Here is a 42,080-nt window from a genome sequence, read left to right as displayed (position 1 = left end):
GGCGCACGAATTCCGGTGCGTTCGGATCTTGCGGGGCGAGGGCCATGCCAACTCCTTGGTACTTGAATGACGAAAACCGCTGATGCAAAAAGAGGATGGCTGCCGCGGCAAGCATGTGCTCGCCACCCGGCAACCGTCGTGTCAGTCGCGCACGAGGTCCTGCAACCGGAACCCCGCGATTCGGAAGATCTGACGCAGGCACTCTTCGATTTCGTCGGCGCGACTGTTCTCGAGCCGGTTAGAGAAATTCTCGATGATGCTGGCTCGCGTATGACCGCGCACTGCCAGAATGTATGGGAAACCGAACTTGGCCTTGTACGCGTCGTTGAGCTGGGTCAGACGTGCAAACTCTTGCGCGCTGCATTGGTCCAGACCGGCACCGGCCTGCTCGCGCGTGGACTCGGCCGTGAGCTCGCCGCGCACCGCCGCCTTGCCTGCCAGTTCCGGGTGCGCGCGAATGAGGTCGAGTTGCGGGCCTTCGCCCGCGTCGACGACCGCCTGACAAAGGGCGTCGTGCAGCGCGTTGACGGTCGCGAACGGACGATCTTCCCAGGCGGACTCGGCCACCCAGGGGGAATGCTCGAAGATGCCGTCGAGCGCGGCAACGAACTCGACACGCGGCAACGCCGAGAGCTCGGCAACGGTACGCTGGGTCATGGGCAACGGGGCATTCATTAACTGCTCTCCTGGAGAACAACGGTGGCGCCCCGCCGCACGCTTGGCACGGCCCGATGACGCCTGTCGGATTCGATTTCGATGTTGGCGACCGCATCGCTTGCCGATGCGCCCGCCGATTCATGGAGTCACGCCATCACGGATTCACGGATTCAGGCCGCCACGAACGGATGACGCGCCTGCCAGTGGCGCGCCACGTCGATTCGCCGGCACACCCATACGCGGTCGTGCTTTTCAATGTGATCGAGGAATCGTCGCAACGCGGCAAAACGGCCCGGACGCCCCAGCAAGCGGCAGTGCATGCCGATCGACAGCATCTTCGGCGCCTCGTCGCCCTCGGCGTAGAGCACGTCGAACGCGTCGCGCAGGTAATGGAAGAAATGATCCGCCGTGTTGAAGCCTTGCGGCGCCGCGAAACGCATGTCGTTGGAGTCGAGGGTGTACGGCACGACCAGATGCGGCTTGACGTCGCCGTTGGCGGTTTGCACCTGCGTCCAGAATGGCAAATCGTCGCCGTAGTTGTCCGAGTCGTAGACGAACCCGCCCTGTTCGACCACCAGGCGACGCGTATTGGGGCTGTCGCGACCCGTGTACCAGCCCAGCGGCGCGCTGCCGGTCAATTCCTTGAAGATGTCGATGGCAATGCGCATGTGCTCGCGCTCGGTCGCCTCGTCCATGTTCTGATAGTGAATCCAGCGCCAGCCGTGGCATGCAATCTCGTGACCCAGCTCCTGGAACGCCGCCGTCACCTCGGGGTGACGCTGCATGGCCATCGCAACGCCGAAAACGGTCAGCGGCAAGCCACGGCGTTCGAATTCGCGCAGAATGCGCCATACCCCTGCACGCGAACCATATTCGTAGATCGACTCCATGCTCATGTGGCGCGCTTCATAAGCGGCCGCACCGATGATCTCGGAGAGGAATTGCTCGGAGGCGCGATCGCCGTGCAACACGCAGTTCTCGCCGCCCTCTTCGTAGTTGAGCACGAACTGCACGGCGATACGCGCGCGCCCCGGCCAATCGGCAAACGGCACATGGCGGCCATAACCGATCAGATCGCGCGGGTAATCCTTGGCATTTGCGGGGTTGCTGGCCATGATGTCTTGGCATCCTTCTGATGGCGAAACGATCGAAGAAGTGTAGCCAAATCCACCTGCCCGAAACATAGCGATATTCAGATATTCAGGCTCCGCTTACACGTATAGTCACCCCGCCGGCGCGACACTGTGGCGCCGGCCAGCGTCTCGGAATCGTCGTCTTGCGTGAGACGCCCCCTCCCGTACCGAATCGCCGAATTCCGGCGAAACCGCCGCCAACCACCCTCGAAATCGCGCCAATCCCCGGGCAACAGACGATTGAACAAAAAACGCGCCGGGCCGCGTTATCGACCCGGCGCGCTTTCGCTCGCCTGTCCGGCCATTTTCGGCCGGCTCACCGTCGGGGATCAGGCGATATAGGGATATCCCGTAAGCGTGAGCCGAACCTGAGCGCCCGCCGTCTGCAATCGGCCCTGCCCACCCACCGGGAGGGTGAGCTTGTCGGGGCAGTGTCCGAACGGCAGGTCGGTGACCACGGGAATACCGATCACTTTGCGCACGCTCTCGATCATGGCCACCATGTCGTAACCGTTGTCGTAGTCGCTCAACCGGTATTGCGAGAAGTCGCCAAGGACCAACGCACGCTGGCGCGCGAGAATGCCGCTCTGATGCAACTGGTACAGCATGCGCTCCACACGATACGGCGGCTCGTTGACATCTTCGACGAACAGCACCCCGCCCTCGATCTGTGGCAGATATCGCGTGCCGATCAGGCTGCACACCATTGCCAGATTGCCGCCCCACAACGTGCCGGACACGTCGATGTCGCCGCTCGCGCCATCGCCCTGCCACTCGACCACGTGGCTCGGCGAGCGCAGAACCGTCTGGAACTGGTTCAGCGTGAAGTCGCTCAGCGCTTCCGCCCCAAAGTCCGCCAGCAGCATGGGCCCGGCAAACGTCGTCAGGCGGGACTGCGCGAGCAGCGCCAACTGGATGGCCGTGAAGTCGCTGTGGCCGATGATCGCCACCGGCGCGCCCGCCAGCCGACGATGCAGGCCTTCATAGTCGAGTTGTTCCAGCAGATGCACCGCCCCGTATCCGCCGCGTACCGCCAGCACGACGTCCGGTACCGGATGGTCGCGCCCGGCCAGTTGGTTGATCTCCGCAACGCGCTGCGCGTCGGTGCCCGCGAAGCGCAGGTAGCGGCGATCGAGCGCCTCACGATTGCTCACCGTGTAGCCGAGCCGCTCCAGCACCTCGACGCCGCGTGCCGCCACGTCGACATCCGGCGCGTAGCCGGACGGCGCAATGAGTTCAAGAAGCCTGGTCTGCATCAATGGGGGGATCCGGATGAGGAAGTTGGAGGAGTGTTGCCGACGATCTCGGTGCCCGCCGACAGCCGCCGTGCCTTCGCCGCCGCGCGCCGTTCGCTGAAGAATGCCTGGAGAACGCCGACGCAGTCGTCGTGCATGACGCCGCCGAGCACTTCGGCATGATGATTCAGACGCGGCTCGGCGAACAGGTCGACGACACTGCCGCAAGCGCCCGTCTTGGGGTCGGCCGCGCCGTAGACGACGCGCTTGATGCGCGCATGCATGATGGCGCCTGCGCACATGACACACGGCTCGAGTGTGACGTACAGCTCGCAATCGGGCAGCCGGTAATTGCCCAACGCCTTCGCAGCGGCACGCAAGGCCTGCATCTCGGCGTGGGCCGACGGATCGTGGCCGCCAACCGGACAGTTGTGGCCGACCGCCACGACCTGACCGTCGCAAACGACGACGGCCCCCACGGGCACTTCACCCTGCGCCATCGCGGCGCGCGCCTGCTCGAGCGCCAGGCCCATGTAGGTCTCGTCGGTCGCGGGTAAATCTCGATTCATGAAACGTTGACGAAAAGCCGCGGTGCATCGCCCGCCCCGGGGAACGGCGCGCCATACCGCGCAATTGGCCGCTATCGGCAATACGCTATTCTCGCACGCCCCGATCATGTCAGTGCGCCGCTCGCACGTCCCGGCACGCCCGCTTCGAGCGAAGCGGGCTTCCGATTGACGTAAGCGTGGATCGGCCCCACACCTGCGGGCCAGCTCACGACGACGAGCAACAGCGACGCGAATGATCAGAGCGATGCGCGCGACAGGAAGCCCACGTCTTCGCGTGCCAGGGCCTTGATCTCGTTGCGCGTGGCGACGATGTGGGACTCGAGCATCGACACGACGGCCGCCACGTCGCGTCGGCGGCAGGCCGCCAGAATCTCGTAGTGGTCGTGCTGCGGCTTTTCCTTGCCCGTGGCCTGCGACATCGCAAGATGCGAATAACGGTCGGTATTGAGGCAGTACGCTTCGATCAGCATGCGCAGGCGCCGGTTGTTGGCGGGCGCGCACAGCGCCAGATGAAAGCGCCGGTTGTATTCGGCCCATTCCGAGACGACTTCCGAGGCCGAATAGTCGGCCAGGATCTGCTCCATGACCTGAAAGTCGCGCCCGGCCATGTTGGGCACGGCCAGCTTGGCCGCATGACATTCGAGCGCCACGCGAATGTCGAGCAGCTCGCACAACTGCTCGATGTCCATGCTCGCCACGGTGGCACCGCGGTTGAGATGGTGCACGACCAGCCCCTCCGCTTCCAACTGCCGCAACGCTTCGCGTACCGGCACGCGGCTCGAATGAAAACGCTCGGCTAGCGCTTCCTGACGTAGTTGATACCCACCCGGCAGCACGCCACTCAAGATCTCGTCTCGAAGCGTGTCGCGGATGGACTGGTGAAGGGCTTGGGGTCCGGAGGTTCGCATGGCGCGATTAAAACACATAACATGACGTCGATGCGATTCTGGATCCAATCAAAGCGCAATTGGATCCAGAGCGGGATTGCGTCTCGGCGACCGGCATTGGGCGGTTACTTGCCGGCACGCGCCTCGGCCAATGCGATGGTCAGGTGAGCCACCTTCTTCTTGAGCGCGTCGCGCTCGGCCGTGATCGCCTTGAGCTCCTTCGACAGGCGCGCGAGTTCGTCGGACGGGTCGGCGGTCGTATCCCACGGCGGCGTGCCGTCGTCGTCTTCGATCACCTCGTCGTCTTTCTTCTTGCGCGGCTTGACGGGACGCGCCTCGCGCACCTGGCGTGCCAACTCGCGCAACTCCTGCTTGCCGGCGACCACGGCCGCGACCTGCGCCGCCTGCGGCAGCGTCGAGACGGCTGCCGCCGCGTTGATCGAGACTTCGCCTCGCTTGACGGCATCGACCAGCTCGGGTGCCGCGGCATTGTGGATCTGCTCGATCTGCCCAAGCGTATTGCTCGACAGACGGGCCGCGCGCGCGAGCGCTGCGCGGGTGAGCGCCATCGTGTGCGCATGCCCGGGGACCGGCGTGTTGCCGCTGTCCGAACCGCCGCCGTCTCCCTGCGGGCCTGGCGCGGCCGCCTGCGGCGTGTCCGGGTCGGCCGGCGCCCCGGCGGTGGCGCCCGCACGCGCCTCGAGAATCGTCTTCTTGCGCAATGCCAGAACGCCGCGCTGGTAATCGGACACGCTGCGGCGTCCGAGATGGTTGTCGATCATCCACAGACGGACATCGTCCATCGACTTGAACGACCGATTCTGAACCGTGCGGAATTCGATGTTGTGCTTGCGGCAGATTTCGTAGCGGTTGTGGCCGTCGACGAGGACATCGCCCCAGAGGACCAGGGCGTCACGGCACCCTTCGGCAAGCAGACTCTGTTCGAGCGACGCGTATTCGTCAGGCGTGAGCGGATCGATGTACGCCTTGAGTTCTTGGTTGATCTGGACTGTCATGGATGTGGAATAACGTTGCAGCGCGCATTATCGCCTGTTCCGTGCGATGCCATAAGACCGGGCGTCAGGATCACGCGGCATCCGGAGCGCCGCCACGGCTCAGGACAGCACGCCGTGATCGGTCAGAAATGCCTGAATACGCGCCAGACGCGCCACCGGATCCGCCATGCCCAGCAGCGTCTCCTTCTCGTGTGGCGGCAGCGGCAGCAGCTCGGCCCAGCGATCGGCTACCCAACCGCATTCGTCGAGCCGGTAAGGCGGCGCCAGCGGCAATTTTGCCGCCCGCGCGGGGTCGCGCTGCAGGCCGGCGATCAGTTTGCCCAAAGTGTCGGCGCTGACCTGAAGCGTGTCGGGAATCGCGACGCCCGGATCGTCGGGCAACATTTGCGCCTCACCCATCCACAAACCGTATTTCCCCAGTTCGACGTGAGAGAGCGAGAACTTTGTCGTGCCGCGGCACACCAGTTCGAGCAGTGCCGGCATAGGTGCACGCCAGTCCTCGATGCGCGCCATCGTGCCGATCATCGCAGGCTCCTCGACGGCGTCCGGCAGGCGTACCTCACTGCCCTGTCGCAGGATGACGACGCCGAACTCGGTGCCGTCAGCCAGACATCGCTTGATCATGTCGAGATAGCGCACTTCGAAGATGCGCAGATGCAACACCCCGGCGGGAAACAGGGCGTTACCGAGCGGAAAGAGTGGGATCTGGGCCATGCCATATGATGACACGAAGTCCGGGAATCACACGCGTCGGTCAGGCGATCGGGCGCCGGGAGGCTTGCAACAGCCACACCTGCACGTCGGCGATCTGTGCGGCGTGCCGGGTGCGTCGTGGATACACGATGTAGAAGCCCGCGCCGGTACGCAGCACCGTATCGAACAGGCGGACCAGTCGACCGGCTGCGACATCGGCCGCCACGAAGTCGACATGCGCCAGCGCAAGGCCCTGCCCCGCAACGGCGGCGTCGATGGCGAGCGCGGTCTGATTGAAGCGCACGTTCTTGGCGACTGACAGTGACACGCCGGGCAGCGCTTGTTCGAGGTATTGCGGCCAGGCGTTGTGTGCGTCGTGCAGCAAGGCGTGCCCACGCAGGCTTGCATGCTCCGCGGGGTGTCCGAGTGCGGTGATCACTTGCGGTGAGGCCACGGCCACCTGTGCTTCGTCGAACAACGGCTCGACGGTCAGCCCCGCGCCGAACGGCGGCCGGCCGTAGCGAACGGCGAGATCGACGGCATCCGCCTGAAAGTGCGACAGCCGGTCAGTCGCAAGAATGCGCAGATCGATGTCCGGATGCGCCTCGAGAAATGCCGGCAGACGCGGAATCAGCCACTTCGACGCGAACGTCGGTGTCACGCTGATCGTCAGGCGCAGCGGTTCCGGTCGCAGCGCCTGCGTAGCATCCGCCAATATTTCGAACGCACGGCGTACGCCGCCCGCATAGCGGCGCCCGTTCTCCGTAAGCGTCAATGCGCGCGCGTGCCGCTCGAAGAGCTTCATGCCCAGCTCGGCTTCGAGCCCGCGAATCTGCTGGGCGACGGCCCCCTGGGTCACGCCGAGTTCTTCGGCGGCGATCCGAAAATTGAGATGCCGGCTCGCCGTCTCGAAGGCGCGTAGCGCGTTAAGCGACGGCAGACGTCCGATGGCTTCGGTCATGATGTAATTTTTCTACTGGATAAAGCACCAAAATCTGATGCATCCGTCTGGCATGAGGATGTTACGCTGTCAGGCATGAATCGCACGATCTGGCAGCCATTGGGGCTTGTGCCAACGTCTTCGGAGGATAGCAGCATGACAGTAGAAAAAGTGGCGTTGATTACTGCGGGTGGCAGTGGCATGGGCGCGGCGGCGGCGCGGCGTCTGGCGGCGGAGGGGTTCCGGGTCGGCATTCTGTCGTCGTCCGGCAAGGGCGAGGCATTGGCCGCGGAACTGGGTGGCGTGGGGGTGACCGGCTCGAACCAGTCGAACGAGGCGTTGGCCCGGCTCGTCGAGCAATCGCTCGAGCGCTGGGGACGTATCGACGTGCTGGTCAACAGCGCCGGTCATGGTCCGCGCGCGCCGATTCTCGAGATCACCGACGAGGACTGGCATCGCGGTATGGACACCTATCTGATGAACGTGATCCGGCCGACGCGCCTTGTCACGCCGATCATGCAGAAACAACGCTCGGGCGTGATCGTCAACATCTCAACGGCATGGGCGTTCGAGCCGAGCGAGATGTTTCCGACGTCGGCCGTTTTTCGCGCCGGCCTCGCGGCGTTTACGAAGCTTTTCGCCGACAAATACGCACAGGACAACGTGCGCATGAACAACATCCTGCCGGGATGGATCGACAGCCTGCCACAACAGGAGACTCGGCGCGAGACCGTGCCGATGCAACGCTATGGCAGGGCGGAGGAAATTGCCGCGACGGTGGCCTTCCTTGCGTCTGACGGCGCGGGCTACATCACCGGCCAGAACATTCGCGTGGACGGCGGGTTGACGCGCTCGGTGTGAGGTAAACGCTGCGCGCCGGGATCGCGTTTGCCCGGCAGTGGGGGTGCCATGCCGGCGAGGCGTCCTAGGCGGCGTCGACCTGGCCAACGCCCGGTCACGTTACGCAGGCACCCGCGCAAATACCGACACCAGGTGATCGACAAACATCCGCACCCGCGCCGGCAGGTGACGGCGCGAGGCGTACTGCACCGTTATCGGTGCGCGTGCTCCCGCCCATTGCGGCAGCACTTCCACCAGCTGGCCGCTGGCCAGTTCGTCCGCGACGTCGATGGACGATCTGCGCACCAGCCCGAAACCCGCCAGCGCCCAGTCGTGGGCAAGTTCGCCGTTATCCGTTGCGAATCGCCCCCTGACGCGCACGGTGGTGCGCGTGCCCGTATCGCGCTGCTCCAACCGCCAGTCCGCGTGAGCCGCGCCGCCGCGGCTCATCACAATGCAATCGTGCTCGGCCAGCGCCTCGGGCGTTTGCGGCATGCCGCGTTGGGCGAGGTATGACGGGGCTGCACAGATGATGCGTCGATTGTCGGCGAGATGCCGCGCAATGAGCCGCGAGTCAGGCGCTCCGCCGATACGGACCACACAATCGAGGCTGCCCTCGATCAAATCGACAATCTCGTCGGACAGCGTCAGATGTACGGTCAATCGCGGCGCCATCGCCGCTAGCTCGGCCAGCGCCGGTCCGATCCAGCGGCGCCCCAGCGCCACCGGCGAGGACACGCGCAACACGCCCTGCGCCTCGTGCCGGCCTCGACCCACCGCGGCTTCCGCGTCGGCCACCTCGGCCAGGATCGTCTGGCATCGCTCGAAGTAGATCGCCCCTTCTTCCGTGAGCGCGAGGCGACGCGAGCTGCGCTGTAACAAGCGTACGCCCAGATCGGCCTCCAGCCGCGACAGGCGTTTGCTGCCGACCGCCGGGGAAAAGCCCAGCTCACGTCCGGCCGCCGACAAGCTGCCTCGAGTCACCGCGCTCACGAAAAGGCGCATATCGGACAGTTCCACCATGATCTCGCTGCTCGCTATCGTTTCTGAAATGGAATAGATGGTGATGCAATTTTCGCTATTTTATTCCAATGTCGAAAAGACAAAAATGGCGGCACGTCAGCAAACCGCTGACGGCTCATCACGAAGGAACCACACCATGATCCCATCGAACATTCGGCATTTGGCCATCGCTCTCGCGTTGACACTCACGGGCACGGCCGCCTGGGCCGACGACGCCGCCGTGCTGCCCCGAGCGTCATCCGTCGTTGTCGATAGAAGCTTGGCGGCGCCGCAGCGCGAAGCCATGATGCTGGCGGCTCGCCGCTACTACGCGTTCTGGAACACAGGCGATGCAAGCTACGCCAAGGCGGCACTTGCCGGCGACTTCATCGACCGCACGTTGCCGCCGGGCCGCCCGCAAGGCGCGGAAGGTCCGGTGTTCGCGTCGCATCACTTTCGTGCCGCGGTGCCCGATCTGGCCATGTCGGTCGACGAAATGCTCCTCGTTGGCGACCGCGTCGTAGGCCGCCTGCATTTCACCGGGCATTTCACCGGAAGCTTCAATGGCATTCAAGGCAAGGGGCAGAAGGTGGACTTCATCGCGACCGATATCTACCGCATTGCCAATGGGCGCATCGCCGAGAACTGGCATCTGGAGGACAACCTGACGTTGTTGCAGCAATTGGGGGTGGTCAATCCGTAGTCCGAGACAGCATCAGGGAACCCATCAGACGCGCAACGGCTAGCCGATCCGTACCGCCGCTGAAATGTGACGCCGCGACCCGCTCGCCCCGCATCATGACGACTGGGTCGACGCCATGAAAAAATGCCATTGACGACGGCCTCGCATCATCAATGGCATCGAAACCATCAAGCCGGTCAATCACCGACAAAATGGCTTTATTCGTGAGGGGAGATTATTCCCACTCGATTGTCGCCGGCGGCTTGCCCGAAATGTCGTAAACAACTCGGTTCAAACCGCGCACTTCGTTGATGATGCGGTTCGAGACCTTGCCGAGCAGTTCGTGCGGCAGATGCGCCCAGTGTGCCGTCATGAAGTCCTGCGTCTGCACGGCGCGCAGCGCCACGACCCACTCGTACGTGCGGCCGTCGCCCATCACGCCCACGCTCTTGACCGGCAGGAACACCGCGAACGCCTGGCTCGTCAGCTCGTACCACGTCTTGCCGGTGTTCGGCTCGACCGTGTTGCGCAACTCCTCGATGAAGATCGCATCGGCACGACGCAGCAAATCGGCGTAATCGCGCTTCACTTCGCCGAGAATCCGCACCCCCAAGCCCGGCCCCGGGAACGGGTGACGATAGACCATGTCATGCGGCAGACCCAGCGCGACACCCAGCTCGCGCACCTCGTCCTTGAACAGGTCGCGCAGCGGCTCGAGCAGCTTCAGACCCAGTGTCTCCGGCAGACCGCCGACATTGTGGTGACTCTTGATCGTCGTCGCCTTCTTGGTCTTGGCACCGCCCGATTCGATCACGTCCGGGTAGATGGTGCCCTGCGCCAGCCACTTCGCATTCTTCAGCTTCTTCGCTTCCGCCTGGAACACTTCCACGAACTCGCGGCCGATGATCTTGCGCTTCTGCTCCGGATCGGTCACGCCCTTCAGATGTCCCATGAACTGCTCGGACGCATCGACGTGCACCACCTTCGCATGCAGACGGCCCTGGAACATCTCCATGACCATCTGACCCTCGTTCAGGCGCAACAGACCGTGATCGACGAATACGCAAGTCAGCTGATCGCCGATGGCCCGGTGAATCAGCGCCGCCGCCACGCTCGAATCGACCCCGCCAGACAGGCCGAGAATCACTTCCTCGTCGCCCACTTGTTCGCGAATCGCCTTCACGGCTTCCTCGATGTGGTCCCGCATGATCCAGTCCGGCTTGGCGCCGGCGATCTCCAGCACGAAACGCTCGAGCAGCTCGCGACCCTTCACCGTGTGCGTGACTTCCGGGTGGAATTGCACCGCATAGTAATGACGCTTCACGTCGGCCATGCCCGCAATCGGGCAGCTCGGCGTCGATGCCATCAACGCAAAGCCTTCCGGCAACCGCGTGACCTTGTCGCCATGGCTCATCCACACCTTGAGCATGCCGTGCCCTTCAGCCGTGCGGAAGTCCTCGATGCCGTCGAGCAGCGGCGTATGGCCATGGGCGCGCACTTCCGCATAACCGAACTCGCGGTGGTTGCTCGCCTCGACCTGACCGCCCAACTGCACCGTCATCGCAAACATGCCGTAGCAAATCCCCAGCACCGGCACACCCAGATCCCACACCGCCTGCGGCGCGCGAAGATCCTGATCCTCGTACGTGCTCGCATGGCTGCCCGACAGAATGATCGCCTTCGGATTGAACTCGCGAATGAATTCGTCGGAGACGTCGTTCGGGTGAATCTCGCAGTAGACGTGCGCTTCGCGAACGCGGCGTCCGATGAGCTGGGTGACTTGCGAGCCGAAGTCAAGAATGAGGATTTTGTCGTGCATCGTGAGGTACGGATGAAGTGGATTCGTTGGTCGTCGGCGCCGTGTCGGAAGGCACGGGCGTGACAATGCCGGTGGTGCCCGCAGGCGCGACCGGCGTGGGATTGACGGAAGCGGAGCCGCCACGAGGGGGCTGAGGCGTCTCCATGCGCGGCTCGGCGCGCGCGCCCCGGGGCGCGTCGACATCCCGAGGCTCGTAATAATCTCTCGGCGGATCGCGCCGCGTGTCGCTCACGACACCGCCTCGCACTCGCTCTCCCGACTGCTGGGCGGCCTGCACGCGCTCTTTCGTGCGCACGCTCGACGCCAGCTTCACGAGAATGCCGCCTACCACCAGCAGCACAGCCCCGAGCGCCGGCATCAGCAACTTGCCGCCGCCCGTCACCGAAAGTTGGCCGGAAATCAGCCAGCCCAGCACGAACGCACCGATCACCCAATTGATGTGCCCCGTCACTTTCGCGACGGTCGCCGTCAACTGGCCGTTCACGGTGGCGTGCCATTGCAGCCAGGCCACGCCGATGAAGGCCACGCCCAGCGCCTGCGCATAGAGCACGGGCGATGGCGCGGGCACTTCAATGGCCGCATACAGCGATGACCAGAACGACGCAATCAATAGCACGCCAAGTGCCAGATTCAACGCCGCATCGAGGAACAGTACCGTACGCAACATGGCCTTCATGGGCAATTACTCCACGTGGTAGTTGGGGGCTTCCTTCATGATCTGGACGTCGTGCACGTGCGATTCGCGCATGCCCGCTGCCGTGATTTGGACGAATTCCGCTTTCTCATGCAGGTCCTGGATCGTCGGGCAGCCCAGATATCCCATCGAGGAACGGATACCGCCGGTCAGTTGGTGAAGGATCGCGTTCACGCTACCCTTGTACGCCACCCGCCCCTCGATGCCTTCGGGCACGAGCTTGTCGGCGTTGTTGGCCGGGTCCTGGAAGTAACGGTCAGCCGCGCCATCCTTCATCGCGCCCACCGACCCCATGCCGCGGTAGCTCTTGTACGAACGCCCCTGATACAGGAACACTTCGCCCGGGGCTTCTTCCGTCCCCGAGAACATGCTGCCCATCATGACAGTGTGCGCACCCGCAGCCAGCGCCTTGGCGACGTCGCCCGAGTAGCGAATGCCGCCGTCGGCAATCAGCGGAACGCCCGTGTCCTTGAGCGCCTCGGCCACATTGGCGATCGCCGTGATCTGCGGCACGCCGACACCGGCGACGATACGCGTCGTGCAGATCGAGCCCGGACCGATACCGACCTTGACCGCATCCGCCCCATGCTCGACCAGCGCCACGGCAGCACTCGCCGTCGCGATGTTGCCGCCAACGACCTCGATCTGCGGGAAATGCTTCTTGACCCACTGCACGCGGTCGAGCACGCCCTGGCTATGGCCGTGCGCCGTGTCGACCACGATCACGTCGACACCGGCAGCAACCAGCAACTCGACGCGTTCTTCATTTTCCGGACCCACGCCGACGGCGGCGCCAACGCGCAGCTTGCCATGCTCGTCCTTGCTCGCGAGCGGATACTCGGTCGCCTTCGTGATGTCCTTGACCGTCATCAGGCCGCGCAGCTCGAATGCGTCGTTGACGACCAGCACGCGCTCGAGGCGGTGATCGTGCATCAGTCGCTCGGCATCGGCCGGCGAGGCGCCCTCACGCACCGTGATGAGCTTGTCCTTCGGCGTCATGATCACGCGCACCGGCTCGTCCAGGCGGCTCTCGAAACGCAGGTCGCGATTGGTGACGATACCGATGAGCTGTGCGCCCTCGACCACCGGGAAACCGGAAATGCCATGCTGGCGCGACAGCGCGATCACGTCGCGCACCTTCATGTGCGGCGGGATCGTGATCGGGTCGCGCAGAACGCCCGACTCGAAGCGCTTGACCTTCGAGACTTCCCGCGCCTGCTCGGCCGGCTTCAAATTCTTGTGAATGATGCCGATGCCACCCTGCTGCGCCATGGCAATGGCCAGACGCGCTTCGGTCACCGTATCCATGGCGGCCGACAGCAAAGGCATGTTCAGGGTGATGTTGCGCGTGAGCTTGGTTTTCAGGCTGGTGTCGCGCGGGAGAACGGCAGAGTAGGCCGGGACGAGGAGCACGTCATCGAATGTGAGTGCTTTTTGGATCAGACGCATGGCAAATCCTATAGGCGCAAAACCGAATTATACAGAAATCGCGAACCGCATGGCACGTCCGCCCCACATGTCAAGGGGCTTTTTCCCGAGCCGTCGCCCACCGATGCCAACGAACGCCAATCATTGCCATCGACGCCCCGCGCGGGTGGCGCCCTAGCCCCTAGCCCCTAGCCCCTAGCCCCTAGCCCCTAGCCCCTAGCTCCTAGCTCCTAGCTCCTAGCTCCTAGCTCCTAGCGCCATTGGGCCATTGGGCCGGCGCGCCTGCCAAATGCCGACATGGCGGCATTCCCGATAGCCCCGGGTGCCGGATTTCACAATAGCCGGACGCGAGGCGCGTGCTACGCTTGCGCCCGGCTCGTGCTGACTCGATGCAACGTCAATGATGGCGGGGACGGCACGAAACCCGGCATTTCGACATCACACCATTGGCAAGGCGCGCATGGGGCAAGGCATTTCATACGGATTGGCGGCAGGCGCCCTCTGGGGATTGGTCTTTCTGGCCCCGCGTCTGTTGCCCGGGTTTTCGCCGCTGGAGCTGTCCGCCGCACGATACGTCCTGTACGGGGTGGTGTCCGTAGTGTTGATCGCCCCGATCTGGGCGCGCCTGCGCCACAACATTACCCGCAGCGACTGGCGCGCGCTTTTCCAGCTGAGCCTGGTCGGCAACCTCATCTATTACCTGTTCGTCGCCGCTTCGGTACAGATGGCGGGCATCGCTCCGGCCTCGCTGATCGTCGGCGTGCTGCCGGTGACCGTCACGCTGGTTGGCAGTCGCGACCACGGCGCCCTGCCGCTGTCACGGCTTGCCGGACCGCTGGCGCTGGTCGCCGCCGGCATCGTCTGCATCAACGTGGACGTTTTCTCGCATGCCTCGACCCGTGGGGGCGACTGGCGTCTGACCCTCGCCGGGATTGTCTGCGCCATGGGCGCACTGGCCAGTTGGACCTGGTACGCGGTGGCCAACGCCCGGTATCTGGCGCGGTTCGGGCATTTCACCAGCCGGGAATGGTCGCTGCTCACCGGCGTGGCCACGGGTGCGCTGGCCCTCGTGCTGGCGATACCGGCCGCGCTGATGCCGCATCCGGTCGCGACGGATGCGCCACGGGACTGGCAGATGTTCCTGCTGGTGAATGCTGCCGTAGCAGTGGGGGCATCGACGATCGGCAACGCGTTCTGGAATGCGGCGAGCCGACGGCTGCCGCTCACCCTGTCGGGACAACTGATCGTGTTCGAGACGCTGTTCGCCCTGCTCTACGGCTTCATTTACGAACATCGCATGCCGCGATTGCTGGAACTCGCCGCCATTGTCCTGCTGCTGGTCGGCGTCAGCGCTTCGGTTCGGCTGCATGCGCGAGGGTCGACCCATTGACGTTGAGCGCCCCGGAAGACGACCGCACGGAACACTTGTCCAGCGTGCTCGCCCGGTTTCGGCCTGGCGCCGAATCGACCATGCGGCATCCCGGAGGGCTTAGCTGCCGCGGCGACTCCCGAGCCACTTCTGCCCTTCGCGGCTGCCTTCGTTGCGCACCTTTTCGACCCGCCGTTGACGGGCCACTTTCGGGTCGGCTCTGAGCGCCCGGTAGATCTCCACTCGATCACCCGACTCAACCGCCGCATCGAGCGCACGCACCTTGCCGAATACACCGACCTTCATGCGCGCGAGATCCAACTCGGGGAACCGCTGCAACAGGCCGCTGCGCTCGATCGCCTCGCGCATGGTGCCGCCCTGCGGCACCGCAACGGCGACGATCGTTTGCTGATCGGGCAGCGCATAGCAGACTTCGACGTGAAACTCACTTGGCATAGACCGTCTCCGCACGTTTGACGAAGGCGTCGACGAACGTGTTGGCGATGTGACTGAACACCGGACCGATCACCTTCTCGAGCAGGAAATTCGCGAATTCGTAGTGAAGGCCGAACTCGATCTTGCAGGCGTTTTCGCGCAGCGCCGTGAATTTCCACGTACCGTGAAAACGCTTGAACGGCCCTTCGACGAACGTCATCTGAATCGAATGCGGACGCTCCTGCAGATTGCGGGTCGCGAACGAATGCTTCAGCCCCTTGAAGTCAATGATCAGCGACGCCTCCATGCTGTGCTCGTCCTGATGTCGAATTTCGACACCACCGCACCAGGGCAGGAATTTGGGGTAATCGGCGACATTGGTCACCAGGTCGTACATTTGCTCATCGGAGAAATGCACGAGAACGGTTTTACTGACTTCGGCCATCGTCTGTCGGGCGAGGCGAACACATGGCGCGGGCACCGATACGGAATCGATCCGCACGCGTCGCAAGCCGCCTCTTGCCGAGACTCTTTGTTAAAATCGCTATTTTACCCGAGCCCGACTCACCGGGTCCGACCAAGTTACCCGCCAAGGATCCATGAGCATCATCGACAACAAGAAAGCCTTCTTCGACTACTTCATCGAGGAGCGATACGAAGCCGGGATCGCGCTCGAAGGGTGGGAAGTCAAGGCCATCCGCGCCGGGCGGGCGCAGATCAAGGAAGGTTACGTCGTCATCAAGAACGGCGAAATCTTTCTGATCGGCGCGCACATCAGCCCACTGACCTCGACGTCGACGCACGTCAAGGCAGACCCGGTGCGCACGCGCAAGCTCCTGCTCAAGGCCGACGAGATCAAGAAGCTCATCGGCAAGGTGGAGCAACGCGGCTACACGCTCGTCCCGATCAACCTGCACTACAGCAAAGGGCTCGTGAAGTGCGAGATCGGGCTGGCCAAGGGCAAGAAGCTGCACGACAAGCGCGAGACGGAGAAGCAGCGCGACTGGGAGCGCGAAAAGGCGCGCCTGATGCGCACCCCGACCTGACGCGTCACCGGCGCCCGCCTGTCAGCGAACCGCAACGCCACTCACCGCGTCGCGCGAAAACGCAACGGCCCATATCGCGCGGAGATATGGGCCGATTTTTATGATAACGGGTCTTCGGGCGATTCTCGATGGAGACTACCGACGGCGATTATCGACGCGCACCGGCATTGCCGAAGCCGCCGGGCGTGCCGTCGACGGGTGCATTCGACCCCCCCTCCGTGCCGCGCACGATCTTGAGCGCCGAGGCGATCATGCCACTCATGTCCGACAGATTGCCAGGCACGATCAGCGTGTTGTTGGTCCTGGCAATCTTGCTGAAGGCGTCAACGTACTGCTCGGCAACCTTCAGGTTGACGGCCTCCATGCCACCCTGCGTCTGAATCGCCGTCGCGATCTTGTGGATGGCTTCGGCATTGGCTTCGGCCACCGCGAGAATCGCTGCCGCCTCGCCCTGCGCCTGATTGATGGCCGCCTGCCGCTCGCCCTCGGACTTCTGGATCGCCGCCTCCCGAGCACCCGACGCCAGGTTGATCTGCTCCTGCTTCTTGCCCTCGGACGCCGCGATCAATGCGCGCTTCTCGCGCTCCGCCGTGATCTGGGCCTGCATGGCGTGGAGAATCTCCTTCGGCGGCGTGAGATCCTTGATTTCGTAGCGGAGCACCTTCACGCCCCAGTTCGACGCCGCCTCGTCGAGCGCATTCACCACGCTGTGGTTAATGAACTCGCGCTCCTCGAACGTCTTGTCGAGCTCGAGTTTGCCGATCACGCTACGCAACGTCGTTTGCGCCAACTGCGTGATCGCGACAATGAAGTTGCTGGAACCATACGACGCCTTCATCGGGTCCGTCACCTGGAAGTACAGAATCCCGTCGACCTGCAACTGCGTGTTGTCCTTGGTGATGCAGATCTGGCTCGGCACATCGAGCGGCACTTCCTTGAGCAGGTGCTTGTATGCGACGCGATCGACGAACGGCACGACGATCGACAGGCCCGGTGTGAGCGTCGCGTGATACTTCCCGAGACGCTCCACCACCCACGCGTGTTGTTGAGGCACGATCTTGATCGAACGTGCCGCGATGATCACGGCGATGATGAAGAGAATAAACGCGACGTTGGATAACATGTTTCCCCCAGAAAGCGCCCGCGATACACGGCGGGCCGGTTGACTTCCCCGCAACTGCGGGTCAATGCCTCTTCACATTCGCACGACGCACCGCGCCGCCGCCCGTCAAGCTTCAGGCACGCGCATGCGCGACATAGAGACGGCTGCCGCGAACCTCGCGAATGACGAACCATCCTGCGTCCGGCGACTCGCCCGGCAGCAACTCCACGTCCCATTCCGCGCCGCGGTACATCGCGCGCGCGAGACCGTCCGCCTGCCAGTGATCGACATGCAGGCGCTGACCGATATCGAGAATGGTGTTCGGGTCCGCCGTGGCGTCGACCTTGATGCGACGCCGCCCGAAACGGCTTCGACGCAACATCCAGACGGCAACGCCCGCAACGATTGCCGCCGCAACCCATTGCAGCGGCCAGTCCGCGCGCAACAGCGCCGCAATGCCGCCTGCCGCCATGCCAAGGGCAACCATCAGCAGATAGAACGTCCCGCTCGCCAGCTCCAGCACCACGACCAATCCGGCGACGCCGAACCAAAGCCAAGCCTGCTCCATCGCAACTCCCAGACACAAAAAAACCCCGGTGTGATACCGGGGTTTATAGCATGAAACCCACCGATCGGCGTATGCGTCCCAAGGGAGGCACCTGCCTTTCGGTGGCGTCCGAGATGCCGCTCGGACGCTTCCGACTACCGACGTCAGATCGTGATCGTGACGCTTACTTCGCCAGCTTGGCGAGTTGCTGCCACGTCTCGATGACCGTGTCCGGGTTGAGCGACATCGATGCGATGCCTTCCTTGGCCAGCCACTCGGCCAGGTCCGGATGATCCGACGGACCCTGCCCGCAGATGCCTACGTACTTGCCCTTTGACAGACAGGCCTTGATGGCGCGGCTGAGCATGAACTGCACCGCCGGGTCGCGTTCGTCGAAATCCTTGGCCAGCAGTTCCATGCCCGAGTCGCGATCCAGACCCAGCGTGAGCTGCGTCAGATCGTTCGAACCGATCGAGAAGCCGTCGAAGTACTCGAGGAACTCGTCGGCCAGAATGGCGTTCGACGGCACTTCGCACATCATCACCAGCTTCAGGCCGTTTTCGCCGCGCTTGAGGCCATACTCGCCAAGCATGCCCACCACGCGCTCCGCCTGACCCAGCGTACGCACGAACGGCACCATGATCTCGACATTCGTCAGGCCCATCTCGTCACGCACGCGCTTCAGTGCACGGCATTCCATCTCGAAGGCTTCGGCGAAGTCTTCCGAGATGTAGCGCGATGCGCCGCGGAAGCCGAGCATCGGGTTCTCCTCGTCCGGCTCGTAACGCGAGCCACCGATGAGCTTCTTGTACTCGTTGGACTTGAAGTCCGACAGACGCACGATCACGCTCTTCGGGTAGAACGCCGCCGCAATGGTGGCGATCCCTTCAGCGAGCTTGTCGACGTAGAACGCACGCGGCGAGGCGTGACCGCGTGCCACCGACTCGACCGCCTTCTTCAGGTCGGCGTCGATGTTCGGGTATTCGAGAATCGCGCGCGGGTGCACGCCGATGTTGTTGTTGATGATGAATTCCAGACGCGCCAGACCCACACCTTCGTTCGGCAGTTGCGCGAAGTCGAAGGCGAGCTGCGGGTTGCCCACGTTCATCATGATCTTCACCGGAATCTTCGGCATTTCGCCGCGCTGGATCTCGGTGATTTCCGTCTCGAGCAGACCGTCGTAGATCTTGCCCTCGTCGCCTTCGGCGCAGGAAACGGTCACGAGCGCGCCGTCCTTCAGGACGTCCGTCGCGTCGCCACAGCCGACCACCGCCGGCACGCCGAGTTCACGCGCGATGATCGCAGCGTGGCAGGTACGGCCGCCGCGATTCGTCACGATCGCCGATGCGCGCTTCATTACCGGCTCCCAGTTCGGGTCGGTCATGTCGGCCACCAGCACGTCACCCGGCTGCACACGCTCCATTTCGCTCGGGTCCATGATCACGCGCACGGGACCGGCGCCGATCTTCTGACCGATGGCGCGGCCCGTGGCCAGCACCGGTGCATCGCCCTTGAGCTTGAAGCGCTGCTCGACCTTGCCGGCCGACTGGCTCTTCACCGTTTCCGGACGTGCCTGAAGAATGTAGATCTTGCCATCCTTGCCGTCCTTGCCCCACTCGATGTCCATCGGACGACCGTAGTGCTTCTCGATGATCAGCGCGAACTTGGCGAGCTCGGCGCAATCCTCGTCGGTGATCGAGTAACGGTTGCGCAGCTCCATCGGCACGTCGATGGTCTTCACGCGGCCCGGCTCGCCCGGTTGCGTGAACTCCATCTTGACCAGCTTCGAGCCGAGCGTGCGGCGAATGATCGGGTACTTGCCGGCCTTGAGCGTCGGCTTGAAGACATAGAACTCGTCAGGGTTCACGGCGCCCTGCACCACCGTCTCGCCAAGACCGTAGCTGGCAGTGATGAACACGACGTCCTGAAAGCCCGACTCGGTGTCGATCGTGAACATCACGCCCGAGGCACCGCAGTCCGAACGCACCATGCGCTGCACACCGGCCGAAAGTGCCACTTCGGCGTGCGTAAAACCCTTGTGAACGCGATACGAGATGGCACGGTCGTTGTACAGCGACGCGAACACGTGCTTCATGCGATCGAGCACGTCTTCGATGCCGACGACGTTCAGGTAGCTTTCCTGCTGACCGGCGAACGACGCGTCGGGCAGGTCTTCGGCGGTGGCCGACGAACGCACGGCGAACGAAGCATCCGGCTGGTCAGCCGTCAGGCGTGCGAACTGCTCACGGATATCCTTCTCGAGTGCCGGCTGCAGCGGCGCGTCGACGATCCATTGACGGATCTCGGCGCCGGCTTCCGCGAGGGCCTTGACGTTGTCGACGTCGAGGCCCTCGAGACGCTTGGCAACGCGCTCGGTCAGGTTGTTGTGCTGGAGGAATTCGCGGAAGGCGTGCGACGTCGTGGCGAAGCCGCCCGGCACGCGCACGCCGGCGCCGGCCAGTTGGCTGATCATTTCGCCAAGCGATGCATTCTTGCCGCCGACCGACTCGACGTCGGTCATGCGCAGATGCTCAAACGGCACCACGTAGGCGCCGTTGTGTGCTGCGTTAGTCATAAAAGCCCCTAAGGTAAGAAAAAAAATTCTCGGCGGACCGGCTGGGACTGACGTGGGCCGGTCGACCTGTTGGATAAGGAATCGCGCATTGGCGGCGTCGTGTACCAGGGGCCAGCACCCGACGACCTGCCCCGAACCATCCCGATTCCCGCCGCGCCCCGCCACACGGGCCTGAGGCCGGGCGGCGCGCGATGGTCGCGCAATTGCTTATCCAACAAGTTGCCGCTATTCTACCGTGCAACGCACCATTTTGCGATTCTGCGCATGACTGACGCCCCCAATACCGGAAATTCCCCGACATCCCCCGCCCCACAAGCCAAACCGGCCGCTGCACGCCCGGTCTTCATTGTGTCCGACGGGACAGGGATCACGGCCGAGACCTTCGCGCATTCGATTCTCGCGCAGTTCGAGATGCGTTTCCGTCAGATTCGCGTTCCGTTCGTGGATTCCGTCGATAAAGCCTATGAAACGGCGCAACGGATCAATGAAATGTATCGCAGCGAGAACGTCCGCCCGATCATTTTCAGCACGCTCGTCGACGCTCGCGCCAACGAGATCCTGCGCAACAGCCAGGGCGTGGTCCTCGACATGTTCCAGACGTTCATCGAACCCCTCGAGGTCGAGCTGGGACTCAAGTCGATGCATGCCATCGGACGGGTGCACCAGAACGCCGACAGCGAGGCGTACAAGAACCGGATCGAGGCGGTGAATTTCTCGCTCGCGCACGACGACGGTCAGTCGAACAAGAACCTGCAAAGCGCCGACGTGATTCTCGTGGGCGTATCGCGCAGCGGCAAGACGCCGACCACGCTCTACCTCGCCATGCAATACGGCGTGAAGGCCGCCAATTATCCGCTCATCCCGGACGACTTCGAGCGCGAAAAACTGCCTTCCACGCTCGACCAGTACAAGGACAAGATTTTTGGCCTGTCCATCGATCCGCTTCGCCTGTCCGAAATTCGCAATGAACGTCGACCGGGGAGCAAATACGCTTCGCTGGAGAACTGTCGCTACGAAGTGAACGAAGCCGAAGCGATGATGCGCCGCGAAGGCATCAAGTGGCTGTCGTCGACCCACAAGTCGATCGAGGAAATCGCCACCACGATCCTGCAGGAAATCAAGCTGGAGCGCGACGTCTACTGACGCCTCAGACACGCTCACGACCCGCCGAGAATCGAAAAGGGACGCCTCGAGCGTCCCTTTTTCATCCCTGCCGACAACAATCGCCGAACAACCGCCGGCGCGTCAGTCGAGCCGCTGCCGCACCGCCTCGAACAGGCAGATCGCCGCGCAAGCCGCCACGTTGAGCGACTCCATGCCACCCGGTTGCGGAATGCGGATCGGCGTGCGTACGCGTTCGAGCCACTGTGGCGAAACCCCCGCCCCTTCGTTGCCGAAGACCCACGCCACGGGTGCGCGCAAGTCCTGCTCGTAGAGCGACGTGCTTGCCTGCAGGCTGGTCGCGAGCAACGGCACCGACAGGCGCGGCGCGAGCGAATCCGGAGTGCAATGCTCGACAATGTTCAATGAGAAATGCGCGCCCATCCCGGCGCGCAATACCTTGCTCGACCAGGCGAGCGCCGTGCCCGACATGCAAAACACATCGCGTACGCCGGCGGCGGCCGCACTGCGCAAGATAGAGCCGACGTTCCCGGCATCCTGCACTGCATCGAGAATCACGCAATCCGTGATTTGCGATGCCGGCAAGTGCCCGGTCGGCATTTCCACGACGAACACCAACGGCACCCCGTTGACCAGCGTCGACAACGGCTCGAACAATGCGTGCGGCAGGCAAACCCGGCGATCGGGATCGACCCTCGACCAGATCTGCGCGACTTCGTCGTTTTCCAGCGCCGTTTCCGACGCCACGCAGACAAGCGGCTGTCCGAGCGCGCCAAGATAGGCGTCGGCCAGATGCACACCCTCGAGCAGCGTCTGCCCCAGCTTGCGGCGCTGCGCGCTCGACTGCGCCAGTTGCTTCAGGCGCTTGTAGAACGGGTTGTCTTTGGAACTGATGAGTTTCATGAGGAACGGATGACGCGAGAAACGGTGAGCGCGCCGAACATCTCGAAGGCTTCGCGCACCGGTGCGAACGACTGGCGATGGTGCGGGCTCGGCCCGTGCCGCCGCAGCGCCTCCAGATGACGTGGCGTGCCGTAGCCGACGTGCTCGTCGAAACCGTACTGCGGGAATTCCTCGTGCAGCGCGATCAACTGACGGTCTCGCGTGACCTTTGCCAGAATCGACGCCGCCGAGATCGCGGGCACCTTGTCGTCGCCCTTGATCACGGCCTCCGAGCGCATCGGCAACACCGGGCAGCGATTGCCGTCGATGAGCGCCAGCGTCGGCACGCGCGACAAGCCATTGACGGCACGCTGCATGGCCAGCATCGTCGCGTGCAGAATGTTCAGCGAATCGATCTCGCCCACGCTCGCCTCGGCAATGCAGTACGCGAGTGAACGCTCGACGATTTCCTCGTAGAGCGCCTCGCGACGCTGCGCGGTGAGCTTCTTCGAGTCCGCGAGTCCCTTGATCGGACGCGCCGGATCCAGAATGACCGCCGCCGTCACGACAGGCCCGGCGAGCGGCCCACGCCCCACTTCGTCGACGCCGCACGTGAGGTCGGCCGCCACCTCGGCGAACAGGTCGAGCGCCATCTGCGGCAGCGTCGCTTTCGACGTGCGGGCGCGCGACTTCTCATCCGACGGCACACCTTTTCGGGGAGCACGGCGCGCTTTGACTTCTTCGCTCATATGCGCCCCTTCTCGCGCAGCACCCGCTCGATCACTTCCGCCGAACGCGCCGCAGTGTTCTGGCGGAGTTGCTCGTGGATCTTCGTGAAGCGCGCCTGCAACGACGCCCGCAGCACCGGATCGGACAACTGCTGCCAGACGGCGTCGGCGAGCGCTTCGGGCGTGGCGAAGTGCTGCAACAGCTCCGGCACGACGAACTCGCCGGAGAGGATATTCGGCAAGCCCACGTAAGGGAGATAGCCCTGCCGCTTCATGATCTGCGCGGTGAGCCAGGGCACCTTGTACGAGATGACCATGGGCTTCTTGTACAACGCGGCTTCCAGCGTCGCCGTACCGCTCGCGAGCAGCACGCTATCCGCAGCTTCGAGCGCCAGCGGCGCGCGACCGTCGATCACCGTCAGGTTCAGATCGCCGTGCGCGTCGACGATCGGTTGCATCATCGAACGCAAACGCGGTGTGGCCGCCGGCAGCACAAACCGAATCGATGGCTCCCGTTTGGCGAGCACTCGCATGGCGGCGAAGAAGACCGGTGTGAGGCGCTGCACTTCCGAGGTGCGGCTACCCGGGAGAATCGCGACGACCGGCCCGTTACCCCTCAGCGCCAATCGGGCGCGCGCGCCGGCCACGTCGGGCACCATCGGAATCTTGTCCGCCATCGGATGCCCGACGAACGTCGCGTCGATGCCCGCGCGGTGATAGATCTCCGGCTCGAACGGGAACAGGCACAACATGTGGTCCACGGCGCGCTTGATCTTCTTGATGCGCCCGCCGCGCCAGGCCCAGATCGACGGGCTGACGAAATGGATGGTGGGAATGCCGGCCTCGCGCAGCCTGATCTCGAGGTCGAAATTGAAGTCGGGGGCGTCGAATCCGACGAACGCCAGCGGCTTTTCCGCCAACCAGCGCTCGCGAAGCTGCCTGCGAATCGAGAGAATCTCGCGCAGATGCTTGATGACTTCCACGTAGCCCATCACGGAGAGCTTGTCGATCGGCCAATAGGCGTCGAACCCCTCTTCCGCCATATGCGGGCCGCCGACACCCGCGTAGGCGATGTCGGCCGGAAGATTTTGCTTGAGTCCGGCAAGCACGTTGCCGGCGATAAGATCGCCCGACAGCTCCCCGGCGACCATCGCCAGGGTTCGCTGGCCGGCGCCGGGAAGGGTCAGCGGCATGGAGATCAGCGCACGATACCGCGCGTGCTGGTGTTGAGGAAGTCGAGCAGCACACGCACGGCGTCGAAGACGTCCGGTGCGCCAGCGTTTCCAAACGCTTCGATCTGGACCTTCGCCTCGTCGAGCGTCAGGCCGCTCTTGTAGAGCAGCTTGTACGCATGGCGCAGCGCGGTGATCGCATCCGCGGAAAATCCGCGGCGACGCAGACCTTCGACGTTGATGCCATACGGTACCGCGCGGTCGCCCGACGCGATGACGTACGGCGGCACGTCCTGTACCAGCACGGAAGCCCCACCCACCATCGAGTGCGCACCGATGCGCACGAACTGGTGCACCCCCGTCATGCCGCCGATGATGGCCCAGTCGTCCACGTGCACGTGGCCTGCCAGCTGCGCGTTGCTCGAGAACACGGTGTGGTTGCCCACGTGGCAATCGTGCGCGATGTGCACGTAAGCCATGATCCAGTTGTCGTCGCCGAGCCCGGTCAGACCGCCGTCCTGCACCGTGCCCGTGTGGATGGTCGTGAACTCGCGAATCGTATTGCGGTCGCCGATGACGAGCCGCGTCGGCTCGCCAGCGTACTTCATGTCCTGCGGCGCGCCGCCAATCGACGCGAACGGGCCAATCTTGTTGCCCGCGCCGAGCGTCGTATGCCCGTCGACGATCGTGTGCGCCAGGATTTGCGTGCCTGCACCAACAGTGACGTTCGGCCCGACGATCGCGTACGGACCCACGGTAACGTCGTCGGCCAGTTGCGCCTTCGGATCGACGACCGCGGAGGGATGAATATTCGTCATGAGCGTCTCGGTTCCGGTTATTCGCCGTTCTTCTTGACCATGCACATGAACTCGGCTTCCGCCGCGAGCTTGCCGTCGACCAGCGCCTTGCCCTTGAACTTGAAGAAGCCGCGGCGCTCGCTAAGGAAGTCCACGTCCAGGATCAATTGATCACCCGGTTCGACAGGACGCTTGAAGCGAACGTTCTCGATCCCCACGAAATAGTAGAGCGTGTTTTCGTCGTGCACCGCTTCTTCTGAGAACGTGAGCAGCGCGGCGGCCTGCGCCAGCGCTTCCACGATCAGCACGCCCGGCATGACCGGACGCTGCGGATAATGGCCGGTGAAATACGGCTCATTGATCGTGACGTTCTTGATGACCTTGATATTGGCGTGCGGCTCCAGGCTGATCACGCGGTCCACCATCAGCATCGGATAGCGATGCGGCAGCAGCTTCATGATCTTGTGGATGTCGATATTGATGTTGGTCTCGCTCATTTCTCTTGCAGGTCTTTGACCTTCGCTTCAAGTTGTCGCACGCGATCGCGCATCTTGTCCAGATTGCGCATGATGGCCGCGTTCTTGTTCCATTCGGCGTTCGGAATCGCCGGAAACGCGCTGGTGTAGGTGCCCGGGCCGGGAATCGACTTCGACACCCCCGACTTGGCCGTCACGATGACCCGGTCCCCGATCGTCACATGCCCGGCCACGCCGACGGCGCCCCCCAGCATGCAGAATTTCCCGATGGTGCTGCTGCCGGCAATGCCCGTGCAGGCGGCGATCACCGTGTAGGCGCCCACGCGCACGTTGTGCGCGATCTGCACCTGGTTGTCGATCTTGCAACCGCGCTCGATGACCGTGTCGGCCATCGCGCCCCGATCGATCGAGGTCGACGCGCCGATTTCGACATCGTCTTCGATCACGGCTCGCCCGACCTGCGGAATCTTCACCCATTCGCCGCCGGTGGCAGTGAAGTCAGGCGCGAACCCGAATCCGTCGGAGCCGATCACCGCCCCCGCATGGATGACGCAACGCGCGCCGATCACGCTCGTGTGATACAGCGTGGCGTTGGGGTAGACGAGCACGTCGTCGCCGATCGTGGTGCCGCGACCGACGAACACGTTTGCCACCAGCCGGACACGTTCGCCCAGCCTCACGCCGGCTTCGATCACGACATTCGGACCGATGACGCACGAGGCCGGCACCGTCGCCGACGGATCGACGACCGCGCTCGGGTGAACCCCCACCGCCGGCACTGGCGTGGCCGCCTGCGCAAACATCTGGGCCACGCGTGCGAAGTACGCGTACGGGTTCGGCGCGATGATCCACGCGCGCCCTTCGTGCGAGGGCAGCTTGTCGAAGTCGGCCCTGGAGAGAATCACGGCCGCGGCGCCCGAATTGGGTACTTCGGCGAGATAGAGCGGATTGGACAGGAAGGCGAGCTGGCGTGCGCCGGCGCGATCGAGCGGTGCCAGACCGTCGACGGTGACTTCACCGTCCCCGACGAGGTCGCCACCGAAGCGCGCGACCAGTTGCGCCAGCGACACTGAAGGGGGCGACGGCTGGGAAGCGTGGGACGACGCCGCCGACATGGACTGCGCGCCCGTCACTTGCCGCCGGTGCCGCTACCCGAACCTGCGTTCAGGGTCTTGAGCACCTTGTCCGTGATGTCGATGCGCGGGCTCACGTAGACCGCTTCCTGCACGATCAGGTCATACTTGTCCGCCTCGGCAATCTGCTTGATCACGCGATTGGCGCGATCGAGCACGGCCGCGAGCTCCTCGTTGCGGCGCTGATTCAGATCTTCCCGGAATTCGCGCTGCTTGCGCTGGAATTCGGTGTCGGCGGCCGCCAGGTCACGCTGGCGCTTGGCGCGTTCGGCATCGGACAACGTGGGGTTGTCCTTGTCGAGCTTGTCCGACATCGCCTTCAGACGTTGCGCCATCGCCTGGAGATCCGAATCCCGCTTGGAGAACTCCGCTTCGAGCTTGGCTTGTGCTGCCTTGGCCGGTGCGGAATCGCGCAGAATGCGATCCGAATTGACAGCGGCGATGCGCGCATCCTGAGCCATGGCGGCAAATGCCGCGCCAGCCAGCAACGCCGCGGCGATGCCGCGAAGGCAATGCTTACGGATACCGTTCAATGTATTACCCCTTGCAACGATGAAACATTCGGAACCAGTCGGGTCGCGCTCGTTAGAACGACGTACCGACCTGGAACTGGAATTTCTGGTACTGGTCGCCCGTCTTCTTGGCGAGCGGGAAGCCCATCGAGAGCTTGAGCGGGCCGATCGGCGAAATCCACGACAGACCGAAGCCGTAAGAATAGCGCAGGTTATTCAAGGTAATCGCCTGCCCGTTATCGAAGACGTTACCGCCGTCGAAGAACGTAAAGATACGCAGCGTACGGTCATATCCGGTGCCCGGCAGCGGGAACGTCAGCTCCACGTTACCGATGAGCTTCGATGCGCCGCCCAGCGGTTCGCCGTTGGTGTCCTTCGGACCCAGCGAGCTCGGCTCGTAGCCACGCACCGAGCCAATACCGCCCGCGAAGTAGTTCTTGAAGATCGGGAACGGCTGACCGCCCATGCCGTGGCCGTATCCGACTTCACCGTTGAGCGCGAGCGTGAAGCCGCGGCTGACCGGATAGTAGTACTGGTGCTGGTAATAGGCGCGGATGTACTTGGTCGTTCCGATCGGGGTGCCGATTTCGATGTTCGCCTGCTGATAGTGACCGCGGTTCGGAATCAGGGCGCTGTCACGCGAATCGCGCGACCAGCCGATCGTCAGCGGGTAGTTGTTGCTGACGTATCCGAATTGGTTGGCGTAGTCGATGTAGCGCTGCGGCGTAGTGCCGTCGCTCGTCAGATGCAGACGCGTCTGTTCGAAGCCGATGCCGAAGAACACCGTATCGACTTCCGAGAACGGCACACCGAACTTGAGGTTGCCCCCCAGCGTGTTGATACGGAAGTCCGAATCGCTGGTCAGCAGCAGCGGCTGGTACGTACGGTAATAGATGTCCGTAATACGGCTCACGCCGTCGACCGTGAAGTACGGATCGACCTGCGTCACCGCCAACGTCCGATACGTCTTGCCGGTGTTGACGTTCACCGACAGCGAAGTCCCCGAACCGAACACGTTGTCCTGGCTGATACCGGCCTGCAACACCACCTTGTCGGTCGACGAGAAGCCTGCGCCCACGTTGATCGTGCCGGTCGGCTTTTCTTCCACCTTCACCTGGAGGTCGACCTGGTCGTTCGAACCGGGCACCGGTTCAGTGGTCACGTTCACGTCGGTGAAGTAGCCCAGACGGTTGATACGGTCCTGCGACAGCTTGAGGCGATCGGCGTCGTACCACGAGCTCTCGAGCTGACGCAGCTCGCGACGAATCACCTCGTCGCGCGTGCGCGAGTTGCCGACGATGTTGATCTTGCGAACGTAGACGCGGCGGCCCGGATCGATCGTCAGCGTCAACGCCACCGTGTGGTTGTTGCGGTCGATCGTCGGCTGGGCGTTCACGTTGGCGAACGCGAATCCGTAGTTGCCGAGCATGTCCGAAATGGCTTTCGTGCTCGCCTGGAGCTTGGCGGCCGAGAACGTGTCGCCGGCCTTGAGCTGCACGAGCTTCTGGATGTCGTCCTGCTTGCCGAGCATCTCGCCGGTCAGCTTGACGTCCGACACCTTGTACGGCTCGCCTTCGTGCAGGTTGATCGTCAGGAACATCTCGTCCTTGTCCGGCGTGATCGAAACGTCGGTGGAGTCGATGTTGAATTCCAGGTAACCGCGGTTCAGGTAGAACGAACGCAGCTTTTCCAGATCGCCCGTGAGCTTGTCCTTCGAATACAGATCGTTCTTGGAGTACCAGGACAGCCAGTTCGGCGTGCCGAGTTCCATTTCGGACGTCAGGTCCGACGAAGAGAACGCCTTGTTGCCAACGAAGTTGATTTGCTGGATCGTGGCCTTGGGGCCTTCGGTCACCGCGAACTGAATGCCCACACGGTTGCGCTCGAGCGGCGTGACCGTGGTCTTCACCTGCGCTGCGTAGTAACCGCGCGTGAGGTATTGACGCTTGAGTTCCTGTTCCGACTTGTCGAGCAGGTTGCGGTCGAAGCTGCGACCCTCGGTCAGGCCGACCGAGCGCAGTGCCTTCTTCAGACCGTCCTTGTCGAATTCCTTGATGCCGAGGAAGTCGATGGAAGCAATGGCCGGGCGCTCGTTGACGTGCACCACCAGCACGTTGCCCTGCGTCTCGACGCTCACGTCCGAGAACAGGCCCGTTGCATAAAGGGCACGAATTGCTTCGGTGCCCTTATCGTCGTTGAACTTGTCGCCCGGCTTGACCGGCAGATACGAGAAGACCGTTCCGGGTTCGATCCGCTGCAAGCCCTCCACTCGGATATCCTTGACCACGAACGGCTCGACGGCGCGTGCCAGGAAACTGTGTGCCGCCAGAACCGCAATCACCAGGGTCTTCGGAACAAGGTGGTATTTATTCGACAACTTGCTTCCCCAAGAAACAATTGAATCGTAAAAAACTCGGATTTGCCTGCGACCGGCAGGCGCGTGACGCTGTCTAGTGCAGCAACTTCGACATGTCATTGAAAAGTGCTACGGCAGAGAGCGCGAGAATGCAAACGATGCCCACTCGTTGCAGCACACCCTGCCACCGCTCGGAAACAGCCCGGCCGGTAATCGCTTCGACCGCATAATATAACAGATAGCCACCGTCCAGAACCGGAATCGGCAACAGATTCAATACGCCAAGGCTAATGCTGACAAGCGCCAGAAAGGCGACGAAATAATCCAGTCCCAGTCGCGCGGAGCGGCCCGCATAGTCCGCAATCGTCACCGGACCGCTCAGATTCTTCAGCGATGCCTGCCCCGTGATCATTTTCCCAAACATGCGCACGCTGAATGCCGTCACGTCCCATGTGCGCTGCGCACCGCGGCCAATGGCCTCGAACAGGCCGTAACGCACGGTCACCGAGTCGACCTGACTGGCCAGCGCGGCCCCGATCTTGCCCACGCGCGCCCCGCCCGCCTCGGCGGAGTCGACTTCCGCCGCGGGCGTGAGGGTGACATTCATCAGCGCGCCATCGCGCCGCACCGTAAACGTCATCGGCTTGCCCGGATGCGCACGCACGGCATCGACCAGCCCCTTGGCCGACGTCACCGCACTGCCGTCCACCGCCGTGATTTCGTCTCCCACGCGCAAGCCCGCCGCCCCGGCCGCGCCCCCCGCGATAAGCTGCCCCACCTTCACGCGCGCCGACGGCACCAGGCCCAGCCGCTGCATGAAGTCCTGCTCGCCGTCGGCATCGAAGTGCTGCCCTGCGGCGTCCAGCGTGTATTCGGCGCGGCCGTCGCGCGTGCGCGCGATCAGGGTGACGCGCTGACCGTCGATCATCGGATCGACCAGACGCCAGCGAAGATCCTCCCACGAGCGCACTGGCATGTCGTCGCCGACAGCTTCGTCGGAACTCGTTCCATTCTCGCGGACACCGGTAATGAGCTCGCCGCCGGCCAGTCCGGCGCGCGCCGCGAGCGTGCCCGCCGCCGGCGGCGCCACGCGGGCGACCGGCTCCGTGACACCCACCAGATTCAGCCCGGCGTAAAGGGCAATGGCAAGCAGGAAGTTCGCGACCGGTCCGGCGGCCACGATGGCGAAGCGCTTGTAGACGGATTGCCGGTTGAACGCACGATCGCGGTCTTCCGGGGCGACGATCTGCGTATCGTCACGCTCGTCGAGCATACGAACATAGCCGCCGAGCGGCAGTGCGCAGACGGTCCACTCCGTGCGATCGCGGCCCATCGTCCACTTGAGCAGGGGGGTGCCGAACCCCACCGAGAAACGCAGCACCTTGACGCCGCACAACCGCGCGACCGAGTAATGGCCCAGCTCATGGAACACCACCAGCACGCCAATGGCGACGGCAAACGCAAGCAACGTGGACAGCAGAGTCATGAGCGAATCGGGCCCCGAGGACGTTACGACATGAGTTCAGGCGTCAGGAAGACGCCGGGGCCGGCAGCTTGGCGACGATGGCCGCCGCCAGTTCGCGGGCGCGGCGATCGGCTTCGAGCACCACGTCAAGCGACGTGGCCTCGCCAACGGCCACCGCGTCGAGCACCTGTTCGACCACCTGGGCGATGGCCGTAAATCGAATGCGCCCTTCGAGGAAGGCCGCCACGGCGATCTCGTTGGCCGCGTTGAGCAGCGCCCCGGCCGTGCCACCGCGATGCAACGCATCGAACGCCAGGCGCAGGCATGGGAATCGACGCAAGTCCGGCGCCTCGAAGGTCAATTTGCCGATGTCGGCGAGATTCAGCCCCGCGACGCCCGACGTCACCCGGTCCGGGAATGCCAACGCATGCGCGATCGGCGTGCGCATATCCGGATTCCCGAGCTGCGCCAGCGTGGAGCCGTCCGTGTAGGTGACCATCGAGTGAATCACGCTCTGCGGATGGATCAGCACTTCGATCCTCTCCGGCGGCATATTGAAAAGCCAGTGTGCCTCGATGACCTCGAGCCCCTTGTTCATCATGCTGGCGGAATCGACCGAAATCTTGCGGCCCATGACCCAGTTCGGATGAGCGCAGGCTTCGTCCGGCGTGACATTTTCCAGCGACGCCAACTCGCGCTCGCGGAACGGGCCGCCCGAGGCGGTCAGCACCAGCTTTTCGACGCCGCGCGTGGAAATGCCATGCTCGCCGGCCAACTGCGGCAGGCATTGGAAAATGGCATTGTGCTCGCTGTCGAGCGGCAACAACGTGGCGCCGGCGCGTTCGGCCGTTGCCATGAACAGTGCGCCGGACAGGACGAGCGACTCCTTGTTGGCCAGCAGAATGCGCTTGCCGGCACGGGCGGCCGCCAGCGTCGATTGCAGGCCAGCGGCACCCACGATCGCCGCGACAACCATCGTTGGCTCGGAGGCCTCGGCGATCTCCACCAGCGCCCGCGGTCCGTGCGTGACTTCGATCTTCAGGCCCGCGTCGGCCAGGCGGGCGGCGAGCACGCCTGCCCCGTCGGCGTCGGCCACCACCGCCACCTTCGGACGGTGCGCAACGCATTGCTCGAACAAACGGTCGAGATTGCGGTGCGCCGACAAGGCGTAGACGGAGAAACGGTCGGGATGACGCCCCACCACATCGAGCGTGCTTACGCCGATGGAGCCAGTGGAGCCGAGAATGGAAAGACGTTGCGACATGATCAGACGAAGAGCAGAGCCAGCGGAAGCACCGGGAGCAAAGCGTCGATTCTGTCGAGCACGCCCCCGTGGCCGGGCAGCAGCGCGCTGGAATCCTTCACGCCGGCTTGCCGTTTGAGTTGAGATTCGAACAAGTCGCCAACAACCGAGAAAGCGACCAGGGCGGTCAAGGCCAGCGCGCCGAGGCCAGGGCCCAGGGAGCTGGCGAGATGCGAGACGATCGTGGGCGCCTGCAGGTCCGACGCGAGCACCGCGGCGGCCGCGACGAGCACCAGCAGCCATCCGCCGATCGCGCCTTCCCATGACTTGCCCGGGCTGATGGAAGGGGCCAGCTTGCGACGGCCGAAGGCGCGGCCGGCGAAATAAGCCCCGGTGTCGGCGATCCAGACGATGACCAACACCGACAGCAGGAATGCCACGCCGCGCTCACGCGCGAGGCACAGCGCCTGCCATGCCGCGATCAGCAGCACCGGACCGGCCACCAGCAGCAAGCCGCGCCAGGCGCCCTGGGTCGCCGGCTTGCGCGCCAGCGTGTACGGACCGGCCAATACCCAGAAGACGGCGGCCGGCTTGAGCCAGATCGACGACAACGTCCAGCCCCCCGCCCACGTCAGGCCGACACCGAGCAGCGCCAGCGCGCCGTAAAAGATCGCGCCCGTGCCGTTCAGACCGACGAGGCGCCCCCACTCCCAACCGGCGGCCGCCACGATCACGGCCGCAAGACATGCGAACTGCGCCGGCGTACCGACGAAGATCACGGGCAAGAGAATGGCAAGCAGTACGACAGCGGTAATAACGCGCGTCTTGAGCATCAGGCGGATTGTCCCGAGGGGTTCTGGACTTGCGCGCTGGTACGGCCGAAACGGCGTTCTCGCTGCTGAAACTCGGCAACCGCGCGCTTGAGCGTATTGGCGTTGAAGTCCGGCCAGAATTCTTCGGTGAAATAGAGCTCAGTGTACGCCAGTTGCCAAAGCAGAAAATTACTGATCCGCTGGTCGCCGCCGGTCCGGATAAACAGGTCCGGCTCCGGCGCGTACGCCATGCTCAGGTACGGGGCGAGATCCTCTTCGGCAAACGACGTCTCGAGTGCCGCCGCCCCCCCCTGCGCGACACGTGCCGCGGCAAGTTTGCGGGCAGCCTGCAAAATGTCCCACCGCCCGCCGTAGTTGGCGGCGATGGTCAGCGTGAGCCCCTTGTTGTCCTTCGTGCGTTCCTCGGCACGGCGGACCAGTTCCTGGATGCGCGGCTCGAACGCCTCGAGGGCGCCGACCACTCGCAACCGAATACCGTTGTTGTGCAGCTTCCCAACCTCGCGCTCGAGCGCGAGGATGAACAGTTGCATCAACGTGGAGACTTCGTCCTGAGGCCGGCGCCAGTTCTCCGAACTGAAGGCGAACAGCGTCAGATACTCGACGCCGAGCTCGGCACACGCCGTCACCGCCTCGCGCACGGCATCGACACCGCGCTTGTGTCCGGCGACGCGAGGCAATTTACGACTGGTAGCCCAACGCCCGTTGCCATCCATGACGATGGCGACGTGGCGCGGAATGCTCGCTGTTTCGGGAACAGAAAGCGTGGAGCTGAGAAAACCCATTGAGGTGCGGCGCGGGAATCGAGCGCGAAAGTCAGCGGAGATCTTGCGGTGAGTGCCGGGGCACTCAAACCGTCATGATGTCGGCTTCTTTCTGCTTGACCAGCTCGTCGATCTCGGCGACGAACTTGTCGGTGAACTTCTGGACTTCGTCACCGCCACGGCGCTCGTCGTCCTCCGAGATTTCCTTGTCCTTCACCAGCTTCTTGAGCTGCTCGTTCGCGTCGCGGCGCAGATTGCGCACGGCCACCTTGGCGGTCTCGCCTTCCGACTTGACCAGCTTGGTCATTTCGCGACGGCGCTCTTCGGTCAACTGGGGCATCGGCACGCGGATGAGATCGCCCTGCGTGGCCGGATTCAGACCCAGATCCGATTCGCGAATGGCCTTCTCGACCTTGGCCACCATGTTCTTTTCCCACGGCTGAACGCCGATCGTGCGGGCATCGACGAGGTTCACGTTGGCAACCTGAGCGATGGGCACCATCGAACCGTAGTAGTCGACCTGGACGTGATCGAGCAGACCCACGTGGGCGCGGCCGGTACGAATCTTCGCCAGGTTGTTCTTGAACGACTCGATCGAGCTCTTCATCTTTTGCTCGACATTCTTCTTGACGTCAGCAACGCTCATGACAACCTCCAAACCTTGAATTGTTACGCAAACATAAATGATACGGCGTCGGCGTGCCAATGCACGCCGACGCCGCAATTTGAACTCAAACGTGGACGAGCGTTCCCTCGTCCTCGCCGAGAATGACGTGCTTGAGCGCACCCGGCTTCACGATCGAGAACACGCGCACGGGCATCTTCTGATCGCGGCACAGCGCAAAAGCCGTCGCGTCCATGACCTGCAGGTTCTTCGAGATGGCCTCGTCGAAGCTGATGGTCGAATACTTTACCGCGTTGGGATCCTTCTTGGGATCCGCCGAGTACACGCCGTCGACCTTGGTCGCCTTGAGCACCACTTCGGCGCCGACCTCCGATCCGCGCAGCGCGGCGGCCGTGTCGGTGGTGAAGAACGGGTTGCCCGTGCCGGCGGCGAAGATCACGACTTTGCCCTCTTCGAGCTGACGGATCGCGCGCGGGCGGATGTACGGCTCGACGACCTGGTCCATACGCAGCGCGGACTGCACACGCGCTTCGATGCCGGCGTGACGCATGGCGTCCTGCAGCGCCAGCGCGTTCATCATGGTGGCCAGCATGCCCATGTAGTCGGCCGTGGCGCGATCCATACCGGCCGCGCCGCCCGCCACACCCCGGAAAATATTGCCGCCGCCGATCACGACGGCCAGCTGCGTGCCCAGGCGAACGACTTCGGCGATATCGCCAACCATGCGCTCGATCGTCGCACGATTGATGCCGAATGCATCGTCACCCATGAGGGCTTCACCAGAGAGCTTGAGAAGTACGCGTTTGTAAGGAGTAGACATGGCGGTCCTTAAGAAATCTGGTCGGGCACTGTGTGGGTATTCTGGATGAAACAACGGGGACGGCACCGCCGCCCCCGACTACTACGGTACTGCGAAAATTACGACTGCTTGGCTGCGGCGACTTGCGCGGCCACTTCGGCGGCGAAGTCGTCCTGCTTCTTCTCGATGCCTTCGCCGACCACGAACATGGTGAAGCTCTTGACCGTGGTGTTGTTGGCCTTGAGCATCTGCTCGACGGTCGACTTGTCGTCCTTCACATAAGCCTGGTTGAACAGCGACACTTCCTTCAGGAACTTCTGCACGCTGCCTTCCACCATCTTCGCGACGATCTCGGCCGGCTTGCCCGATTCGGCAGCCTTCTCGGCAGCGACCTTGCGCTCCTTCTCGATCAGTTCCGGCGAGACCTGATCGCCCGACACGGCCACCGGCTTCATGGCGGCGATGTGCATGGCGACGTTCTTGCCCACTTCGGCGTCGGCGCCTTCGTACTCGACAACCACGCCGATGCGCGTGCCGTGCAGGTAGGCGGCGAGCTTGCCCGACGTCTCGTAGCGCTGGAAGCGACGGATCGTCATGTTCTCACCGATCTTGCCGATCAGGTCGGTACGCACCTGCTCGACGGTCTTGCCCTCGAGCGGCAGCGCCGACAGGGCAGCTACGTCGGCCGGGTTGTTCTCGGCGACGAGCTTGGCCAGTTCATTCGCGAACTTCAGGAAGTCGTCGTTCTTCGAGACGAAGTCGGTTTCGCAGTTGATTTCAACCACGGCGCCCTTGCCGCCATCGATGTAGGCGGCGATCACGCCTTCGGCCGTGATACGGCTGGCGGCCTTGCTGGCCTTGCTACCCAGCTTGACACGCAGGATTTCTTCAGCACGACCCATGTCGCCATCGGCCTCGGTCAGCGCCTTCTTGCACTCCATCATCGGCGCATCGGTCTTGGCGCGCAGTTCGCCCACCATTGCTGCAGTAATTGCCGGCATATCGTTACTCCTGTATATCGAATCAGTCGGACCGGGATGTCGCCCGGACGGCCGCATTGCCCGTCCTTGGCTCCCCGCAGATCCGACATGGGGAAATCGGACTAAAAAAAAGGGGCGCCACAAGCAGCCCCTTTTGTCACGCAGCGGTGGCCGCTTACGCCTCTTCGTTCACTTCGACGAACTCGTCGCCGTCGCCGCGCACGGCTTCCACGACTTCCTTGACGGCGTTTGCACGGCCTTCGAGGATCGCGTCGGCAACGCCCTGAACGTACAGCTCGACGGCCTTGCTCGAGTCGTCGTTACCCGGGATGACGTAGTCCACGCCGTCCGGCGAGTGGTTCGTATCGACCACGGCGATCACCGGAATGCCCAGCTTGTTGGCTTCGGTGATGGCGATCTTGTGGTAGCCGACGTCGACGACGAAGATGGCGTCGGGCATGCCGCCCATTTCCTTCACGCCACCGATCGACTTCTGCAGCTTGGCCATTTCGCGATCGAACAGCAGCGCTTCCTTCTTGCTCATGCGCTCTTGCTCGCCGGCTTCCAGGGCCTGCTCCATGTCCTTGAGCTTCTTGATCGACGACTTCAGGGTCTTGAAGTTCGTCAGCATGCCACCCAGCCAACGGTTGTTGACATACGGCATGCCGGCACGCGTTGCGGCTTCCGCAACGATTTCACGCGCCTGACGCTTGGTGCCCACGAAGAGGATCGTGCCGCGGTTTGCTGCCAGTTGACGCACGTACTTCAGCGCGTCCTGGTACATCGGCAACGTCTTTTCGAGGTTGATGATGTGAATCTTGTTGCGATGGCCGAAGATATAGGGGGCCATCTTGGGGTTCCAGAAACGGGTTTGGTGACCAAAGTGGACGCCCGCTTCCAGCATCTGACGCATCGTGACAGACATGTGATTCTCCGTGAGGGTTGGGTCTTAGACCGGCTGCCGTACCCGTTCCGTCGGACTGTCATACAGCTTTGCATGACCCGTCCGCGAAGTTCGGGCACCCTGGGTGCGCCGGCCCGCGATTTCAAAATTTCCAAGCCGATGATCTTCGATGCCACCCGGAACCTCACCGAGCGCGGCGCCATTCGGCACCAGGTTGGGGCGAATTACCCCGAACAATTCGGTGAAGACCCTTGAAAACCAAGGGAAAACCCTCGGGTTTATTGACAACTCGTCCTCGACTTAGCCCGAGATTATAGCATCGCAGCATGCCTGCACTCAAGTGACGCGTGAAGTGCCGACGACGCGCCCGAAATCCCCGGCATGCGCGGCATTCCGGCCGGTTTGGCCCGCGATCCGGGCACGCCATCGGAGCTGCGGAAAATCGGCCTCGGAATTCGCCGAAATCCGCGCCCAACGGGGCGGAAACCGTCCATTGATGCGATAATGCGGCACTGTTTCCGCAATTTGCCCGATTCCGCAATGGCCATCACCCTCAAGAATGCCCACGACATCGAAATGATGCGCGTCGCCTGCCGTCTGGCCAGCGAGGTGCTCGATTTCATTACGCCGCACGTGCGCGCCGGCGTCAGCACCGGGGAACTCGACCGGCTTTGCCACGAGTACATGATCAAGGAACAGGGCACCGTGCCGGCGCCGCTGAACTATCAGCCGCCCGGCTATCCGCCCTACCCCAAGGCGACCTGCATCTCGGTCAACGACGTGATCTGCCATGGCATTCCCGGCGACAAGACGCTCAAGAACGGCGACGCGCTGAACATTGACATCACCGTGATCAAGGACGGCTACTTCGGCGACACGAGCCGCATGTTCATCGTCGGCGAGGGGTCGATCCTCGCCAGGCGCCTCGCCCAGGTCACCTACGAATGCATGTGGCTCGGCATCAATCAGGTCCGACCCGGCGCGCATCTCGGCGACATCGGCCACGCGATCCAGACGCACGCCGAAGCACAGGGGTATAGCGTGGTGCGCGAATATTGCGGGCATGGCATCGGTCAGGTCTTTCACGAAGATCCGCAGATCCTGCACTATGGCCGCCAGGGGACCGGACTGGAACTGCAGGCCGGCATGATCTTCACGATCGAGCCGATGATCAACGCCGGCAAGCGCGAAATCCGCACGATGCCCGACCAATGGACCGTCAAGACGCGCGATCGCAGCCTGTCGGCACAATGGGAGCACACTGTCCTCGTGACGGAAACCGGTCACGAGGTGCTCACGCGCTCGGCGCTCACGCCGCCGCCGCCGCCCGGTTCGTCGTTTGTCACGTCGTTCGCGACCGCTGCCTGAGTCGCCGACGACTGTCGGCGACCGGCAACCACCCCCAAAGGCTGTCGTGTCGTCGTCGCAACATCGTTTTGAACGTCCGGTCGCCGAGCATTTCGGCGGCCGCCCGGCCTGACCCGATTATTCACCCCAGGAAGCCGTCATGCACGCACGTGCGCACGCCCCCTCCCCACTCCGTCAGGCGCTCAAGGAACGCAAGGCCGAGCTCGTCGAGCGCTTCTCCGCGCACGGCAAGATCGACGTGCTCCTGCACGGCCTGTGCCAGGCCGTCGACCAGGCCATGCGCGACGCGTGGGCCGAGTGCCAGATGCCGGGGGAGTTCGCGCTCGTGGCCGTGGGCGGCTACGGACGCGGCGAGCTGTACCCGTACTCGGACGTCGACATTCTCGTGCTGCATCGCGGCACCGACGGCGACGCGCTCACGTCTCACGTGGAGCCGTTCATCGGGTTCCTCTGGGACATCGGCGTCGAGATCGGATCTTCCGTACGCACGGTCGACGAGTGCCTGAGCGAAGCGCAGGCTGACATCACGGTGCAGACGAGCCTGCTCGAAGCGCGTCTCATCACTGGCGACCGGGCGCTTTTCGAGGCGTTCGAGCAACGCTTCGCCGTCGATCTCGATCCCCTGGCATTTTTTCGCAGCAAGCAGCTGGAAATTCGTCAGCGCCACGCGAAATACCAGGACACGCCCTACAGCCTCGAGCCGAACTGCAAGGAAAGCCCCGGCGGGTTGCGTGATCTGCAGGTCATCCTGTGGATGACCAAGGCCGCGGGGCTCGGCAACAGCTGGTCGGAACTGTTTGCGCGCGACCTGCTCACCGATCGCGAACTCAAGGAGTTGCGTCGCAACGAACAGTTCCTGAAGGGTCTGCGCGCGCGGTTGCACTTGCTGGCGCGCCGCCGCCAGGACGTGCTCGTGTTCGACATGCAGACGCCGCTCGCCCAGAGCCTGGGGTTCGATGCAACGGCCACCAAGCGCGCCAGCGAGCAGCTCATGCGCCGATACTACTGGGCCGCCAAGGCGGTCTCGCAGCTCAATACCGTACTGCTGCTCAACGTCGAGGCCCGGCTGTTCCCGCAAACGAGCGGCGTGACGCGCGTGATCAACGAACGCTTCGTCGAGAAGCAGGGCATGATCGAGATCGTCGATGACGAGCTCTACCAGCGGCATCCGAACGCCATTCTCGAGACGTTCCTGCTCTACGAACAGGTCGTCGGCGTGAAGGGCCTCTCGGCGCGAACCCTGCGGGCGCTCTACAACGCCCGGGAGTTGATGAATGCCCAATGGCGCACCGATCCCGAGAACCGTCGCACGTTTCTCGCGATCCTTCAGCAACCGCAAGGGATCACGCACGCCCTGCGCCTGATGAACCAGACCAGCGTGCTCGGGCGGTACCTGATCAATTTCCGCCGCGTGGTCGGCCAGATGCAGCACGACCTTTACCACGTGTATACGGTCGATCAGCACATCTTGATGGTGGTGCGCAACATTCGCCGTTTCGCCGTTGCGGAGCACACGCACGAGTACCCGTTCTGCAGCCAGTTGATTGCGAACTTCGACCGGCCGTGGGTGCTGACCATCGCCGCGCTATTCCACGACATCGCGAAAGGGCGCGGTGGCGACCACTCCACGCTGGGCATGGTCGACGCACGGCGTTTCTGCACCCGTCATGGCATCGACAAGGAGGACACCGATCTGATCGTCTGGCTGGTGGGCGAGCATCTGACGATGAGCACCGTCGCGCAGAAGCAGGACACCACCGACCCCGACGTCATTCGCCGCTTCGCCGAGAAGGTCGGCAGCGAGCGACGCCTGACCGCGCTCTATCTCCTGACGGTAGCGGACATTCGCGGCACAAGCCCGAAGGTCTGGAACGCATGGAAAGGCAAGCTGCTCGAGGACCTTTACCGGCTGACGCTGCAGGTACTCGGCGGCGCGAATCCGGATCCGCATTCGCAGTTGAAAACCCGCAAGGAAGAAGCGCTCGGCCTGCTGCGGCTTTATACCGTGCCCGAACGCGCTCAGGAAGCGCTCTGGAATACGCTCGACGTGGCCTACTTCCTGCGCAACGATCCCGCGGACGTCGCGTGGCAGACGCGCCATCTGTGGCGGCACGTCGACAGCCCGGCCCCCATCGTCAAGGCGCGACCGTCGCCGATCGGCGAGGGGCTGCAGGTGATGGTCTACGTGCGCGACCAGGTCGACCTGTTCGCGCGCATCTGCGGCTATTTCGAGCGCAAGGGCCTGTCGATTCTCGATGCGAAGGTGCACACCACCAGCCACGGTTTCGCACTGGATAGTTTTTTGCTGACGGACCCCGGCCTGGACACCAGTTACCGCGACATCATCAATCTCGTGGAAAGCGAACTGGTGTCGCTGCTTACGCGTGCGGAGCCCCTGGCCGAGCCGAGCAAGGGGCGCCTGCCGCGCCGCTCGCGCAGCTTTCCTGTTACACCGCGCGTCGATCTGCGACCGGACGAACGCGGTCAGTACTACCTGCTCTCGGTGTCGGCCAACGACCGCACCGGCTTGCTCTACGCGGTTGCGCGCGTGCTTGCGCGTCACGGCGTGAGCGTGCGCACCGCACGTATCAATACCCTCGGCGAACGTGTTGAAGACACGTTCCTGCTCGACGGCAGCCGCTTGCAGGACAATCGCCTGCAAATCGCCGTCGAGACCGAATTACTCGAAGCACTGGAACCATGAGCGATACCCCGCGCGCCAAACTGAGCGCCAAACACCCCCGCACCCTCGACAAGACGCGCGCCCCCGTGCGTTCGTCGGGCGCCTTGCGTCGTCCGACCAAGGCGGTGCCCGCGTCGATGCTCGACGCTGGCGGCACGAAGAAAGCCGCTGCGAAACCGGCGCGCCCGCGCCCGGCGGATGACGCGTCGGCGCCGGCAGGGGCGCGGCGCCCTGCCGGCAATGCCGCTGTCCCGCGCAAATCCGTGGCCAACGCGGCCAATACGACCAATGCGGTCAAGCCGTATGAGAAGCGCGCAACAGGCGATCGTCCGCCCCAACGCGGCCAGCGCGAGCGCGTGGCCGGCGGCCGCGCGGTCCGTGGCGCCGAGGGTACCCCGAGGCGCTTCGACGAGGACCGCCCGCGTCGCGCCGGCGAAGGTAGCGCGGGTGGCGCACGGGGCGATTACGCCCGCCCGGTCAAACGCGGCGCCGATGACCGCGCGCCGCGCCGTTTCGACGAAGACCGTCCGCGTCGCGCCGACGAAGGTGGCACGCGTGGCGGCGCACGGGGT

The 42,080-nt window shown here is 63.7% G+C and carries 39 protein-coding genes and 2 pseudogenes; 8 read left to right on the top strand and 33 right to left on the bottom strand.

Features of this window, described 5'->3' with window-relative positions; genetic code table 11:
- Window positions 1-141 precede the first annotated feature (141 nt).
- From uraD to gcvA, 8 genes are all read right to left on the bottom strand, one after another.
- Window positions 142-675: a 2-oxo-4-hydroxy-4-carboxy-5-ureidoimidazoline decarboxylase gene (gene uraD / locus W930_RS0123970; protein WP_023596190.1), complete on the bottom strand. Its 534-nt coding sequence runs from the start codon at window positions 673-675 to the stop codon at window positions 142-144.
- 152 nt (window positions 676-827) lie between these two features.
- Window positions 828-1,772, bottom strand: coding sequence for an allantoinase PuuE (gene puuE / locus W930_RS0123965; protein ID WP_023874173.1), 945 nt, complete (start codon window positions 1,770-1,772; stop codon window positions 828-830).
- A gap of 347 nt (window positions 1,773-2,119) precedes the next feature.
- Window positions 2,120-3,046, bottom strand: a complete 927-nt coding sequence (gene ldcA, locus W930_RS0123960) for a muramoyltetrapeptide carboxypeptidase (RefSeq protein ID WP_036642531.1) — start codon at window positions 3,044-3,046, stop codon at window positions 2,120-2,122.
- Window positions 3,046-3,594, bottom strand: a complete 549-nt coding sequence (gene tadA, locus W930_RS28685) for a tRNA adenosine(34) deaminase TadA (RefSeq protein WP_072619100.1) — start codon at window positions 3,592-3,594, stop codon at window positions 3,046-3,048. Before tadA ends, ldcA begins: the two co-directional genes overlap by 1 nt.
- 236 nt (window positions 3,595-3,830) lie before the next feature.
- Window positions 3,831-4,502, bottom strand: coding sequence for a GntR family transcriptional regulator (locus W930_RS0123950; protein WP_115344329.1), 672 nt, complete (start codon window positions 4,500-4,502; stop codon window positions 3,831-3,833).
- 104 nt (window positions 4,503-4,606) lie between these two features.
- Window positions 4,607-5,497, bottom strand: coding sequence for a hypothetical protein (locus W930_RS0123945; protein WP_023596195.1), 891 nt, complete (start codon window positions 5,495-5,497; stop codon window positions 4,607-4,609).
- A 99-nt stretch (window positions 5,498-5,596) separates the two neighbouring features.
- Window positions 5,597-6,211, bottom strand: a complete 615-nt coding sequence (locus W930_RS0123940; protein ID WP_023596196.1) for an LON peptidase substrate-binding domain-containing protein — start codon at window positions 6,209-6,211, stop codon at window positions 5,597-5,599.
- Window positions 6,212-6,251: 40 nt separating this feature from the next.
- Window positions 6,252-7,151, bottom strand: a complete 900-nt coding sequence (gene gcvA / locus W930_RS0123935; protein WP_023874167.1) for a transcriptional regulator GcvA — start codon at window positions 7,149-7,151, stop codon at window positions 6,252-6,254.
- A 135-nt stretch (window positions 7,152-7,286) separates the two neighbouring features.
- Between gcvA and W930_RS0123930 the strand changes: the two genes are divergently transcribed.
- Window positions 7,287-7,991 (top strand): SDR family oxidoreductase, encoded by a 705-nt coding sequence (locus tag W930_RS0123930; protein ID WP_023874166.1) that lies wholly within the window; start codon window positions 7,287-7,289, stop codon window positions 7,989-7,991.
- 99 nt (window positions 7,992-8,090) lie between these two features.
- On the opposite strand, the gene W930_RS0123925 is transcribed toward W930_RS0123930, so the two are convergent.
- Window positions 8,091-8,993 carry a LysR family transcriptional regulator gene (locus W930_RS0123925; protein WP_023874165.1) on the bottom strand — a complete coding sequence of 301 codons (903 nt, stop codon included), beginning with the start codon at window positions 8,991-8,993 and terminating at the stop codon, window positions 8,091-8,093.
- Window positions 8,994-9,129: 136 nt separating this feature from the next.
- Between W930_RS0123925 and W930_RS0123920 the strand changes: the two genes are divergently transcribed.
- Window positions 9,130-9,675 (top strand): ester cyclase, encoded by a 546-nt coding sequence (locus W930_RS0123920; protein ID WP_023874164.1) that lies wholly within the window; start codon window positions 9,130-9,132, stop codon window positions 9,673-9,675.
- 214 nt (window positions 9,676-9,889) lie between these two features.
- On the opposite strand, the gene guaA is transcribed toward W930_RS0123920, so the two are convergent.
- From guaA to guaB, 3 genes are read right to left on the bottom strand one after another with little or no spacing between them, the layout of a single operon-like run.
- Complete coding sequence (guaA, locus tag W930_RS0123915; protein ID WP_023596223.1) at window positions 9,890-11,473, bottom strand: glutamine-hydrolyzing GMP synthase; 1,584 nt, start codon at window positions 11,471-11,473, stop codon at window positions 9,890-9,892.
- The gene (locus W930_RS29360) at window positions 11,448-12,149 is read right to left on the bottom strand and encodes a hypothetical protein (protein ID WP_023596224.1); all 702 of its coding nucleotides are present in this window, start codon (window positions 12,147-12,149) and stop codon (window positions 11,448-11,450) included. Before W930_RS29360 ends, guaA begins: the two co-directional genes overlap by 26 nt.
- A gap of 6 nt (window positions 12,150-12,155) precedes the next feature.
- Complete coding sequence (guaB, locus tag W930_RS0123905; protein ID WP_023596225.1) at window positions 12,156-13,616, bottom strand: IMP dehydrogenase; 1,461 nt, start codon at window positions 13,614-13,616, stop codon at window positions 12,156-12,158.
- A gap of 439 nt (window positions 13,617-14,055) precedes the next feature.
- On the opposite strand from guaB, the gene W930_RS0123900 reads away from it, so the two are divergent.
- Entirely contained in the window at window positions 14,056-14,985 is a 930-nt protein-coding gene (locus W930_RS0123900) for a DMT family transporter (RefSeq protein WP_023874163.1), read from the top strand.
- 99 nt (window positions 14,986-15,084) lie between these two features.
- Here W930_RS0123900 and W930_RS0123895 read toward each other — a convergent pair whose 3' ends face one another.
- Window positions 15,085-15,420 carry an RnfH family protein gene (locus W930_RS0123895; RefSeq protein WP_023596227.1) on the bottom strand — a complete coding sequence of 112 codons (336 nt, stop codon included), beginning with the start codon at window positions 15,418-15,420 and terminating at the stop codon, window positions 15,085-15,087.
- A complete protein-coding gene (locus W930_RS0123890; RefSeq protein ID WP_023596228.1) occupies window positions 15,410-15,844 on the bottom strand; it encodes a type II toxin-antitoxin system RatA family toxin in 435 nt (144 codons plus the stop codon). The genes W930_RS0123895 and W930_RS0123890 overlap by 11 nt, the downstream gene beginning before the upstream one ends.
- 151 nt (window positions 15,845-15,995) lie before the next feature.
- On the opposite strand from W930_RS0123890, the pseudogene smpB reads away from it, so the two are divergent.
- A pseudogene (gene smpB / locus W930_RS0123885) lies at window positions 15,996-16,445 on the top strand (SsrA-binding protein SmpB); the annotation flags it as partial.
- Window positions 16,446-16,593: 148 nt separating this feature from the next.
- On the opposite strand, the gene W930_RS0123880 reads toward smpB, so the two are convergent.
- From W930_RS0123880 to ppsA, 3 genes are all read right to left on the bottom strand, one after another.
- Window positions 16,594-17,568, bottom strand: coding sequence for an SPFH domain-containing protein (locus W930_RS0123880; RefSeq protein WP_023596230.1), 975 nt, complete (start codon window positions 17,566-17,568; stop codon window positions 16,594-16,596).
- 112 nt (window positions 17,569-17,680) lie between these two features.
- Window positions 17,681-18,115 (bottom strand): NfeD family protein, encoded by a 435-nt coding sequence (locus W930_RS0123875; RefSeq protein WP_023596231.1) that lies wholly within the window; start codon window positions 18,113-18,115, stop codon window positions 17,681-17,683.
- Window positions 18,116-18,278: 163 nt separating this feature from the next.
- Entirely contained in the window at window positions 18,279-20,669 is a 2,391-nt protein-coding gene (gene ppsA / locus W930_RS0123870; RefSeq protein ID WP_023596232.1) for a phosphoenolpyruvate synthase, read from the bottom strand.
- A gap of 264 nt (window positions 20,670-20,933) precedes the next feature.
- On the opposite strand from ppsA, the gene W930_RS0123865 reads away from it, so the two are divergent.
- Window positions 20,934-21,812, top strand: a complete 879-nt coding sequence (locus tag W930_RS0123865; RefSeq protein WP_072619141.1) for a pyruvate, water dikinase regulatory protein — start codon at window positions 20,934-20,936, stop codon at window positions 21,810-21,812.
- Between the two features lie 102 nt (window positions 21,813-21,914).
- Here the strand turns inward: W930_RS0123865 and W930_RS0123860 are convergent, their stop codons facing one another.
- The 16 genes from W930_RS0123860 to rpsB all read right to left on the bottom strand — a co-directional run bounded on the left by W930_RS0123860 (window position 21,915) and on the right by rpsB (window position 37,478).
- Window positions 21,915-22,694 carry an RNA methyltransferase gene (locus W930_RS0123860; protein WP_023596234.1) on the bottom strand — a complete coding sequence of 260 codons (780 nt, stop codon included), beginning with the start codon at window positions 22,692-22,694 and terminating at the stop codon, window positions 21,915-21,917.
- The gene (gene rnhB, locus W930_RS0123855; protein WP_048806620.1) at window positions 22,691-23,326 is read right to left on the bottom strand and encodes a ribonuclease HII; all 636 of its coding nucleotides are present in this window, start codon (window positions 23,324-23,326) and stop codon (window positions 22,691-22,693) included. Before rnhB ends, W930_RS0123860 begins: the two co-directional genes overlap by 4 nt.
- 92 nt (window positions 23,327-23,418) lie before the next feature.
- Complete coding sequence (lpxB, locus tag W930_RS0123850) at window positions 23,419-24,588, bottom strand: lipid-A-disaccharide synthase (protein ID WP_369798718.1); 1,170 nt, start codon at window positions 24,586-24,588, stop codon at window positions 23,419-23,421.
- An 11-nt stretch (window positions 24,589-24,599) separates the two neighbouring features.
- Window positions 24,600-25,391 carry an acyl-ACP--UDP-N-acetylglucosamine O-acyltransferase gene (gene lpxA / locus W930_RS0123845; protein ID WP_023596237.1) on the bottom strand — a complete coding sequence of 264 codons (792 nt, stop codon included), beginning with the start codon at window positions 25,389-25,391 and terminating at the stop codon, window positions 24,600-24,602.
- A 17-nt stretch (window positions 25,392-25,408) separates the two neighbouring features.
- Complete coding sequence (gene fabZ / locus W930_RS0123840; RefSeq protein WP_023596238.1) at window positions 25,409-25,867, bottom strand: 3-hydroxyacyl-ACP dehydratase FabZ; 459 nt, start codon at window positions 25,865-25,867, stop codon at window positions 25,409-25,411.
- A complete protein-coding gene (lpxD, locus tag W930_RS0123835; RefSeq protein ID WP_023596239.1) occupies window positions 25,864-26,961 on the bottom strand; it encodes a UDP-3-O-(3-hydroxymyristoyl)glucosamine N-acyltransferase in 1,098 nt (365 codons plus the stop codon). Before lpxD ends, fabZ begins: the two co-directional genes overlap by 4 nt.
- A gap of 14 nt (window positions 26,962-26,975) precedes the next feature.
- Window positions 26,976-27,440: an OmpH family outer membrane protein gene (locus W930_RS0123830; RefSeq protein WP_062802181.1), complete on the bottom strand. Its 465-nt coding sequence runs from the start codon at window positions 27,438-27,440 to the stop codon at window positions 26,976-26,978.
- Between the two features lie 124 nt (window positions 27,441-27,564).
- Window positions 27,565-29,868: an outer membrane protein assembly factor BamA gene (bamA, locus tag W930_RS0123825; protein WP_028731367.1), complete on the bottom strand. Its 2,304-nt coding sequence runs from the start codon at window positions 29,866-29,868 to the stop codon at window positions 27,565-27,567.
- A gap of 73 nt (window positions 29,869-29,941) precedes the next feature.
- Complete coding sequence (rseP, locus tag W930_RS0123820; RefSeq protein WP_023596242.1) at window positions 29,942-31,333, bottom strand: RIP metalloprotease RseP; 1,392 nt, start codon at window positions 31,331-31,333, stop codon at window positions 29,942-29,944.
- A 43-nt stretch (window positions 31,334-31,376) separates the two neighbouring features.
- The gene (gene ispC / locus W930_RS0123815) at window positions 31,377-32,576 is read right to left on the bottom strand and encodes a 1-deoxy-D-xylulose-5-phosphate reductoisomerase (protein WP_023596243.1); all 1,200 of its coding nucleotides are present in this window, start codon (window positions 32,574-32,576) and stop codon (window positions 31,377-31,379) included.
- A 2-nt stretch (window positions 32,577-32,578) separates the two neighbouring features.
- On the bottom strand, window positions 32,579-33,388 hold the full coding sequence (locus W930_RS0123810) for a phosphatidate cytidylyltransferase (protein WP_023596244.1): 810 nt from the start codon (window positions 33,386-33,388) through the stop codon (window positions 32,579-32,581).
- Window positions 33,388-34,170, bottom strand: a complete 783-nt coding sequence (gene uppS, locus W930_RS0123805; RefSeq protein ID WP_023596245.1) for a polyprenyl diphosphate synthase — start codon at window positions 34,168-34,170, stop codon at window positions 33,388-33,390. The genes W930_RS0123810 and uppS overlap by 1 nt, the downstream gene beginning before the upstream one ends.
- Window positions 34,171-34,234: 64 nt before the next feature.
- Window positions 34,235-34,795: a ribosome recycling factor gene (gene frr, locus W930_RS0123800; protein ID WP_023596246.1), complete on the bottom strand. Its 561-nt coding sequence runs from the start codon at window positions 34,793-34,795 to the stop codon at window positions 34,235-34,237.
- 85 nt (window positions 34,796-34,880) lie between these two features.
- Window positions 34,881-35,594 (bottom strand): UMP kinase, encoded by a 714-nt coding sequence (pyrH, locus tag W930_RS0123795; RefSeq protein ID WP_010803863.1) that lies wholly within the window; start codon window positions 35,592-35,594, stop codon window positions 34,881-34,883.
- Between the two features lie 98 nt (window positions 35,595-35,692).
- Window positions 35,693-36,574, bottom strand: a complete 882-nt coding sequence (tsf, locus tag W930_RS0123790) for a translation elongation factor Ts (RefSeq protein ID WP_023596247.1) — start codon at window positions 36,572-36,574, stop codon at window positions 35,693-35,695.
- Between the two features lie 154 nt (window positions 36,575-36,728).
- Complete coding sequence (gene rpsB, locus W930_RS0123785; RefSeq protein WP_023596248.1) at window positions 36,729-37,478, bottom strand: 30S ribosomal protein S2; 750 nt, start codon at window positions 37,476-37,478, stop codon at window positions 36,729-36,731.
- A 519-nt stretch (window positions 37,479-37,997) separates the two neighbouring features.
- Here rpsB and map point away from each other — a divergent pair.
- The 3 genes and pseudogenes from map to W930_RS28675 all read left to right on the top strand — a co-directional run.
- Window positions 37,998-38,825 carry a type I methionyl aminopeptidase gene (gene map, locus W930_RS0123775; protein ID WP_023874158.1) on the top strand — a complete coding sequence of 276 codons (828 nt, stop codon included), beginning with the start codon at window positions 37,998-38,000 and terminating at the stop codon, window positions 38,823-38,825.
- A gap of 139 nt (window positions 38,826-38,964) precedes the next feature.
- Window positions 38,965-41,529, top strand: coding sequence for a [protein-PII] uridylyltransferase (locus W930_RS0123770; protein ID WP_023596251.1), 2,565 nt, complete (start codon window positions 38,965-38,967; stop codon window positions 41,527-41,529).
- Window positions 41,526-42,080 (top strand): annotated as a pseudogene (locus tag W930_RS28675) (hypothetical protein); the annotation flags it as partial. The gene W930_RS0123770 and the pseudogene W930_RS28675, both read left to right, overlap by 4 nt.

Origin of the sequence: Pandoraea sp. E26 (assembly GCF_000681415.1) — a bacterium.
GTDB classification, from domain to species: domain Bacteria; phylum Pseudomonadota; class Gammaproteobacteria; order Burkholderiales; family Burkholderiaceae; genus Pandoraea; species Pandoraea pnomenusa.
Note: the sequence above shows the minus strand (reverse complement) of the source record. Positions and strands in the feature narration are given on the sequence as shown.

What these genes read in the sequence shown, in the direction of transcription:
- W930_RS0123865 (WP_072619141.1), top strand. Translation starts at nt 20,934, where the DNA reads ATGACTGACGCCCCCAATACCGGAAATTCCCCGACATCCCCCGCCCCA.
- gcvA (WP_023874167.1), bottom strand. Translation starts at nt 7,151, where the DNA reads ATGACCGAAGCCATCGGACGTCTGCCGTCGCTTAACGCGCTACGCGCC.
- map (WP_023874158.1), top strand. Translation starts at nt 37,998, where the DNA reads ATGGCCATCACCCTCAAGAATGCCCACGACATCGAAATGATGCGCGTC.
- W930_RS0123875 (WP_023596231.1), bottom strand. Translation starts at nt 18,115, where the DNA reads ATGGAGCAGGCTTGGCTTTGGTTCGGCGTCGCCGGATTGGTCGTGGTG.
- rseP (WP_023596242.1), bottom strand. Translation starts at nt 31,333, where the DNA reads ATGACTCTGCTGTCCACGTTGCTTGCGTTTGCCGTCGCCATTGGCGTG.
- tsf (WP_023596247.1), bottom strand. Translation starts at nt 36,574, where the DNA reads ATGCCGGCAATTACTGCAGCAATGGTGGGCGAACTGCGCGCCAAGACC.
- rpsB (WP_023596248.1), bottom strand. Translation starts at nt 37,478, where the DNA reads ATGTCTGTCACGATGCGTCAGATGCTGGAAGCGGGCGTCCACTTTGGT.
- W930_RS0123860 (WP_023596234.1), bottom strand. Translation starts at nt 22,694, where the DNA reads ATGAAACTCATCAGTTCCAAAGACAACCCGTTCTACAAGCGCCTGAAG.
- rnhB (WP_048806620.1), bottom strand. Translation starts at nt 23,326, where the DNA reads ATGGCGCTCGACCTGTTCGCCGAGGTGGCGGCCGACCTCACGTGCGGC.
- W930_RS0123900 (WP_023874163.1), top strand. Translation starts at nt 14,056, where the DNA reads ATGGGGCAAGGCATTTCATACGGATTGGCGGCAGGCGCCCTCTGGGGA.
- W930_RS0123890 (WP_023596228.1), bottom strand. Translation starts at nt 15,844, where the DNA reads ATGGCCGAAGTCAGTAAAACCGTTCTCGTGCATTTCTCCGATGAGCAA.
- guaB (WP_023596225.1), bottom strand. Translation starts at nt 13,616, where the DNA reads ATGCGTCTGATCCAAAAAGCACTCACATTCGATGACGTGCTCCTCGTC.
- tadA (WP_072619100.1), bottom strand. Translation starts at nt 3,594, where the DNA reads ATGAATCGAGATTTACCCGCGACCGACGAGACCTACATGGGCCTGGCG.
- puuE (WP_023874173.1), bottom strand. Translation starts at nt 1,772, where the DNA reads ATGGCCAGCAACCCCGCAAATGCCAAGGATTACCCGCGCGATCTGATC.
- W930_RS0123770 (WP_023596251.1), top strand. Translation starts at nt 38,965, where the DNA reads ATGCACGCACGTGCGCACGCCCCCTCCCCACTCCGTCAGGCGCTCAAG.
- W930_RS0123930 (WP_023874166.1), top strand. Translation starts at nt 7,287, where the DNA reads ATGACAGTAGAAAAAGTGGCGTTGATTACTGCGGGTGGCAGTGGCATG.
- fabZ (WP_023596238.1), bottom strand. Translation starts at nt 25,867, where the DNA reads ATGAGCGAGACCAACATCAATATCGACATCCACAAGATCATGAAGCTG.
- ppsA (WP_023596232.1), bottom strand. Translation starts at nt 20,669, where the DNA reads ATGACTAACGCAGCACACAACGGCGCCTACGTGGTGCCGTTTGAGCAT.
- lpxA (WP_023596237.1), bottom strand. Translation starts at nt 25,391, where the DNA reads ATGACGAATATTCATCCCTCCGCGGTCGTCGATCCGAAGGCGCAACTG.
- lpxD (WP_023596239.1), bottom strand. Translation starts at nt 26,961, where the DNA reads ATGTCGGCGGCGTCGTCCCACGCTTCCCAGCCGTCGCCCCCTTCAGTG.
- W930_RS0123950 (WP_115344329.1), bottom strand. Translation starts at nt 4,502, where the DNA reads ATGCGAACCTCCGGACCCCAAGCCCTTCACCAGTCCATCCGCGACACG.
- W930_RS0123830 (WP_062802181.1), bottom strand. Translation starts at nt 27,440, where the DNA reads ATGGCTCAGGATGCGCGCATCGCCGCTGTCAATTCGGATCGCATTCTG.
- ispC (WP_023596243.1), bottom strand. Translation starts at nt 32,576, where the DNA reads ATGTCGCAACGTCTTTCCATTCTCGGCTCCACTGGCTCCATCGGCGTA.
- W930_RS0123920 (WP_023874164.1), top strand. Translation starts at nt 9,130, where the DNA reads ATGATCCCATCGAACATTCGGCATTTGGCCATCGCTCTCGCGTTGACA.
- W930_RS0123925 (WP_023874165.1), bottom strand. Translation starts at nt 8,993, where the DNA reads ATGGTGGAACTGTCCGATATGCGCCTTTTCGTGAGCGCGGTGACTCGA.
- W930_RS0123880 (WP_023596230.1), bottom strand. Translation starts at nt 17,568, where the DNA reads ATGTTATCCAACGTCGCGTTTATTCTCTTCATCATCGCCGTGATCATC.
- W930_RS0123945 (WP_023596195.1), bottom strand. Translation starts at nt 5,497, where the DNA reads ATGACAGTCCAGATCAACCAAGAACTCAAGGCGTACATCGATCCGCTC.
- uppS (WP_023596245.1), bottom strand. Translation starts at nt 34,170, where the DNA reads ATGGGTTTTCTCAGCTCCACGCTTTCTGTTCCCGAAACAGCGAGCATT.
- W930_RS0123895 (WP_023596227.1), bottom strand. Translation starts at nt 15,420, where the DNA reads ATGCCAAGTGAGTTTCACGTCGAAGTCTGCTATGCGCTGCCCGATCAG.
- uraD (WP_023596190.1), bottom strand. Translation starts at nt 675, where the DNA reads ATGAATGCCCCGTTGCCCATGACCCAGCGTACCGTTGCCGAGCTCTCG.
- W930_RS0123940 (WP_023596196.1), bottom strand. Translation starts at nt 6,211, where the DNA reads ATGGCCCAGATCCCACTCTTTCCGCTCGGTAACGCCCTGTTTCCCGCC.
- frr (WP_023596246.1), bottom strand. Translation starts at nt 34,795, where the DNA reads ATGAGCGTTGCTGACGTCAAGAAGAATGTCGAGCAAAAGATGAAGAGC.
- ldcA (WP_036642531.1), bottom strand. Translation starts at nt 3,046, where the DNA reads ATGCAGACCAGGCTTCTTGAACTCATTGCGCCGTCCGGCTACGCGCCG.
- W930_RS29360 (WP_023596224.1), bottom strand. Translation starts at nt 12,149, where the DNA reads ATGAAGGCCATGTTGCGTACGGTACTGTTCCTCGATGCGGCGTTGAAT.
- pyrH (WP_010803863.1), bottom strand. Translation starts at nt 35,594, where the DNA reads ATGTCTACTCCTTACAAACGCGTACTTCTCAAGCTCTCTGGTGAAGCC.
- guaA (WP_023596223.1), bottom strand. Translation starts at nt 11,473, where the DNA reads ATGCACGACAAAATCCTCATTCTTGACTTCGGCTCGCAAGTCACCCAG.
- W930_RS0123810 (WP_023596244.1), bottom strand. Translation starts at nt 33,388, where the DNA reads ATGCTCAAGACGCGCGTTATTACCGCTGTCGTACTGCTTGCCATTCTC.